Source organism: Desulfuromonas sp. TF (assembly GCF_000472285.1).
Classification (GTDB): domain Bacteria; phylum Desulfobacterota; class Desulfuromonadia; order Desulfuromonadales; family ATBO01; genus ATBO01.
The window spans coordinates 435381-493051 of sequence record NZ_KI421412.1 but is presented as its reverse complement, the minus strand read 5'-3'; the positions used below and the strand labels follow the sequence as shown (position 1 = coordinate 493051).

General features: G+C 60.2%; 55 protein-coding genes (1 of these 55 only partly in view). 13 read left to right on the top strand and 42 right to left on the bottom strand.

Features of this window, described 5'->3' with window-relative positions; translation table 11 throughout:
* Positions 1-290, bottom strand: partial view of an Ig-like domain-containing protein gene (locus DTF_RS21495; RefSeq protein WP_035055205.1) — the 5' end (the start) only. Its footprint begins 880 nt before the window's first position; 290 of the gene's 1170 nt are visible here — the first part of the coding sequence; it begins with the start codon at positions 288-290; its stop codon lies beyond the left edge, outside the window.
* Between the two features lie 457 nt (positions 291-747).
* Between DTF_RS21495 and DTF_RS25925 the strand changes: the two genes are divergently transcribed.
* Positions 748-1050, top strand: a complete 303-nt coding sequence (locus DTF_RS25925) for a hypothetical protein (RefSeq protein ID WP_081702745.1) — start codon at positions 748-750, stop codon at positions 1048-1050.
* Positions 1051-1069: 19 nt separating this feature from the next.
* On the opposite strand, the gene rsgA is transcribed toward DTF_RS25925, so the two are convergent.
* From rsgA to trxA, 9 genes are all read right to left on the bottom strand, one after another.
* On the bottom strand, positions 1070-2164 hold the full coding sequence (rsgA, locus tag DTF_RS0102240; protein WP_027713997.1) for a ribosome small subunit-dependent GTPase A: 1095 nt from the start codon (positions 2162-2164) through the stop codon (positions 1070-1072).
* Positions 2165-2264: 100 nt separating this feature from the next.
* Positions 2265-2942 carry a spermidine synthase gene (locus tag DTF_RS0102235; protein ID WP_027713996.1) on the bottom strand — a complete coding sequence of 226 codons (678 nt, stop codon included), beginning with the start codon at positions 2940-2942 and terminating at the stop codon, positions 2265-2267.
* 220 nt (positions 2943-3162) lie between these two features.
* On the bottom strand, positions 3163-3528 hold the full coding sequence (locus DTF_RS0102230) for a hypothetical protein (protein WP_027713995.1): 366 nt from the start codon (positions 3526-3528) through the stop codon (positions 3163-3165).
* Positions 3529-3546: 18 nt separating this feature from the next.
* Complete coding sequence (locus tag DTF_RS0102225) at positions 3547-4077, bottom strand: DUF3750 domain-containing protein (protein WP_027713994.1); 531 nt, start codon at positions 4075-4077, stop codon at positions 3547-3549.
* Positions 4074-5210 carry a dihydrolipoyllysine-residue succinyltransferase gene (sucB, locus tag DTF_RS0102220; RefSeq protein ID WP_027713993.1) on the bottom strand — a complete coding sequence of 379 codons (1137 nt, stop codon included), beginning with the start codon at positions 5208-5210 and terminating at the stop codon, positions 4074-4076. Before sucB ends, DTF_RS0102225 begins: the two co-directional genes overlap by 4 nt.
* Positions 5211-5281: 71 nt before the next feature.
* The gene (locus DTF_RS0102215) at positions 5282-7963 is read right to left on the bottom strand and encodes a 2-oxoglutarate dehydrogenase E1 component (protein WP_027713992.1); all 2682 of its coding nucleotides are present in this window, start codon (positions 7961-7963) and stop codon (positions 5282-5284) included.
* 185 nt (positions 7964-8148) lie between these two features.
* Complete coding sequence (locus DTF_RS0102210) at positions 8149-8592, bottom strand: hypothetical protein (RefSeq protein WP_027713991.1); 444 nt, start codon at positions 8590-8592, stop codon at positions 8149-8151.
* A gap of 119 nt (positions 8593-8711) precedes the next feature.
* Entirely contained in the window at positions 8712-9272 is a 561-nt protein-coding gene (locus DTF_RS21490; protein WP_051360734.1) for a Slp family lipoprotein, read from the bottom strand.
* Positions 9273-9485: 213 nt separating this feature from the next.
* Complete coding sequence (gene trxA, locus DTF_RS0102195) at positions 9486-9815, bottom strand: thioredoxin (RefSeq protein WP_027713990.1); 330 nt, start codon at positions 9813-9815, stop codon at positions 9486-9488.
* Between the two features lie 169 nt (positions 9816-9984).
* Between trxA and DTF_RS25060 the strand changes: the two genes are divergently transcribed.
* From DTF_RS25060 to hemB, 7 genes are all read left to right on the top strand, one after another.
* A complete protein-coding gene (locus tag DTF_RS25060) occupies positions 9985-10557 on the top strand; it encodes an SIS domain-containing protein (RefSeq protein ID WP_051360732.1) in 573 nt (190 codons plus the stop codon).
* Positions 10558-10629: 72 nt separating this feature from the next.
* Positions 10630-11298 carry a bifunctional precorrin-2 dehydrogenase/sirohydrochlorin ferrochelatase gene (locus DTF_RS0102185; RefSeq protein WP_027713989.1) on the top strand — a complete coding sequence of 223 codons (669 nt, stop codon included), beginning with the start codon at positions 10630-10632 and terminating at the stop codon, positions 11296-11298.
* Positions 11295-12131 carry a c-type cytochrome biogenesis protein CcsB gene (gene ccsB / locus DTF_RS0102180; protein ID WP_027713988.1) on the top strand — a complete coding sequence of 279 codons (837 nt, stop codon included), beginning with the start codon at positions 11295-11297 and terminating at the stop codon, positions 12129-12131. Before DTF_RS0102185 ends, ccsB begins: the two co-directional genes overlap by 4 nt.
* A gap of 33 nt (positions 12132-12164) precedes the next feature.
* Positions 12165-13496 carry a glutamyl-tRNA reductase gene (hemA, locus tag DTF_RS0102175; protein WP_027713987.1) on the top strand — a complete coding sequence of 444 codons (1332 nt, stop codon included), beginning with the start codon at positions 12165-12167 and terminating at the stop codon, positions 13494-13496.
* A complete protein-coding gene (hemC, locus tag DTF_RS0102170) occupies positions 13493-14455 on the top strand; it encodes a hydroxymethylbilane synthase (RefSeq protein ID WP_027713986.1) in 963 nt (320 codons plus the stop codon). Before hemA ends, hemC begins: the two co-directional genes overlap by 4 nt.
* Positions 14456-14529: 74 nt before the next feature.
* Positions 14530-16104, top strand: coding sequence for a uroporphyrinogen-III C-methyltransferase (cobA, locus tag DTF_RS21480; protein WP_051360730.1), 1575 nt, complete (start codon positions 14530-14532; stop codon positions 16102-16104).
* Positions 16105-16141: 37 nt separating this feature from the next.
* Positions 16142-17116: a porphobilinogen synthase gene (gene hemB / locus DTF_RS0102160; RefSeq protein WP_027713985.1), complete on the top strand. Its 975-nt coding sequence runs from the start codon at positions 16142-16144 to the stop codon at positions 17114-17116.
* 170 nt (positions 17117-17286) lie between these two features.
* On the opposite strand, the gene DTF_RS0102155 is transcribed toward hemB, so the two are convergent.
* Positions 17287-17976: an endonuclease III domain-containing protein gene (locus DTF_RS0102155; RefSeq protein ID WP_226989122.1), complete on the bottom strand. Its 690-nt coding sequence runs from the start codon at positions 17974-17976 to the stop codon at positions 17287-17289.
* Complete coding sequence (locus DTF_RS27025; RefSeq protein ID WP_027713983.1) at positions 17966-19048, bottom strand: hypothetical protein; 1083 nt, start codon at positions 19046-19048, stop codon at positions 17966-17968. The genes DTF_RS0102155 and DTF_RS27025 overlap by 11 nt, the downstream gene beginning before the upstream one ends.
* Before the next feature lie 161 nt (positions 19049-19209).
* Here DTF_RS27025 and hcp point away from each other — a divergent pair, with 161 nt between their 5' ends.
* Positions 19210-20841 (top strand): hydroxylamine reductase, encoded by a 1632-nt coding sequence (gene hcp / locus DTF_RS0102145; protein ID WP_027713982.1) that lies wholly within the window; start codon positions 19210-19212, stop codon positions 20839-20841.
* A gap of 79 nt (positions 20842-20920) precedes the next feature.
* Positions 20921-21370 carry a VOC family protein gene (locus DTF_RS0102140; RefSeq protein WP_027713981.1) on the top strand — a complete coding sequence of 150 codons (450 nt, stop codon included), beginning with the start codon at positions 20921-20923 and terminating at the stop codon, positions 21368-21370.
* An 87-nt stretch (positions 21371-21457) separates the two neighbouring features.
* On the opposite strand, the gene DTF_RS21475 is transcribed toward DTF_RS0102140, so the two are convergent.
* The 14 genes from DTF_RS21475 to DTF_RS25055 form a co-directional block, all read right to left on the bottom strand.
* Complete coding sequence (locus DTF_RS21475) at positions 21458-22192, bottom strand: ComF family protein (protein WP_155890668.1); 735 nt, start codon at positions 22190-22192, stop codon at positions 21458-21460.
* Between the two features lie 60 nt (positions 22193-22252).
* Positions 22253-23800 (bottom strand): 2,3-bisphosphoglycerate-independent phosphoglycerate mutase, encoded by a 1548-nt coding sequence (gene gpmI / locus DTF_RS0102130; protein WP_027713980.1) that lies wholly within the window; start codon positions 23798-23800, stop codon positions 22253-22255.
* Positions 23800-25164 (bottom strand): tetratricopeptide repeat protein, encoded by a 1365-nt coding sequence (locus tag DTF_RS0102125; protein WP_027713979.1) that lies wholly within the window; start codon positions 25162-25164, stop codon positions 23800-23802. The genes gpmI and DTF_RS0102125 overlap by 1 nt, the downstream gene beginning before the upstream one ends.
* A 46-nt stretch (positions 25165-25210) precedes the next feature.
* Positions 25211-25564, bottom strand: coding sequence for a TraR/DksA family transcriptional regulator (locus tag DTF_RS21470; RefSeq protein WP_051360724.1), 354 nt, complete (start codon positions 25562-25564; stop codon positions 25211-25213).
* Between the two features lie 12 nt (positions 25565-25576).
* Positions 25577-26053 (bottom strand): 23S rRNA (pseudouridine(1915)-N(3))-methyltransferase RlmH, encoded by a 477-nt coding sequence (locus tag DTF_RS0102115; protein WP_027713978.1) that lies wholly within the window; start codon positions 26051-26053, stop codon positions 25577-25579.
* Positions 26050-26430, bottom strand: coding sequence for a ribosome silencing factor (gene rsfS / locus DTF_RS0102110; protein WP_027713977.1), 381 nt, complete (start codon positions 26428-26430; stop codon positions 26050-26052). Before rsfS ends, DTF_RS0102115 begins: the two co-directional genes overlap by 4 nt.
* 2 nt (positions 26431-26432) lie before the next feature.
* On the bottom strand, positions 26433-27089 hold the full coding sequence (gene nadD / locus DTF_RS0102105; protein ID WP_027713976.1) for a nicotinate-nucleotide adenylyltransferase: 657 nt from the start codon (positions 27087-27089) through the stop codon (positions 26433-26435).
* Between the two features lie 25 nt (positions 27090-27114).
* Entirely contained in the window at positions 27115-28371 is a 1257-nt protein-coding gene (locus DTF_RS0102100; protein ID WP_027713975.1) for a glutamate-5-semialdehyde dehydrogenase, read from the bottom strand.
* Positions 28372-28469: 98 nt separating this feature from the next.
* Positions 28470-29591 (bottom strand): glutamate 5-kinase, encoded by a 1122-nt coding sequence (proB, locus tag DTF_RS0102095; RefSeq protein WP_027713974.1) that lies wholly within the window; start codon positions 29589-29591, stop codon positions 28470-28472.
* A 76-nt stretch (positions 29592-29667) separates the two neighbouring features.
* Positions 29668-30705, bottom strand: a complete 1038-nt coding sequence (gene obgE / locus DTF_RS0102090) for a GTPase ObgE (protein ID WP_027713973.1) — start codon at positions 30703-30705, stop codon at positions 29668-29670.
* A gap of 186 nt (positions 30706-30891) precedes the next feature.
* A complete protein-coding gene (rpmA, locus tag DTF_RS0102085; RefSeq protein WP_027713972.1) occupies positions 30892-31146 on the bottom strand; it encodes a 50S ribosomal protein L27 in 255 nt (84 codons plus the stop codon).
* Between the two features lie 12 nt (positions 31147-31158).
* Positions 31159-31467: a 50S ribosomal protein L21 gene (rplU, locus tag DTF_RS0102080; protein WP_027713971.1), complete on the bottom strand. Its 309-nt coding sequence runs from the start codon at positions 31465-31467 to the stop codon at positions 31159-31161.
* A gap of 247 nt (positions 31468-31714) precedes the next feature.
* On the bottom strand, positions 31715-34534 hold the full coding sequence (locus tag DTF_RS0102075; RefSeq protein ID WP_027713970.1) for a GPMC system transcriptional regulator: 2820 nt from the start codon (positions 34532-34534) through the stop codon (positions 31715-31717).
* A gap of 154 nt (positions 34535-34688) precedes the next feature.
* The gene (locus tag DTF_RS25055) at positions 34689-35516 is read right to left on the bottom strand and encodes an energy transducer TonB (RefSeq protein WP_051360723.1); all 828 of its coding nucleotides are present in this window, start codon (positions 35514-35516) and stop codon (positions 34689-34691) included.
* A gap of 346 nt (positions 35517-35862) precedes the next feature.
* Here DTF_RS25055 and DTF_RS0102065 point away from each other — a divergent pair, with 346 nt between their 5' ends.
* On the top strand, positions 35863-38379 hold the full coding sequence (locus DTF_RS0102065; protein WP_027713969.1) for a TonB-dependent siderophore receptor: 2517 nt from the start codon (positions 35863-35865) through the stop codon (positions 38377-38379).
* A gap of 50 nt (positions 38380-38429) precedes the next feature.
* Here DTF_RS0102065 and DTF_RS0102060 read toward each other — a convergent pair whose 3' ends face one another.
* Positions 38430-40616, bottom strand: a complete 2187-nt coding sequence (locus DTF_RS0102060) for an LVIVD repeat-containing protein (RefSeq protein ID WP_027713968.1) — start codon at positions 40614-40616, stop codon at positions 38430-38432.
* A 67-nt stretch (positions 40617-40683) separates the two neighbouring features.
* The gene (locus DTF_RS21460) at positions 40684-43113 is read right to left on the bottom strand and encodes a hybrid sensor histidine kinase/response regulator (RefSeq protein ID WP_051360721.1); all 2430 of its coding nucleotides are present in this window, start codon (positions 43111-43113) and stop codon (positions 40684-40686) included.
* Positions 43114-43427: 314 nt separating this feature from the next.
* On the opposite strand from DTF_RS21460, the gene rdgC reads away from it, so the two are divergent.
* Entirely contained in the window at positions 43428-44594 is a 1167-nt protein-coding gene (gene rdgC / locus DTF_RS0102050) for a recombination-associated protein RdgC (RefSeq protein WP_027713967.1), read from the top strand.
* A gap of 144 nt (positions 44595-44738) precedes the next feature.
* Here the strand turns inward: rdgC and DTF_RS25050 are convergent, their stop codons facing one another.
* From DTF_RS25050 to DTF_RS0102025, 5 genes are all read right to left on the bottom strand, one after another.
* Positions 44739-45443: a GDSL-type esterase/lipase family protein gene (locus tag DTF_RS25050; RefSeq protein ID WP_051360719.1), complete on the bottom strand. Its 705-nt coding sequence runs from the start codon at positions 45441-45443 to the stop codon at positions 44739-44741.
* 328 nt (positions 45444-45771) lie between these two features.
* Positions 45772-46017 carry a YheU family protein gene (locus DTF_RS0102040; protein ID WP_027713966.1) on the bottom strand — a complete coding sequence of 82 codons (246 nt, stop codon included), beginning with the start codon at positions 46015-46017 and terminating at the stop codon, positions 45772-45774.
* Positions 46018-46029: 12 nt separating this feature from the next.
* Positions 46030-46626: a nitroreductase family protein gene (locus DTF_RS0102035; protein ID WP_155890666.1), complete on the bottom strand. Its 597-nt coding sequence runs from the start codon at positions 46624-46626 to the stop codon at positions 46030-46032.
* 43 nt (positions 46627-46669) lie between these two features.
* On the bottom strand, positions 46670-48304 hold the full coding sequence (locus DTF_RS0102030) for an ABC-F family ATP-binding cassette domain-containing protein (protein WP_027713964.1): 1635 nt from the start codon (positions 48302-48304) through the stop codon (positions 46670-46672).
* A gap of 147 nt (positions 48305-48451) precedes the next feature.
* Positions 48452-49621 (bottom strand): MFS transporter, encoded by a 1170-nt coding sequence (locus tag DTF_RS0102025; protein ID WP_027713963.1) that lies wholly within the window; start codon positions 49619-49621, stop codon positions 48452-48454.
* A gap of 165 nt (positions 49622-49786) precedes the next feature.
* Between DTF_RS0102025 and DTF_RS21450 the strand changes: the two genes are divergently transcribed.
* Positions 49787-51133: a sialidase family protein gene (locus tag DTF_RS21450; protein WP_035055187.1), complete on the top strand. Its 1347-nt coding sequence runs from the start codon at positions 49787-49789 to the stop codon at positions 51131-51133.
* Between the two features lie 6 nt (positions 51134-51139).
* Here the strand turns inward: DTF_RS21450 and DTF_RS21445 are convergent, their stop codons facing one another.
* The 9 genes from DTF_RS21445 to DTF_RS21430 all read right to left on the bottom strand — a co-directional run.
* Positions 51140-51664 (bottom strand): hypothetical protein, encoded by a 525-nt coding sequence (locus DTF_RS21445; protein ID WP_051360715.1) that lies wholly within the window; start codon positions 51662-51664, stop codon positions 51140-51142.
* Positions 51665-51707: 43 nt separating this feature from the next.
* Positions 51708-52364 (bottom strand): cytochrome b/b6 domain-containing protein, encoded by a 657-nt coding sequence (locus DTF_RS0102010; protein ID WP_027713962.1) that lies wholly within the window; start codon positions 52362-52364, stop codon positions 51708-51710.
* 13 nt (positions 52365-52377) lie between these two features.
* Complete coding sequence (locus DTF_RS0102005; protein WP_027713961.1) at positions 52378-53421, bottom strand: cytochrome c3 family protein; 1044 nt, start codon at positions 53419-53421, stop codon at positions 52378-52380.
* A 2-nt stretch (positions 53422-53423) separates the two neighbouring features.
* Complete coding sequence (locus DTF_RS0102000; RefSeq protein ID WP_027713960.1) at positions 53424-53696, bottom strand: hypothetical protein; 273 nt, start codon at positions 53694-53696, stop codon at positions 53424-53426.
* Positions 53697-53733: 37 nt separating this feature from the next.
* Positions 53734-53970 (bottom strand): hypothetical protein, encoded by a 237-nt coding sequence (locus tag DTF_RS0101995; RefSeq protein ID WP_027713959.1) that lies wholly within the window; start codon positions 53968-53970, stop codon positions 53734-53736.
* A gap of 33 nt (positions 53971-54003) precedes the next feature.
* Entirely contained in the window at positions 54004-54423 is a 420-nt protein-coding gene (locus DTF_RS0101990) for a response regulator (protein ID WP_226989120.1), read from the bottom strand.
* Between the two features lie 9 nt (positions 54424-54432).
* Entirely contained in the window at positions 54433-54684 is a 252-nt protein-coding gene (locus tag DTF_RS21440; RefSeq protein WP_035055183.1) for a hypothetical protein, read from the bottom strand.
* Positions 54685-54925: 241 nt separating this feature from the next.
* Complete coding sequence (locus DTF_RS21435; protein ID WP_081702740.1) at positions 54926-56407, bottom strand: sigma-54 dependent transcriptional regulator; 1482 nt, start codon at positions 56405-56407, stop codon at positions 54926-54928.
* A 14-nt stretch (positions 56408-56421) separates the two neighbouring features.
* The coding region (locus tag DTF_RS21430; RefSeq protein WP_155890678.1) for an ATP-binding protein at positions 56422-57671 on the bottom strand (1250 nt) is incomplete at its 5' end.

Here is a 57671-nt window from a genome sequence, read left to right as displayed (position 1 = left end):
GGGGCGATGGGTGTGATCACACCTTGCCGTCCGGGTTCCATGCTCACCGTGGCCACGTTCGGATCGGAGGAACCCAGGAGGACGCTGTCCGTGACATCCCGAGTGAAATCGCCGGAGAAATCCCCGATCACGGTCATTCGCGCGACGGTACCCGCCGGAGCGGACGAGGGATCGACGGACGCCTCTATCGCCGTGAGGGGGACGAAGGTGTTCAGTCGGGAGGGATCGTTGTCCTCTCCGCAGCCGGCCAACACAAGCAAAGCAATCAGGGCCATTGAAATTCGAATCATGGGCGGACCCTCCTCGAACATTTTCAACACCGGCGGATCTTGCCACCCCGAAGACCGGACAAGAATCTAAAATCAATCCCAAGTATACCCGGTGGTCAGGAGATTTCCCTAAGGCTGACGGAATACCGTCAGGAAGTGCGCTTCTTCACTCTCTGAAACAAACAAGCCGTCGGCCAGCGGATTGCTGTTCAGGCGGCTTGTTATCGTCACGTCTGAAAAAGGGTGATGTCCATCTTCTTCCCCCGGCAAAACACATTAAAAAATAACCTCTCTTTAATACTCTTTCGCCAGCAGGGTGTCAACCCCGCCATTCCGGACCCATCTAAGGGTTTTCACCTCCCGTTCTGCCCCTGTTTCCAACCTCCAATTCTTTGACCCAGGTCAGAGACTTAACAGGGGAGGAGTTGTTATGCTTGCCGGAAACCTGAAAAACAAACAACTTTAAAGGAGATTCGATATGTCAGGATGTGGGGGTTGCGGCGGGCATGGACATGGGCATGGGCACGGCGGTGGTGGACCGTTTGCCGAAGGGCGGGAACTGGTAGCGTTTGTGGCGCAGGCTCATGGCGGCGCCCTGCGGCAGCGCCCGATCTCCGATGGCGGCCTTGCCACCAACTGCCAGGGGTGCGGCGCCCCCTTCGTACTGAAAACCCATGTCGGCAGCTGCCCCGCATGCGGCGGAGTTCACGCGGTCTCCCCGCCGCGCGCCTCCGATGCGGCCAACATCCAGTACGCGGGCGACGGGTTCAAGCTGGACTAGAGTAGAGATAGCTTCTTCTTTACTCTTCGTCCTCATCTTCCAGGCGCCAGCGCTTCTCTTCGCGGGGTATCGTTTTTCTCTTCCGCTTTTGAGCCACCTGCGCCGCCAGCTCATGGCGCTGAACGGCCGAGGCGAGCTCGGCGCGCTGTTTCAGGTAGCTTTCCATCCGCGCGGCGTCGAGCGTCCCCTCGAGCAGAGCCTGCCGGATGCCGCAGTCCGGTTCGCTCTCATGCCGGCAGTTGCTGAAGCGGCACTGTGCCGCAAAGGCGACGATCTCGGGAAAGGTGATCTCCAACCCCGCCTCACTCTCCCCCCACAGGTGCAGTTCGCGCAATCCGGGGGTGTCGATGACGAGAGCCCCACCGGGCAGGGGAAAGAGCTCCCGGTGCGTGGTGGTGTGAACCCCCTTGCCGACGGCGGTGCTGACCTTGGATGTCCGCTGGTGGTCGGCGCGCGTAAGCCGATTGAGGAGGGTGGATTTGCCCGCTCCGGAGGATCCGATCAGGACCAGCGTCCGGCCTGACTCGAGATGGGGCGCCAGCTCGTCCAGACCCTCGCCGCGCTGCGCGCTGGTGACCAGGACAGGGATGCCGTAGGCGATCGCCTCGACTTCGGCGCACAGCTTTTTCCACTCGGGACAGAGGTCGGCCTTGTTGAGGACGATGATCGGGGCGGCGCCGCTTTCGTGCACCAGGGTCAGGTAGCGCTCGATGCGCCTGGGATTGTAGTCGTTATCCAGCCCGCTGACGATGATGGCGGTGTCCACGTTCGCCGCCAGCACCTGGGGAACCCCCGGCTTTTCGGCCAGACCTTTCCGGCCGCCGGCGGCCGCCCGCTTCAGGGCGGTCTGGCGGGGGAGAACGGCATGGATGCGGATGCCCTCCTCCAGGGGCGAATCGATGGCCACCCAATCGCCCACGACCGGCAGGGCGTCCAGGGAAGAGGCATGGCGCAGCTGCCCGGCGAGAGTGGCGGTCTGTTCGCCGTCGGCGTTCAGCAGGGTATAGAAGCCGCCTCCCGCGCGAACCACCCGGGCGGGGACGAGGTCTTGCGCCTGACAGGGTTCGAAATGGTTTTCAAAATGGGCGTTCCAGCCCAGCTGCTTTACATCCAACGGAAACAGTCCCTTCGCCGTTGCGGGCGTCTCTGACAGTGAGGAAGGTGTCGTAGAGTGTATCGTAAGACATTGAGGCGCCGGAGGGCAAGCTTTGCGATCAGGGTCCGCGCTCGGCGAGCCAGATCGTATGGAGCGAGCCTTTGTTATCGTGCTCATGCACCCGGCGCTGTCTCATCTTGAAACCCACCTTCTGCAGAAGCGCCGTGAAGTCGCGATCGGGACCGGCCGACCAGATTGCAAGCACTCCCTCCGGCCTCAGCGCTTTGTAGGACGCGGTCAACCCGTCCGTCGTGTACAGCCAGTCGTTCTTCTTGCGGGTAAAACCCTCGGGTCCATTATCGACATCGAGCAGGATCGCGTCATAAGCCTGCCGCTCGGTCTTCAGAATCCTGGCGACATCGCCCTCGCGAACCGTGGCCCGCGCATCCCGCAGAGGATGGCCTGCATGCTCCCCGAGAGCGCCCCGGTTCCACGCCACCACGGCCGGCACCAGTTCGGCCACCTCCACCTCCGAATCGGCCCCCAGGTGACGCAGCGCCGCGGCCAGCGTAAAACCCATCCCCAGGCCGCCGATCAGAACCCGGGGGCGGGGACGTCTGGCGATTTTGCGGCACGCAAGTTCAGCCAGCGCGTCCTCGGACCCGTGCGCCCACGTGCTCATCAGCACGCCGCCGCCACTGACGCTGATGGAAAATTCAGCGTCGCGCTGATAGAGCTGAAGCTCGCCGTCATTACCGGGTATCCGTGCCGTATCAATCAGCGTCCAGGGACTCATTGCGAGATCTCCAAAGAAAATTCGAAAACTTAGTGTGGTTACGAACAAAAATGCGCAGTGCTCCTGGCGCCTGCGCGGTCTGGATCTCCGACGAATTATCCGAGAATCAAGAAAGACTTTCCGGCGAATTGAAGCCTGTCAGCTCGACTCTATATCATTTCTCCACGAGATATTACAAATCAAATCCAACCGGCGGGAGGCCGCTCTTAAGCCCCTTGTGTCAGTCGCCGAAACCGTAGACAGGCAATCTCTCGATCTCCACCAGCCGCAGGCCGAAGCTCTGGTCGTCGAGGATCGCCACGGTCTTCACCTCCGCCCTGACCGCAATGGTCTTGTTGAGCGCGGGCAGGCTGCCTTCGGTCACCACGAGGATCGTTCCGGTGTCATCCCTCAGGAGGTAGCTCTTGGACTTGATGAGGGGAATTTTGGTGATCTCCACCACCTCGCCCCGTACTTTGACCGGTTCACCCTCGAACCGGCCGGGACCCTCCAGGATCTCGCCGATGGGCGTGTAGCCGAAGGGGAGGTAGTCGCACGCGGCCAGGAACAGCAGCAAACCGAACAGCAGTATGGATTTCGTTTTCATGGGTGTCTCCCGGGACCTTTAATCGGCAAAGCCGCTTCCGATGGCGGAAAAGGGAAGGTCGAGTTCGAGGGCGGGAACTTCCCTTGCGATCCAGGCGGTGAAAGTGTTGCTGTTGGGGCCGGGAAAAGCGCGGTAGGTCTTCGGCCAGGGATAGGAGCGCGCCGCCTCCTCGACCTCGTCGATCAGGGCGTCCACCCCGTCTCCCCGGTGGTCCGCGAGCAGCCGGGGCTTCTCGCCGAACCAGAACCGGTCGGGCGCATCCTTCTCCATCCGCACCACCGGCAAGCCGCGCCGCTCCCGCCAGCCGATGACTTCATAGACGGTGTAGAAAGGCTCGGCGCTTCGCTTGGCGGCGACCCAGGTGTGAACCGCGAACCAGCCGCGCCACCCCCAGGCGGGGGCGGCGTACACCTGCAGCACGGCTTCGCTGGTCCGCAAAGGGTCAGGAGCGATCCCCGCGGGCTCCCGGCTCGCGGTGCGCCAGTCCCGGTCGGAGGTGCAGCCGATGAGGAAGATGAGCATTGAAATGCAACAGAGGAATTTTTTCATAGCTCCAGCAGCATCTCGTCGGGCTCCTCGACGAATTCCTTGATCCTCTTGAGGAAATTCACCGCCTCCCTGCCGTCGACCAGGCGGTGGTCGTAGGAGAGAGCCAGGTACATCATTGGGCGGATGACGATCTCGCCGTCGCGTGCGACGGGGCGCTCCTGGATGACGTGCATGCCGAGGATGGCGCTCTGAGGCGGATTGAGGATGGGGGTGGACAGCAGCGATCCGTAGACCCCGCCGTTGGTGATGGTGAACGTCCCCCCTTCGAGGTCGGAGAGGTCGAGCCGGTTGCTCTCGACCTTTTCGGCGAAATCCCTGACCGCCTGCTCTATGGCGGCGAAGTCCATACCGTCGGCGTCGCGCACCACCGGCACCACCAGCCCCTTGCCGGAGCCGATGGCGACGCCGATATGCTGGTAATCGTGATAGACGATGTCGTCGCCGTCGATGCGGGCGTTGACCTCGGGGAATTCCTTGAGCGCCTCGGCACAGGCCTTGACGAAGAAGGACATGAAGCCGAGGCGGACGCCGTGGCGCTTCTCGAAGGCTTCGCCGTGCTTTTTGCGCAGGGCGAGAATGCGGGTCAGGTCGGCTTCGCTGAAAGTGGTGAGCATGGCCGTCTGCTGCCGCACCGCGACCAGGCGCTCGGCGATGCGCCGGCGCAGGCGGCTCATCGGCTGTCGGCGTGTGCGCCCTGCCTCCTCCGCGGCCGGCCGCGCGGGGGCGGCTTTCGCCGCCTTCTCCTCCTTTTCGGCCTCCTTCGCGGGGGGAGCCTCCTTCTCCGGGGCGGGCTTCTCCTCCTTCTTCTCTGCTTTTTTCTCCGCCTTTTTCTCTTCCTTCTTCCCGGGCGGCTTTTCCTCTTTTTTTTCTTCTTTCGCCTCTTCCTTTTCCTTCTTCTCCCCGGCCCCTTCCTCAATGGCGCCGATGACGGCGTCGATCTCCACCGTCTCCCCTTCGGGAACGCGAATGGACAGGACCCCGTCGGCGTCGGCGTTCAGCTCCAGGGTGATCTTGTCGGTTTCGAGCTCGCAGAGAAGGTCGTTTTTCTCCACCCGCTCGCCATCCTGTTTATGCCATTTGGCGATCGTCGCCTCGTACACCGATTCGCCGACCGAGGGTACCTTGATTTCCATGGAATTCTCCCATTTTTCCGTAGGGGCAGGGCTGGCCCTGCCCAGGGCACGGCCAGCCGCGCCCCTGCATTTCACAATTTGAAAACCTCCGCCAGGATCGCCTCCTGCTCCTCGTTGTGCAGGCGGTGGGAGCCGACGGCCGTAGAGGCGGCCTCGTCGCGGCCTATGTAGGCCGGCGCCCTGCCGAGAATCTCCTCCAGCGGAAAACGCAGATAGCTCCAGGCCCCCATGTTGCGCGGCTCCTCCTGCACCCAGGTGAAGCTTTCCGCTTTGCCGAAGGGTTCGATAGCCTCGCGCAGCAGCTCCGCATGCAGCGGATAGAGCTGTTCGATGCGGACGATGGCGACATCCTCCCTCTCCTCCTTCTCTTTGCGCTCGGAAAGATCGAAGTAGATCTTGCCGGTGCACAGCAGCACCTTTTTCACCCTCTTCGGATCGGCCCCGGCCGGCAGCACCTCGCGAAATTCCCCTTTGACGAACTCTCCCAGGGAGGAGCGGCAGGCCGGCAGCCGCAGCAGGCTCTTGGGGGTGAACACGACCAGGGGGCGCCGGAAGGGCTGCCTGACCTGTCGTCGCAGCAGGTGAAAGTACTGCGCCGGCGTGGAGGGATAGACGACCTGGATGTTGTTGTCGGCGCACAGCTGCAGAAAGCGTTCTATGCGGGCGCTCGAGTGTTCCGGCCCCTGCCCCTCGTAGCCGTGGGGCAGGAGCATCACCAGCCCGCTCACCCGGTCCCACTTGGTTGCGCTGCTGACGATGAACTGATCGATGATGACCTGGGCGCCGTTGGCAAAATCGCCGAACTGCGCCTCCCAGAGGGTCAATCCGTAGGGAGATTCCAGGGAGTAGCCGTACTCGAATCCGAGGACCGCCGCCTCGGAGAGCATGCTGTCGTAGACGCGGAAGGCCGCACCCTCCCGAGCCGCGGCCGCCAGAGGGACGAAAGGCTCGCCGGTCTCGACGTCGTAGAGGGTGGAATGGCGCTGGTTGAAGGTGCCCCTCCGCGAGTCCTGGCCGGAGAGGCGGATGCTCACCCCTTCGCGAAGCAGGGAAGCGAAGGCGAGCGCCTCGGCCGCCGCCCAGTCGATCTTCTCCCCCGATTCGATCGACTTGCGGTTGCGCTCGACGATCCTGACGATTTTGGGATGGGGATGGAACTCCTCCGGCAGCGTGGTGAAGGCGCGGCCGAGTTCCACCAGGGTCTTTTTCGCCACGGCGGTCTTCACTTCGGCGTGCCGGAACTTCCGTTCGATATCGCCCCACTTGCCGCTGAAACCCTCGACCGCGATCTGCCCCTGGCTGCCGTCCGCCTGTTCAAGCCTCTCCTCCACGACCTTGCCGATGGCGTCGATCTCTTCGCCCGCCAGCTCCTGCCGCAAACGCTCGGCGTAGATCTCGTGCACCGGCGGATGATCCTTGATCTTCTCGTACATCAGCGGCTGGGTGAAGTAGGGCTCGTCCCCTTCGTTGTGCCCATGCCGCCGGTAACAGAGGATCTCCAGCACCGCGTCGCGGCCGAAGCGCTGTCTCCAGTCCAGGGCCAGGGAGGCGGCGTGGACGACCGCCTCGGGGTCGTCGCCGTGCACATGGAAAATGGGCACCATCAGCATCTTGGCCACATCGGTGGCGTACCGGGTGGAGCGGGCGTCCTCCGGGCTGGTGGTGAAGCCGATCTGGTTGTTGAGGACGATGTGCAGGGTGCCGCCGGTCCGGTAGCCTTCGAGCTGGGAGAGGTTGAGGACCTCCGCGACCATTCCCTGGCCGGCGAAGGCTGCGTCTCCGTGCACCAGAACCGGCAGGACCTTGTTTGTTCCGCCCTCGCCGTACCATTCCTGCCGAGCCCGGCATTTGCCCTCCACGACGGGATCGACCGACTCCAGGTGGCTGGGGTTCGACGCCAGGGTGATGTGGATCCGGTCGCCGTTCGGCCCATCGAGATCGGTGGAAAACCCCTTGTGGTATTTGACGTCCCCCTCGCCGACGAAATGATGCTCCACATTGTCTTCGAACTCGGCGAACATGTGTTCCAGGGGTTTGCCGAAGATATTGACCAGGACATTGAGCCGGCCGCGGTGGGACATCCCCAAAACGAGGTCGCTCACCCCCATGGCGACGGATTTCCGAACCACCTTGTCGAGCAGGGGGATCAAGACCTCCCCCCCCTCCAGGGAGAAGCGCTTCTGGCCGAGGAACCTGCGGTGCAGAAAGGCCTCGAAGAGAGCGGCCTCCTCCAGCTTGCGCAGGATCCTCTTCTTCTCCTCGGTGCTGAATTCGGGCCGGTTGCGGTTCGGCTCCATGCGGTCGATGAGCCACTGCCTCTCTTTCGGCTCCTGGATGTGCATGAATTCGACGCCGATGGAGCGGCAGTAGGTCTCCCGCATGGCTGCGAGGATTTCCCTCAGCGTGGCGGGGCTCGCCAGGAAGCGGCGGTTGTGGAAAGTCGTGTCGAGGTCCTCCTCGCCCAGATCAAAGGCGGCCAGGGAAAGGAGGGGATGATCGGTGGGACAAGGGTTCAGGGGGTCGGTGCAGGCAAGGAGGTGGCCGATGTCCCGGTAGCGGTAGATGAGCGACTGGACGCCGGACTGCTTGATCGCATAAGCGGGGTCGCCCGTGCGCGCCGGCGCCTCTTCCGTCCCCAGCTCGAAACCTTCAAAGAAGGCCCGCCATGCGGAGGGAATCCGGTCCGGGTGTTTCCGCCAGAGAAGATACTGGGCCTCGATCCACTGCGGGCTGATGCCGGCTTCAAAATTCATGGACGGACATTCCAATCGGAGGGTGAGGATGGATCGTCGGAACCGCTGGCGAAGGGGGCTCCGGCGAAAGTTGAAGGGCGACGCCGCGCCGGGGAAAAGTATAGCAAGGAGGAGAAAGGGTTGCAATCCGATTGAGGGATACCGGACCGGCGGAAAATCCCGAGATCTTCTTGGATGTCCTTCCCTCAGCCGGAGCCGAGGGAAGACGGAAGCGAGGAAGGGAGAGTCTCCCGCCGGCGGCGATAGGGAGCGGTCACCTCCTCGATGATCTGCGCCGTCTCCCTGATCTGCCGGTTCAGTTCCTTGAAGGCATAGGTCTCCCAGCTGCTTTTGGCATCGACATTGACGCGCTGCGGATCCCTCCCGGTTGCCAGCCCTCGGTTGCGGCCGGCCGGAACCAGCAGGATCCAGGCATCGGCGATCTCGTGTTCGATGATGAAATCGGCCTTCAATCGCTTCTGATCCCCCATCAGCACCCGGGCCGAAAAGAGTCCGACAAGGCGCTCGATGGCCTCTCCATGGTCGATCAGAAGCTGGTAGGTCTGATCCGGGTTGCTGTTGTCGATGAAAATAACCACCTTGGCGGTGCAGAACCTCTCATAGTCGACCAGCGATTGGGAATGGATCATGGCGGAGGGCCTCATTGGCTGCGATTGGCTGGATTTCAGGGGTTCGACAATACATAGTAACGAGTAACCGCCCGGCTGCAACCGCCAGGCGCATTTTTCCTCCGGAAAATCAGGGAGGTCTACGGCAAGCCGTAGTGCCTGTGGGGCCAATAAGGATATCGATACCAGGGATACCAGGGATCGTAGAAAGGATCCCAATAGTAGGGATATCCATAGTAATAAGGCGGGTAATAGTAGCTCCGGTAAGGTTCTCTCAGGAGGCGGAGCTCACCCACCCTAAAAACCGGATAAACATAGTCGACCCCTCCGATGGGACGGGTTTCGCTCCCCTCCACCATCCCGGTGAGGGTCACCATGCGGCCGGCCTCGTAGACTTCAGGATCCAGGAAATGCCCGATTCTTGCCATGAATCTTCCCCCCGCCTCGTCCACGCTGGTCGGATATCCGGAACGATCAAGGTTATAGCGCAGAATCTCGAGGGTAGTCCCGGCTCTTTCGTTCGTCACCTCTATGATGCGGCCGCCCAGCACCAGGGTGCTGCCCCGCCAGGCTTCCGGGTCGGCCTTGACCTGCTCATATTCCACGGTGGGATCGACTGCGTGCAGCGCCTCGTCGGACAGGACATGAACGCATCCGCTCAGCAGAAAGAGCATGCCTGTAAAGAAGATCGCTGTTTTCATGGCCGCCTCCCCGAATGAAGGTCTTTTATGTCTTTTACTGTCCACCAGCCTCCTATGTCCAGTTTATTCCCCCCTCCGCCCACCGTCAAACTACCCCATTGAAAGGCATCGCCGAAGAGATCGCGGCATCGCAGGCGCGGGCGAACACCGAAAAAAAAAGGACCCGCATTTTGCGGGTCCTTTTTTTGATTTTGATGAAGAGTAGAATTCTCTTTAGAGAGCCTTCTTGATCAAGCTTTCCAACTGGTTCTTGGGAACGGCCCCTACCACCTGGTCGACCACCTTGCCGTCCTTGAAGAGGATCAGGGTCGGGATGCCGCGCACCCCGTACTGGCCGGGGGTGGCGGGATTTTCATCGACATTGAGCTTGCCTATTTTTACCTGGCCGTCGTAGTCTTCGGCCAGCCCGTCGACGACCGGGCTGATCGCCTTGCAGGGGGCGCACCATGAAGCCCAGAAATCCACCAGAACAGGGGTGGACGATTTGAGAACTTCACTCTCAAAAGTATCATCGGAAAGCTGAACGACTTTATCACTGGCCATGGTTCTATCTCCTTTAGCTGACATGGAAGATGAAAGAATTACTGAACCATCATAAAACACCTCCCAGAAAAATCAAGGACTTAATTTCCCGGCACGGACCTTCTTCTTGACACGCCGCTGCCCTCCTCCTATCATCTGCGGAAAGTAAATCATGCGAGGTTCGCCCACGATGGAAAAGGACAGAGTCGCCAAAGCTCTTCAGGATCATTCGTCGGTTATCGAGGAAGCGTTCCGGCAGCAGACCGGTCAGATGCTGGATCTTGCCCGGCAGCTGGTGGAAATTTTTCATCGTGGCGGCAAACTCCTGCTGCTGGGCAACGGAGCCATGGGGTCGATCACCGCACTTGTAGCCAATCACTTTCTGCACCGTCTCTCCCTGGAGCGGCCGCTGCTTCCGGTCATTTCCCTGTGCCAAAACACCGTCCTCGCCACCTCTCTGTGCCGGGGCGGAGAAGGCAAGCAATTCTTTTCCCGACAGCTGCGGGCGCTTGCCGTCAAAGGGGACATGGTCCTGGCCTTCTGTGATGCCTGGCGTGACGAGGCACTGGAGGAGGCCCTCGCCACGGCTCGGCAACTCGATTGCGAAACGGCCGCCGTAATCCATGGCAAGGCAACCATGGAGGAGGAACCCGCCCTGGTGTTCCGGATCAACACCGACTCCGCGTCCCGGGGATTGGAAGCCGCCCTTTTCTTCGGCCATCTTCTCGTTGAGTTGGTGGAAGGAGAACTGTTCGGCATATGACGACCCCAGCTTTAAGCTTTAAGCTTGAGGCCTGAAGCTTGGGCCTCTAACCTTTTTCCTTTAGCCTTCATTATGCCCGACTATCCCATCCTTCTGCAGCTCGAGAACCGCCTTTGCGTCGTGATCGGAGGGGGAGAAGTGGGGCTGCGCAAGGTTCGGTCCCTGCTCCGGTCCGGAGCCCGGGTGCGACTGATCGCTCCCGAGCAGAATGAGCAGGAAGGGGATCTGGAAAAGATTGAGGTCATCCGCCGCGCCTACCGCAGGGGGGACCTGGAGGGGGCTTTTCTGGCTTTCGCCGCCACGGACGACCGGGAGGTGAACGCCGCCGTCCTCCGCGAGGCCCACGAGCTGGGCGTGCTGATCAACATGGCCGATGCACCAGCCGCTGGGGACTTTACCCTTCCGGCCCTGCTGGTCCGGGGGGACCTGACGGTGAGCGTGTCCACCGGGGGAAGCAGTCCGGCGCTGGCCGCTCTGGTCAGGGATCACCTGAGCGGAACCCTCGGTCCCGAGTGGTCTACCGTCCTGGAGATCGCCGCGGCCCTGCGCCGAAAGCGGTTGACACTGGGAAAGAAAACTGAATATAATCGAGCGATTTTGCGCCGTATTCTGGACGGCGGTCTGCCTGCCCTGATCGCCCGCCGGAACACCGCCGGCATCGACCATCTTCTCGAGACCCTCTTCGGTGAGGGTTTTTCACTGGCGGAGCTAGGGATTCACCTGCCGAAAGAGATGACATGAACCTTCACTTCCTGTTCTTCAAAATCACTCTCCTGTTTTACTTCGTCTCGACGGTTCTCTATCTTATCGATGTCATCGCCCGGCGGGAAAAAGCGGGCAAGGCCGCCCGGTGGCTCTTGATCGCGGGCTTCACGGTACACTGCGCCACCCTGTTGAGCCGATACCTGGAATCCGGGTATACGCCGGTGGCCAATCTCTATGAGTCTCTATCCTTTTTCGCCTGGGCCATCGTCGGCATTTTCCTCCTCTTCGACATGCGCTACCGCATGACGGTGCTGGGCGCTTTCAGCTGCCCCCTGGCCGTGGTGCTGATGATTGCCAGCAGCGCCGCGCCCAAAACGGCGACGGAACTCAATCCGGCTCTGGACAGCTGGTGGTTTCCGGTACACGTGGTTCTGGCTTTTACCGGCAACGCCGTTTTCACCGTGGCTTTTGCCGCCGGAGTCATGTATCTGCTGCAGGAGCGGATGCTCAAGAGCAAAAAATTTTCCGCCCTTTATTATCGCCTTCCTTCCCTGGAAACCCTGGACAGCATCAACTATAAATGCCTCACCTTCGGTTTTCCCCTGATGACCATGGGAATAATCTCCGGCGCCATCTGGGCCAATTCGGCCTGGGGCGGATACTGGCGCTGGGACCCGAAGGAAACCTGGGCCCTGATTACCTGGTTCCTTTATGCCGCCCTGCTCCATGGCCGGCTGACTATCGGCTGGCGCGGGCGCCGCGCGGCGATTTTCGCCATCATCGGATTTCTGTGCGTGCTCTTCACCTTCCTGGGGGTCAACCTTCTTCTTACCGGTGAGCACAGTTTCAATGCCTTGGGAGGCCGCTAGGCTTTTGGACGGAACCTATTACGGATCGGCAGTATGAACATTATTGTTGTGGGGCTCAGTCACAAGACCGCCCCCGTTGAAATACGCGAACGTGTCGCTTTTCCTCCCACCGCCATGGAAAAACCACTCCGGGAGCTGATGGCCTTACCGGCTGTCACCGAAGGGGTCATCGTTTCCACGTGCAATCGGGTGGAACTCTATGCCACAAGCAGAGACCCGGAAGCTGGACTGGTGCAGCTCAGGCGCTTTCTCGCCGCTTATCACGGCATCCCATCGCAGGAATTGGAATCCCACCTCTATGATTACCAGGGGGAGGAGGCCATCCGCCACGTCTTTCGGGTTTCCTCCAGCCTCGACTCCATGGTCATCGGCGAGCCGCAGATCCTCGGCCAGATCAAGACCGCTTACGGCTACGCCACCGAATTCAAGACCGCCGGCCTGATCCTCAACCGCTTTCTGCACAAGGCCTTCTCCGTGGCCAAGCGGGTGCGCACCGAAACTGAAATCGCCAGCAACGCGGTCTCCGTCTCCTTTGCCGCCGTGGAGCTGGCCCGCAAGATTTTCGGAAAACTCGAAGACAAGACGGTGCTCCTCATAGGCGCCGGCGAGATGTGCGAGCTGGCGGCGCGCCACTTCATCAACAACGGCGTTTCCTCTGTCATGGTGACGAACCGCACCTTCGAACGAGCGGAAAAACTCGCCGCGGAATTCAACGGCAGGCCGATCCTTTTCGACAGCTTTCCCGATCACCTGCCCCAGGTGGATATCATCCTCACCTCCACCGGAGCGCCCAATTTCATACTCGGCCATAAAACGGTGGAGGAAGTCATCCGCCGCCGCAGGAACAAGCCGATGTTCTTCATCGACATCGCCGTACCCCGCGATATCGATCCCAAAGTGAACAAAATCGACAACGTGTATCTCTACGACGTCGACGACCTGCAGGGTGTGGTGCAGTCCAACCTCAAAGAACGCCAGAAAGAAGCAAAAAAGGCCGAAGGGATCATCGACGAGGAGATCGGCCAGTTTTTCCGCTGGCTGGCGAGCCTGGAGGTGGTTCCCACCATCGTCTCTCTGCGAAGCAAGCTCGAAGAAGTGCGGCGCGGGGAGCTGGAGAAGACCTTCTCCATCCTCAGGGATCTCGACCAGAAAGAGCGCAAGGCTATCGAGGCGCTGACCTCCGCCATTATCAACAAGGTGCTGCACCAGCCCATCACCACCCTGAAAAATTCGCAGAATGACGCCTCCGGCGACAGCTACGTGGACGCCGTGCGGGCTCTGTTCGACCTGAAGCCCCCCGAGCCGGAGGGCGAAATCAAGTCCCTGGACGATCACAATCCGGAGTTAAGGAGCCACAAATCATGAGCAAGAAAACGCTGCGCATAGGAACCCGGGCCAGCCAGTTGGCCCTCTGGCAGGCCAACTGGGTGAAGTCGGAGCTGGAGAAGCGCCACCCCGGCCTGGAGGTCACCCTGACCAAGATCAAGACGCAGGGCGACAAGATCCTCGATGTTCCCCTGGCGATGGTCGGAGGCAAGGGGCTGTTCGTCAAGGAAATCGAGGAGGCCATGCTGCGCGGCGAGATCGACATTGCCGTGCATTCGATGAAGGACGTCCCCACGATCTTCCCCGAAGGACTCGCGCTGCGCTGCATCACCGAGCGGGAGGACCCGCGTGACATCGTCATCTTAAAGCCCGGAGTCAAGAGTTGGCGCGATCTGCCCCAGGGTGCCCGCATCGGCACATCCTCCCTGCGCCGCAAGGCCCAGCTCCTTCACCTGCGCCCTGACCTGCAGATGATCGACATCCGCGGCAACGTCGAAACCCGCATCCGCAAGCTCACCGAAGACGATCTCGATGCCGTGATCCTGGCTGCCGCCGGAATGCATCGTCTCGGATTTACCGAGCAGATCAGCGAATACCTGGAGACCGAGATTTCCCTTCCCGCCATCGGGCAGGGGGCTCTGGGACTGGAAAGCCGTATCGAGGACGCCGAAATCAATGCCCTCATCGACTTCTTCAACCACCCCGCGACTGCCTCCGCCGTCATCGCCGAAAGGGCCTTTCTGCGCCGCCTGGAAGGCGGATGCCAGGTACCCATCGCCGCCTTCGGCGCCGTGAAGGGCGACCGACTTTCTTTCACCGGGCTGGTTTCCAGCGTCGACGGGAAGCAGTTCCTCAAACAGACCGTCGAGGGTCAAGCGGAGGAGGCCGGGCACCTGGGCACCTCCCTGGCCGACGACCTGCTGATCAAGGGGGCCGGAAAAATCCTCAACGAGGTCTATCAGCATGAAACCTTCGACGAGCGCCGGGAAGAAGTCTGATTTTTTTCCTATCGGGTAAATGAAGTAAGGGCACGGCACGCCGTGCCCTTACCGGTTTTTAGGCGGCAGCGACATTGAAAACGGGTATTGTCTATCTCATCGGCGCCGGTCCCGGGGATCCGGGCCTCATTACCGTCAAGGGGCTCGAATGCCTGCGCAGAGCCGATGTCGTCGTTTATGACTATCTGGCCAACCCGGCTTTTCTGAACGAAGCTCCGCCCGAGGCCGAACGGATCTATGTCGGCAAGAAAAAAGGGTGCCACCACCAGCCGCAGGACCACATCAATGCGCTTCTCGAGGAGAAAGCTCGTGCGGGGCTGATCGTGGCCCGTCTCAAGGGCGGGGATCCTTATGTTTTCGGCCGTGGGGGCGAAGAGGCGCTCCATCTGCACAATGCCGGAATACCCTTTGAAGTCGTGCCGGGGGTGACCGCCGGCTTCGCCGCCGCCGCCTACGCCGGTATCCCCCTGACCCATCGCGATTACACCACCAGCCTCGGCCTGGTTACCGGCCACGAAGACCCGGCCAAAAAGATGTCCAGCCTCGACTGGGAAAAGTTGGCCACCGGGGTCGGCACCCTGGTCTTCTACATGGGGATGGCCAACCTTCCCCTGATCACCGAGGAACTCATCGCCCACGGGCGTCCCGCCGAAACGCCGGTGGCGATCGTGCGCTGGGCGACCACTCCCCGCCAGCAGACTCTCACGGCCACCCTGGGGAATGTGGTGGAGAAGGTGCGCGAGGCGGGGATCAAGCCGCCGGCGGTGATCATCGTCGGCGAGGTGGTGGAATTGAGAGAGAAACTTCGCTGGTTCGACAATCGACCCCTGTTCGGCAAGCGGGTCATGGTCACCAGGACGCCGGAGCAGGCCCGGGAGTTCATCGCCCTCCTTGCCCTGCAGGGGGCCGAAGCAGTCTGCTGCCCCACCATCGCCACTGCCGAGCCGGAGAGCTGGTCTGACCTCGACGCCGGTATCGCCGCTTTGGACCGCACTGACTTTCTGATCCTCACCTCCACCAATGCTGTCGACTCTTTCTTCGCCCGCCTCGCGTGGAAGGGGGCCGACGTGCGCTCCCTTGCCGGTGTGCGGATCGTCGCCGTCGGTCCTAAAACGGCGGGGGCGATCCGGGCCCGAGGAATCTCGCCCGACCTGGTGCCGGAAGAGTACCGGGCCGAAGGAGTGGTGGCGCTGCTGAAGGAGCAGGGCATCGCCGGCAAACGCATCCTCTACCCCCGTGCCGACCTGGCCCGCGACTTGATCCCCGCAGAGCTGGCCGCCGCCGGCGCCGTGATCGCCGCCCCCGTCGCCTACCGCACCGTTGCGCCGGTCGGCGGGGGAGATCGCATCCGGGAGCTGCTGACGGCGGAAGAGATCGACGCGGTTACCTTCACCTCTTCCTCCACGGTGGAAAACTTTCTGGAGATGGTCGGCCCCGATGCCGCCGACCTGCTGGAGAAGGTGAACGTGGTCTCCATCGGCCCCCTGACCACCCTAACAGCCGAGCGCATGGGCCTGAACGTCGCCGTCCAGCCTCAGATCTACACCCTTGAAGGGATGATGGAGGCGATGGTCGATTTCTATGCAGAATCCGGAGTCAGGATTCAGGACAGAAAATGCCAAACCCCTGACATCCGATTTGATTCCTGAGACCTGATACCCGAAACCTTTTTACGGAGATGAAAAAATGTTCTTTCCCGAATACCGTGCCCGCCGCCTGCGCCGCAACGACACGATCCGTCGCATGGTCCGCGAAACCCATCTGCGGACGGACGACCTGATTTATCCGATGTTCAGCGCCTTCGGCAAGGGCATCAAGAAGGAGATCACCTCCATGCCGGGTATCTATCAGCAGTCCATCGAGCACATCGTGGCCGAAGCCAGGGAGGTGCACGAACTCGGCATTCCGGCGGTCATTCTCTTCGGTATTCCCGAGGCGAAAGATCCCGTCGGCCAGGACGCCTACAGCGAAACGGGCATCATTCAGGAAACCATCCGGGCGATCAAGAAGGAAGTACCGGAGCTGACCGTGATCACCGACGTCTGTCTCTGCGAATACACCGATCACGGCCACTGCGGGGTGATCGTCGACGGCGATGTCGATAATGACGAAACCCTCAAGCTGCTGGCAGCCGAGGCCCTCTCCCACGCCCGGGCGGGGGCCGATATCGTCGCCCCCAGCGACATGATGGACGGCAGGGTGGCGGCTATCCGCGAGATCCTCGACGCCAACGATTTCGACCATATCCCGGTGATGAGCTATGCCGTCAAATACGCCAGCGCCTATTACGGCCCTTTCCGCGACGCCGCCGAATCGACCCCTCAGTTCGGCGACCGCCGCTCCTACCAGATGGACCCGGCCAACCGCTCCGAGGCCTTCCGCGAGGCGGCCCTGGACGTGCAGGAATGCGCCGACTTCCTCATGGTCAAACCGGCCTTGGCCTACCTCGACATCCTCCGCGACCTCAAGGAGCGTTTCGACCTGCCGCTGGTCGCCTACAACGTTTCCGGCGAGTACTCGATGATCAAGGCCGCGGCCGAGAAGGGGTGGATCGACGGCGAGAGGGTGATGATGGAGACCCTGCTCGGCATGAAGCGCGCAGGCGCCGACCTGATCATCACCTATCACGCCAAAGAGGCGGCGCGGGTGCTGAAAGGGTAAAAAAGGAACACATGACGACAAAAAAGGGGAGCGATTCCGCTCCCCTTTTTTTGCGACCTCTGTCTCGACTGCTTCGGTGGCCTCACCGTCGCGCGGAGCTTTCAGGTCCGTTCACATTCGCTGCGCTCAGGCTCACGGCCCAGAAACCTCCACCCGTCGGTTACGATGGGTTACCCCTTGTGCGCTTCTTTTAAACCGAAAGGGCAGACAGGCTGGAGGGGGCAGGCGGAGCAGAGAGGAAGTCGCTTGCGGCAGAAGGTCTTGCATTCCTCGACGATCAGGGCGTGGTATTCGTTGAACAGGTCCGTCTCGTGGGGGAGATTCGCCATGAACAGAGCCCGGACCGCCTCGTACCCCTCGGTCCCTCCGAGCACTCCCAGGCGGGTGAAAAGGCGCAGGGTGTAGGCGTCCACCACGAAAGAGGGACGTACGCCGGCGTAGAGCAGGATGGAGTCGGCCGTCTCCGGTCCGATCCCCTTCAGGGTGAGCAGCTCCCCGCGAACCTCCTCCAGCGGCCCCGACAGAAGGGACGAGAGACCGCCGCCGTGACGGCGGAAGAGATGCTCGACGAACAGCTTCAGGCGCTCGGACTTCTGGCGGAAGAATCCGGCGGGACGGATGAGTTGCTCCAGTTCCCCGGTTGTCACCTCCCGCAGGGCTTCGGGCGAGAGGGCCTGTGCTCCCTTGAGGTTGGCCACGGCCAGCTCCACGTTGCGCCAGGCGGTGTTCTGGGTGAGGATGGCGCCGACCACCACTTCGAAGGGCGAATCGGCCGGCCACCAGTGCAGGGGACCGAAATGATCGACGAGACGATCGAAGATATCCCTCAATCTGACCTCTTTATCCTCCTCAATACTCACAGAGTTCCGCCAGTCGATCGGCGGCCACTTCGTCGCCGTTGGTGGCCGGACGCTCTTTGGGCGAAGGCTGGGCCAGGAGGGCCTCCAGATCCTCTCCCCAGTCCCCCCGGCGCAGACGATTGTTATCGATCTCACGGGCCCTGCCGTAGCGGTGCAGGCCATCTACCAGGAGGGGCTGCTCGGGGAAAGCGCCCCGGGAGGTATAGAGCACGGCAGTATCGTTGGCGATGGCTTCCGAGACGATGCCGTAACCGGGCTTCGTGATGACGGCATCGGCTGCGCCCACCAGGTCGGGGTAGGGAATCCGGTCCGGGGTTATGATCCGGATATTGGCGCAGTCCGCCGCCATCTCGGTTCCGGCGAGGAAAAACCATCCGGGAATTGTCGCCAAGAAGGAGAAGTCGAAATCCTTCAGCCCGAAGCCGCCGAAGGAGATGAGGCCGACCTTGACGCCTTCCGGAATGCCGAGCTCCCGGCGAACCCCGGAGGGTATGCAGGCGGAACGGCGCGCAACCAAAGGAAGATCTTCGATCGAGCGGAAGGCGTCGCAGGGACCGTGGAAGGGGAGCCGCAGGAGCAGATCGGAGCAGGCATAGTCCCGGCGCATCGATTGCACCACGTCGGCACAATCAGGGTGCGCCGGCGCCATTTCCCCGTAGATCCAGTCCCAGGAGAAATTGCTGATCCCCACCCCCGGAATGTGCGCCCTGGCGGCGGCGGCGAAGGCCAACGCCGGGATGTCCGCAGCCACCACATCGACCCCTTGTTCTCGAAGGGAACGAGCCTCCTCGGCTACGATGGCTTCCCGATGATCCATCAGTTCCCGACAGGCCCGAAAAGTCTCCCCCTCTTGCATGATCAGGCTGTCCTGCTGCAGAACCCCTATATCCAGCCGCCGTCGGCGCACCAGTACCGATGGGTCGAGAAAGCCTGCAAAAAACCACGCATGAGCATCGGAAACCACCTCCACCGCAATGCCGGGATGTCGGCGGCGGAGGGTATTGATGATCTGACAGGAACGGCTGGCATGGCCGAGTCCGTGACCGGTGATGTAATAACGGATTTTTTTCACGGATGCATAAATATCACAGGCAAACGGCTCGGGCAAGGATTAGGATTTCACAAAAATGCCCGGTTTTCGTCTGGCAATTTTTTCAATCTCTGATAAACCTATAGAGGTTTTTCAACGAGAGAATATTCGTACCCGCCAGCAAAGGAGGTCACATGGAAGAGATGTTCTGTTACCAGTGCGAACAAGCCGCCGGAGGTACCGGCTGCACCAAGATCGGCGTCTGCGGCAAGACGCCCGAAGTCGCCGCCATCCAGGATCTGATCGTCTGGGGGCTCAAGGGAGTCGGATTCTGGGCAGATAAGGCCCGTGCCAAGGGAGGAATCGACCGGGAAATCGATGTTTTCATGATCGAGGCCCTCTTCAGCACTGTCACCAATGTCGATTTCGATCCGGAAAACCTGACCACGGTTGCGCGCCAGTGCTCTGCCATGCGTGACCGGGCACAGCAGCTCTATGAGAAATCCGCCGGAGGCCCCTTCCAGGGGGATGTACCCGAAGAAGCCCGCCGTTGGTCACCCCCGGAAAGCCCCGAGCAGGCGGTAGCCGAAGGACGCAGACATCCGGTCATGGTCCCACAGGGCGACCCGGACATCCACTCCGTCCAGCAGACCCTCATCTTCGGGTGCAAGGGGATGAGCGCCTATGCAGACCATGCCCACATTCTCGGGAAAGACAGCGACGAGATCTACGGCTTTATTCACAAGGCCATGGCCGCCACCCTGGACAAGAGCAAGGGGCTGATGGATTTCGTCAATCTCTGCATGGAATGCGGCAAGATGAACATTCAGTGCACCGGCCTGCTCAACGAGGCGCATACCGAGCGCTTCCAGCCGCCGGTGCCGACCCCGGTCAACACAGGGACCCGGGCCGGCAAAGGGATCCTCGTCTCCGGCCATGACCTGAAGATGATCGAGGAACTGCTCAAGCAGACCGAAGGGAAAGGCATCAACGTCTACACTCATGTCGAGATGCTGCCGGCGCACGGCTATCCGGGCCTGAAGAAGTACAAGCACCTCGCCGGCAACTTCGGCGGAGCCTGGCAGGACCAGTACAAGGAGTTCCAGGATTTCGCGGGCGCCATCATCTTCAATACCAACTGCATCCAGCGTCCAGCCGAGAACTACATTGATCGCCTCTTTACCTGGGGCCGTGTGCAGTGGCCGGGCGTAAAGCACATCGAGGGCTGGGATTTCTCCGAGGTCATCAAGGCGGCGCAGGCTGCCGGCGATCTGCCCGAGAAACCGGGCAAGGATATCCTCACCGGCTGCGGTCACCACGCCGTGCTGGGGCTGGCGGACAAGGTCATCGCCGCCGTCAAGGGCGGCCAGATCCGCCGCTTCTTCGTCATCGGCGGCTGCGACGGCGCCAAGACCGGGCGCAACTACTACACTCAATTTGCCGAGCAGCTGCCCAAGGACACGGTCATCCTGACCCTGGCCTGCGGCAAGTACCGCTTCAACAAGCTCGACCTCGGGGACATCGGCGGCATTCCCCGCTTGCTTGATGTCGGCCAGTGCAACGACGCCTACTCGGCGGTACAGATCGCTCTGGCCCTGGCCGACGCCTTCGAGTGCGGAGTGAACGACCTGCCGCTCTCCATCATCCTTTCGTGGTATGAGCAGAAGGCGGTAGTGGTTCTGCTTTCCCTGCTCTCCCTCGGGATCCAGAACATGAAGCTCGGCCCGAGCCTGCCGGCTTTCATCACCCCGAATGTCCTCAACTTCCTGGTCGAGAACTTCAATATCGCCCCGATCGGAAACGTCGCGGACGACATGAAGCAGGCCCTGGGTTGATACGCACCTGATCATGAATGGACAAGAGCGCAGGGAGCCCCCCTGCGCTCTTCTTTTTTACGTCTCAAAGGAGGTGCGCATGTCAGCAAAAACGAAAGCCCGGGCCGTCGGCATCAACCATGTGGCCCTCGAAGTCGGAGATGTAGAAGCCGCCCTGGAGTTTTACGGCAGGCTGTTCGAACTGAAGCTGCGGGGGCGGCACGACGGCATGGCCTTTATCGACCTGGGGGATCAGTTCATCAACCTGTCTCCACGCCGCACCCAGGAAGCGGATCGGGCTCGTCATTTCGGCCTGGTGGTCGACGACAGGGAGTCGGTGCGGCACGCTCTCGAGGAACTTGAGGCCGAGATCCTGCCCAGCCCCGGACTCGATTTTCTCGATCCCTGGGGGAATCACGTGCAGGTGGTGCAGTATGACGGCATCCAGTTCTCCAAGGCACCCAACGTTCTCAAGGGGATGGGACTGGAAGGGCTGGGGAAGACCGCCGAAGCGCTGAGTGAACTGGAAGAAAAGGGAATGAAACCGTAGAGATCATCCCGATTTTGAGATTGCTTGAACCGGGTCTTCCGGAAGCTCCAGCCGGATGGAGTTAACTTAATCCATTGGCTGAAAATATCAAGGATCTTTGCGGGCGCGGCCCAGAACGGCCACACCGACCGCGCCTGCTCCTCCTTCCAGCAATATCCGGCTGCATTCGGCCGCCGTAGCGCCCGTTGTCAGGACGTCGTCGATGAGCAGGACTTTCGCTCCCGCCAGCGGCCTGTGCAAGGCAAAGGCTCCTTTCATGTTGGCCCGGCGAAGCTGCGCGTTGAGGCCCTGCTGAGGGGAGGTCGCCCTGACCCGTAGCAGGTGCCGCGCCGCCACCGGGAGCCGCCACTCTTTCCCGAGAACTTTTGCCAGAAGAAGGGATTGGTTGTAGGTACGCTCTCTCAGGCGGCTATTGTGGAGGGGGACGGGAACCAGCAGGTCGGGGCGGAACCGGGAAACCGGCTCTTCCATGGTCGCCGCGAGCAGCTGCCCCAGCGGACGATCGAGATCGACGGCTCCGCGATACTTGAAATGATGTACCGCCTGCCGCAGGACTCCTTCATAGACCCCGGCTGCCCGGGCCCATTCAAAGGGTGGAGATGCCCGCAGGCAAGCTTCACAGAGATGGTCGGTCCCCTCTTCGGTGGGATAGGGAAGGACGCAGCGGGGGCAGCAGGGGGAGACGACGGGGTGAATGCCGGCGAAACAGGCGGAGCAGATCCCCAACCGAACCGACTCCCGCCCGCACAGCGGACAGGCGGGGGGCAGCACCAGGTTCAGGAGGTCAGCCAGGCTCCGACGCATCCGGCGCGGATTAAACATGAACATATTCCCCCCCCGGGAAAGAAGCGCCAGGGATTTCTCCGGCGCCCCGCAAACCCTTTAACCCTGAAGCAAGCTTCTCCCCGTCATCTCCGCCGGCTTCGGCAGTCCCATCAGATCGAGAATCGTCGGTGCGATATCGGCAAGGATACCCGATCTTAAGGTGGCGTTTTTAAGTTCTGCATCGATCAGGACAAGAGGAACCAAATTTGTGGTATGGGCGGTATGGGGAGACCCTTCGGGATCCGCCATCTTTTCGCAATTGCCGTGATCGGCCGTGAGGATGACAGATCCTCCCGCGTTCAAGACAGCCTCCACCACGCGTCCCGTGCAGGCGTCGACGAACTCCATGGCGCGGACGGCCGCGGGGAGGTTTCCGGTGTGTCCAACCATGTCCGGGTTGGCATAGTTGAGGACGATGAAGTCGAACCTGCCTTCGCCCACCTGTTTCACGACTTCATCGGTCACGGGGCCTGCGCTCATTTCCGGTTTTTGATCATAAGTGGCTACTTCCTGGGGAGAAGGGATCAGTATCCGCTCCTCACCGGGAAAAGGAACTTCGCTCCCTCCGTTGAAAAAGAAGGTGACGTGGGCGTATTTTTCCGTTTCGGCGATACGCAGCTGGGTCTTGCCGGCTCCTGCCAGAACCTCGCCGAGAATGTTGGAAAGATTTTCCTGCGGAAACGCCACGGGCAGGCCGAAGGTTTCGTCGTATTCGGTCATGCAGACGTAGGCGGCGAGATCAGGCGTCTTTTCCCGCTGGAACCCCTTGAAGTCGTCATCTGTGAAGGCCCGGGTGATTTCCCGGGCGCGATCGGAGCGGAAGTTGAAGAAAATGATGCCGTCGCCGTCATCGACGGTTCCCGCCTTTGTTCCCGATTTCTGAATGACCCTGGGCTCGACGAACTCGTCGGTCTGACCGGCGGCATAGGCCTCTTCGATGGCGACTGCTGAAAGGGGGGCCTTCTCCCCCTCACCCAGCGTCATGGCGCGATAGGCGCGGTGGACCCTGTCCCAGCGGTTGTCGCGGTCCATGGCGTAATAGCGGCCGATAACGGTGGCTACCCGGCCGGCTCCGATCGCTTCGAGGCGCTCTTCCAATTGGGCCAGATAGTCGACGCCGCTGGACGGCGGCGTATCCCGTCCGTCAAGGAAAGCGTGGACGCAGATGTCGTCGATGCCGCAGCGCTTGCCGAGTTCGACCAGGGCGTACAAATGGGTGTTGTGGGAATGGACCCCGCCGTCGGAGAGAAGTCCCATCAGATGGAGCTTTCCCCCTTTTTCCTTGATCCTGGCAAGCCCTTCGGTAAAGACCGGGTTGCGGAAGAAATCTCCCTCCTCGATGCTCAGACTGATTCGGGTCAGGTCCTGATAGACGATGCGCCCGGCTCCCAGGTTGAGATGGCCGACTTCCGAGTTGCCCATCTGCCCTTCAGGAAGCCCGACATGGGGACCGGATGCGCCGATGCGGGTAGAGGGAAACTCCCGTTGCAGGGTATCGAGATTAGGGGTCCGCGCCTGACAGACGGCGTTTGCATCACAGGTATCGCTGATGCCCCATCCATCGAGAATGACCAAGGCAACCGGCCCCTTCTTTGAGGAATTCATCAGTGCCGCTCTCCATGATAAATGGCTCGCGCCTCTACAGGGCGGGCGTTACGGATCAGCTGGCGGTCAGCCCGGCTGAAGCTGCCCCAGGTGCCGCACTCGGGACAGCGGCTCAACCATTCGACGGAAGATTCGCCGCAGGTGTCGCAAACATATCCCAGGCTGATCCGGGAGTCGACGCCCAGGGCTTTTTTATACTCTCCGATCGCTTCGTCGATCCGGCTGCGGCGCCGATGAGCCTCGGCCAGCAGCAGATGAAGATGGGGGGTGTCGACCCCTGCATTTTCCACGGCATAGAGCTGTTCAAGAGCCTCATCCACCATCTCCAGTCTCAGGCAGAGTTTGCCGAAAAAGAGCCGAAGCATGAGATCGTCCTCCCGCTCTAGAATGGCGTTGCGGTAGAATGAGAGGAGGGTGGTTGGATCTTCGGCTTCCATGTAGAGATCCTCGAGGCGTGACAGGAAGACGCTTCTTCCGAGATCCTTATACCCTTCCTGCCAGACCCGGTCGGCTTCATCGGGACGTTTCTGGGACTGATACGCATCCCCCAGGGAGACCCGAGCGGGGGTGAAGTCGGGAGCCTGTTTGATGATCTCCTTGAACTCCTCCTTCGCCTGATCGGTCTGTCCCTCGCTCAGGGCCTTGCGCGCGACCTCATAACGGAGATAAAGCTGCTTTTTCTTCTCCTCTTCCAGGCGCTCGCTGCTCGGTCCGGCCTTTAACAGCCGCTTCTGTAGATCCAGCGCCTCCTGCCAACGTTCGTGCCTGATGTGCAGATCGCGAAGGGTTCGAATCGCTTTGCGATTATCCTTCTCGACGGCAAGGATTTCCTTATAGGCCTGCCGGGCTTCTTCATGGTAGTTGGTTTCTTCATAAGTGCTGGCCAGCTTGAACAGGACCTCGAGGTTTCGCGGCTCAATATCCCTGGCCTTGCGAAGCAGATTGACCGCCTCCTGTGAAGCGCCTTCCTGAAGGTGGACACTGGCCAGGGCGATATAGGTTTCGATGCGGGAGGGATCCCGGTCCAGAGCCTTCTGCAGAAGGGCCTTCGCTTTTTTTATGTCTCCGGAAAGGAGCCGTCCCACTCCCTCCCGATAGATCGAGGTAGTTTCCCGCCCTTTTTTGTCCTTGCGATTGAATCGCCAGTGGTGAACACCATGCGTCAGCAGGCTGACCATGTGGAAACCGTAGCCGATCACCAGCCCGGCCATAATCGCTCCGACGATCATGATGGGAATGGGCTGGGTCAGGCTCTGGTCGGAGGTGAGATAGATCGTCACGTCACCGGGGTTGATTCCCCAGAAATAGAGGAAGACAAAAACAAAGGCTATGAACACCGCCAAAAAAATCGCCAAAGCAATCATAGTCACTCCTGGGTGCGTTTCCCCGGGCGGGAAAACTCATTGAAATTCATTCGCCGAATCTTTCGACTTCGGCTTTGCAGTCCACACAATATCTGGAAAAAGGCCGCACTTCCATCCGGCGGGGGGGGATTTCCTCCTCGCAGCGCATGCAGATGCCATATACTCCCTTGGCGAGGCGCTCAAGAGCCGCATCGATATCCCGGACCTTCTGCCGCTGGTTTTCACTGAGGTTGAGCAGAACGTCCCGGCTGTAGGTGTTGGCCGACATGTCCCCAATATCGGGAACCCCGTCCTGCCCGATCTCCCGGCTCGCTTCATAGGAGTCGTGAACCTCCTGCAGAACCTTCCGGCGCATCTGCAGCAGACGCTCGCTGGCTTCTTCCAGTTTCTTCTCGTCCATAGACTCCCGCTCCTATCGATTGTGGTACGGCTCGTTCCGTAGAATGGTCAGACCCCTGTAAATCTGCTCCAGGAGAATGAGACGTGCCATCTGATGGGTAAAGGTCAAGGGGGAGAGGGACAGCAGGAAGTCCCCCCGTTTCTTCACGGTCGTACTCAGCCCGTAGGCCCCTCCAAGGACCAGGATCAACTCCCGCGTTCCATGGACCATGTGCCGGTCGAGCCGTTCGGCAAGCTTTTGCGAATTGAGGGAAGTTCCCCGCTCATCCAGAACTACGGCAAAGGAATCAGCCGGGATCTTCTCCATGATCCGCTCCCCTTCCCTGTCCCGGATGAAGGCGGGGTCGACGTTCTTGCCGCCGCCCTTTTCTTCCTTGAGTTCGACTGTAGTCAGGGGAAGATAGCGCTTGATGCGGCCGACATATTCATTGACCCCTTCCTGCAGATAGGGGGCTGAGATCTTGCCGACGCAGATCAGGCGCAACTTCACCGGACTTCGGCCTTTCTCTCCCAGTGGTATTCGTCAGGGATAGGCACTTCGGCCGCTTCGCTCCAGAGGCCGTCCAGGTCATAGAATTCACGGACCGGCTCCTGAAAGACATGGACCATCACATCCCCGTAGTCGATCAGGACCCAGCGCCCCTCGTTCATCCCCTCGATGGCCAGCGGGGCAGTGGCGTGTTCCTTTTTCAGTCCGGCCCGGATCGATTCGGCCACTGCCTGAACCTGACGGTCGGAGCGGCCCGAGGCGAGCAACAGATAGTCTGTGAGAGTCGATACGCCGGTGACTTCCAGAATGCGAACATTGAAGGCCTTTTTTTCCAGGGCGTAGGCGGCGCAGAAAAGAGCCCGTTCTTTCGAATGCAAAATTAAAACCTTTTCTGGTCCCGATAGAGACCGTGGGTGGAAACATACTCTTCGACGGCGGGAGTGACCAGATACCGTATCGATCGGCCGTCGGCCGCCAGTCGGCGGATGCGGGTGGAGGAAATATCCAGCAAGGTCTCCTCCAGGAAAATCACCCTGTTGCCACTGCGGTGAAGCAAGGTTTTTGACTGCACATCATAGCAGAAGTCCCCCCGGATGGCAACGGGGAGCAGGGCTTGAGGGTCATCGGAGGAGATTCCCGGGCGGGCGGCGACAACGATATGCGCCAGAGGAAAAAGGCGGCGATATTCCCGCCACGATCCGATATCGCGAAAGGAATCCATGCCAATGATGAAGAAGAGTTCCTGATCCGGCTGGTCACGGCGCAGGATCTCAAGGGTGTGGACGGAATAGCTCTTGCCCGTTCGATGGGATTCGAGATCGGAGGCGGCGAAAGCCGGATTCTCGGCGATGGCGGCTTCGACCATGGCCAGGCGCTGGGCAAAAGGGACCTCTTCGGCGACGGGTTTGTGCGGCGGATCGGCGGCAGGAATGAAGAGAACCCGGTCAAGGGAGCACGCCTCGCGCACCTCTTCGGCTATACGCAGATGAGCGAGGTGAATCGGATTGAACGTTCCGCCTAAAATTCCAATTCGCATAAGCGTGAGGGGAGATGCTCTAGCATCACTGCCTTATCTGTCCGTCGCCGAAGACCACGAACTTGCGGGTGGTCAGGTCTTCCAATCCCATGGGGCCGAAGGAGTGCAGCTTGGAGGTTGAGATCCCGATTTCCGCCCCAAGCCCAAGCTGGTTGCCATCGGAAAAACGGGACGAAGCGTTGACCATGACCACGCTCGAGTTGACTTCCTTCAGGAAGCGCTGGGAGTTGGCGTAGTCCCGGGTGACGATCACCTCGGTGTGCAGTGAACCGTAGCGCTGGATGTGACCCACTGCCTCGTCCAGATCCTCCACCACCTTGACCGCCAGGATGAGGTCGAGAAACTCGGCCCCCCAGTCCTCCTCGGTCGCTGTCCTGACCTCTGGAGCGAACTCCCGGGTGATCGGGCAGCCACGCAGCTCGACGCCGTTCTTGCGCATGATCTCGGCGATGCGGGGAATGAAGGTCTCGGCGATGTCCTTGTGGATGAGAAGTGTTTCCATGGCGTTGCACACCCCGGGACGCTGCACTTTGGCGTTGATGCAGATCTTTTCGGCCATTTCAAAATCGGCGCTGGCGTCGACGAAGGTATGGCAGACCCCCTTGTAATGCTTGATCACCGGTATGCGGGAGTTTTCGCTGACGAAACGGATCAGTCCTTCGCCGCCGCGCGGAATGATCAGATCGATCTCCTCCTCCAGCTTGAGCAGTTCGTTGACAGCCTCACGAGCGGTCGTAGAGACCACCTGCAGGGCGGCGGCCGGCAGGCCCATGCGTTCGAGCTCTTTTTTGAGAATCCGGCCGATGGCGGTGTTGGAATGGATCGATTCCGAGCCGCCGCGCAGGACGACCGCATTACCGCTTTTGAGGCACAGACCGGCGGCATCGGCGGTGACGTTGGGGCGCGATTCGTAGATGATGCCGATGACCCCCAAAGGGATGCGCATCCTGCCGACCTGAATGCCGTTGGGGCGTCGCCACATGCCTGTGATTTCACCCACCGGATCAGGCAATTCGGCGACTTCGCGCAGTCCCGACGCCATGTCCCCGATCCGCTTCTCGTCCAGCACAAGGCGATCGATCATGGCGGACGGCAGTCCTTGCTTCCGGGCGGCGGCCAGATCGGCTTCATTGGCCGAAATCAGCTCTTTTGTCTCGGCTTCCAGGGCATCGGCCATGTGCTGCAGAAGGTCGTTCTTGACCCCGGAAGAGAGACCGGCCATGATACGCGCCGCCTCCTTCGCCTCCCGGGCCAGCTGTCGCATTTCGTCGCGTACGCTCATCGATAAACTCCAAAAAAGCAGGTTAAAGGTTCAAGGCTAAAGGTAAAAGGAAGGACAAAAAACGGTTGTCCTTTAACCTTTTACCTTTATCCTTTGACCTATTTTTTTAGAACGAGATTGTCCCGATGAATCACTTCGTCCCCGTACTTGTAACCGAGAATCTTCTCGATTTCACCGGTTTTCTTACCCATGATCCGCAGCAGCTCGGGCAAGGCGTAATTGATGACCCCCTTGGCGAATTCCACCCCGTTCTGATCGCAGAGGCGCACCGCATCTCCCCGATCGAAGCCTCCCTCCACTCCGTTTATCCCAGAGGGCAGAAGGCTCTTGCCTCCGTCCAAAACGGCGCGCTTTGCCCCGTCGTCCACGAAGAGCTTGCCCCGAGGCTTCTTGGTGAAGGCGATCCAGTGCTTTTTGGCGGCCATCCGATTGTTTCCGGGAAGAAAATAGGTTCCCAGGTCCTCGCCGTCGAAGAGGCGGGTCAAAGCGCCGGGAGTGCGGCCGTTGAGGACCACCGTACCCACGCCATAGAGGGCTGCCCGCTTGGCGGCCTTGATCTTGGTGACCATGCCGCCGGTGCCCAGCGCTGTTCCGGCGGTTCCGGCCATCGCCTCGATTTCCGGGGTGATGCGCTCGACCTCCGGAATCAGCCGGGCACCGGGGTTCCGGGTGGGGTCGCTGTCGAAGAGGCCGTCCACATCGGAGAGGATGACCAGAAGATTAGCCTCGGCCAGATTGGTCACCATGGCGGAGAGATTGTCGTTGTCGCCGAAGCGAATCTCGTCCACCACTACGGTATCATTTTCGTTGATGATGGGGGTGATTCCGTATTCCAGCAGGGTCATCAGGGTATTGCGGGCATTGAGATAGCGACGGCGGTTTGCCAGATCGTCACGGGTGAGCAGGACCTGGGCCACTTTGCGCTCCCGAACCACAAACCCCTCCTTGTAGGCCCGCATCAGGCGACTCTGGCCGATGGCGGCCGCAGCCTGTTTCAAGGGGATGGAAGGAGGACGTCCGACGATCCCCAGATCACCCTTGCCGGCGGCCACCGCTCCCGAAGACACCAGAACGATCTCATAACCCCGTTCGAGCAGGGCGCAGACATCCTGGGAAAGTGATGCGATCCGGGGAACGTCCAGACCGTTCTGGTTGGAGACAACCCCGCTGCCGATCTTGACCACCACCCGCCGGACGTGAGAGAAAAGAATCTTGCGCATAAAGCGAAACTTTCATGGAAGTCGCGGAATTTACTTTGAAATTCCGCGCAATCTTACCCTTCTCAACCGGCCCTTGTCAAGGCGTGTCGTTCGCCTCACCCGCCTGCAGGCGGCGCCGGGCTTCCAACACGCCTCCAACGGCGGACACCAGCTCCGGCACCCCGTCGCCGGTGACGGCGGAGATGGGGAACACCCGATACCCACGGGCCTCGAAGAACGGCAGAACGCCTTCAATCCTTTCGCGGACCTCGGTGATGTCTGTTTTGGTCAGAACCACGATCTGCGTTTTTTTCAGCAGCTGCGGATTGTGGCGCTCCAGCTCTTTATTGATGGTTTCGAAATTGTGCAGCGGGTCTCCCTCCTGCATGGAGGAGAGGTCCACCAGATGGAGGAAGAGGTCGGTGCGCTCCACATGCTTGAGAAAGCGGGTGCCAAGTCCGTGGCCCTCGCTGGCGCCCTCGATCAGGCCGGGTATATCGGCCATGACGAAGGTTTTATAGCCGCCGTAGCGCACCACGCCAAGATTGGGAACCAAGGTGGTGAAGGGATAATCGGCGATCTTCGGGCGGGCCGCCGAGGCGGCGGAGATAAGGGTGGACTTGCCTGCGTTCGGCAGCCCCACCAGGCCGACATCGGCCAGGAGCTTGAGCTCCATGCGCAGCCAGCGCTCCTCGCCGGGGGTGCCGGGCTGAACATGACGCGGCGCCCGGTTGGTACTGGTGGCGAATCGGGCATTCCCTCTTCCGCCCATCCCCCCTTTCAGCAGGAGGACCTCCTGATCAGGCTCGGTAAGGTCGGCCAGCAGTTCGCCCGTCTCCTGGTCGTAGACAAGGGTTCCGGGAGGAACCTGAATGACCAGGGGAGCGCCATTTTTGCCGTGCCGGTTCTTCCCCATGCCGTGGGAGCCGCGTTCCGCCTTGTAGTGTACCCGGTAGCGGAAATCGAGCAGCGTGGTCAGGTTGCTTTCGACCCGCAGGTAGACGTCGCCGCCGTGGCCGCCGTCCCCGCCGTCCGGACCGCCCAGGGGAATGAACTTCTCGCGCCGGAAGGAGAGGCAGCCGCGGCCGCCGTCACCCGCCTTTACATGGATCTTTACTTCGTCGACGAATTTCATCTTAAAAGCCGTCCTTTGTCATTTGTCCTTTGTCATTTGTAAAAACCTCTAGATTCGGGCTTCGATTTTGCCTTTACCAATGACAAATGACCAAGGACCAATAACAACTTTATCATAGAAAAAAGCCCGAAGTTCAGGCTGCGAACCTCGGGCTTTTTTGATTCAGGGGAGTTCTCCTGGGGCGATTCAGGCGGTGTAAACACTCACCTTCTTCTTGTCCTTCCCCTTGCGTTCGAACTTTACCACTCCATCGATCAGGGAGTAGAGAGTATAATCCTTGCCGCAGCCGACATTGGTCCCGGGATGGATGGTCGTCCCCCGCTGACGGACCAGAATCGAACCAGCGGTTACTGCCTGGCCACCGAAACGCTTGACGCCCAGGCGCTTGCCAGCGCTGTCGCGACCGTTCCGGGAGCTACCGACGCCTTTTTTGTGTGCCATGGGTAAGCCTCCTTAAGCCTCGATGCCTGTAATCTTCAGGCGGGTGATGGTCTGACGGTGTCCATAGGTCTTGCGGAAGCCCTTGCGCCGCTTGGAACGAAAAACGAGGACTTTCTTGTCCTTGCCCTGTTCCACGATTTGCGCTTTGACTTTCGCGCCAGGCAATAGAGGTGTTCCGATGGCAACCTCTTCTCCGCCGACCATGAGGACCTCGCCAAGCTCGATGGTGTCACCCACCGCGCCTTCAAGCTTTTCGACCTTCACCAGGTCTCCCTCGGACACTTTATACTGTTTTCCTCCGGTCTTGATCACCGCGTACATGCAACTTCACCTCGCTCTCAATATTTTCTTTTTCCAAATGGAAAGACGCAATATAAGCGCAGTTTTTCACCCTTGTCAAGCGAAAATATCGGGAAAATCTTGAAAAATCAGGTTCCCGGGCTGATCAAAAGTGCCCAGGTGCAAGACGGACGAAATCCTTCGGCATAAGGCGTACCGGAAGGTACGTCGTTGACGAAGGATAAGGACAACGCCGCAGATGGGCGCTTTTCATCAGCCCTCTATTGCGTCAGCTGATGCGGATCGTCTTGTATAGAAAGTTCTTGAACCGATAAAAGGTCTTGCGCTCTTCAGGGTCGTCGCTCCTTGGATCGCAGGCGCACAGCAGCGCGGCCACCTTGGGCATGGTGGTCGCTCCCTCGCGGCGGGCCAGCTCCACCACCGCCGCCACGACGTCACGCGAGATGCGGTTCTCCGAATAGGGAGCATAGACCCCTCCCCAGAAATCGCTCTCCTCCCGCAGGAGCGAATCGAAGATCTCCTGCGCCACCTGCCCTGTCAGCCTCTCCGCGGCCCCTTCCGGCACCCCTTCTTCGGAAGCTCCCAGCACCTTCCGGATGTCCTCTTCGGAGATGACGCGCCCCTTGCGGAAGAACAAGGCCCTCAGCAGGATGCTGCGCAGCTCTCGGATATTGCCGGTGTAGTGATGTCTGGAAAGCAGGGTCTGGGCCCCCCGGGAGAGGGAAGGAGTATCGACTTCGCTCTCCTCCGGCTTCTTGTAGACCCGGTAGAGCTTGCCGATAAAGTGCACGGCCAGATCCGGGATGTCCTCGCGCCGCTGGTTCAAGGAGGGGACCTCAATGGTCAGCTCGGAGAGACGGTGATAGAGATCTTCCCGGAACCGCCCCTCGGAGATGAGCTGTTTGAGATTCTTGTTGGTGGCGGCGATGAACAGGACCCGGGCGAAGCGGGTGGTGTTTTCCCCCAGGCGCACGAAACCGCCGTTGTCGAGAAAGCGAAGCAGCTGCACCTGGGTGCGAGGGTCGGCATCGCCGATCTCGTCGAGAAATACCACTCCGCCGTGGGCCTCCTCCAGAATTCCACGGCGGTCGGCGTGGGCGCCGGTGAAAGCCCCCCGTTTGTGTCCGAAGAGCTCCGAATAGGTGAGCTCTCCGCTGTAGGCGGCAATGTTGGTCTTCTGCACCGGCAGCTCGCCTTTGGGGTCGATCCGGGCCTGGTACATCTCATTGAGCCGGGAGAAGATGTTGTTGAACATGAACTCCTTGCCGCTGCCGGTCTCGCCGGTGATCAGGATAGAGGGAAGTCCCAGCGTGGCGGCCTGGGCGTTGGTGCGGCTCCACAAGGCGATACGGTTGGAAATGGGAGGGGTGATCCGCTGGATGAAATCGACGACCTCGTTGGCCTTGGGCGAGTTGCCGATGATGTTGCCGAGCTTGTAGGAAGAGATCTTCGGGTCCTTGTAGCCGACGTCCGAACGCAGGCGGTGGACCTCGGAGGTGAGCTTCTCGATCCGCTGCAGATCGGCCAGGTGACGGGAAATCATCCGGGCGATGATCAGGAGGATGCGCTTGTGCTCGTCGGTGAAGTGGTAGGAGCGCAGGCTGTCGAGGCAGACGACCGCGATGACCTCGTCCTCGAAGACCACCGGCACGGCAATTTCGCTCTTGATCACCTCGGTGATCTCGCGGTAGAGACCGCTGGTGCGCTTCTCCTCGGCAGTGTCGGCCACTACGTAGGGACGTCCGGTGGACGCGACATAGCCGGTAAGGCTGCGCTCCTCCGGCGGCAGGTCCCGCCCCCCAACCCGGATGGGTGGTATGTTCTTCTTCAGCCACTCTTTGCTTTTGGCTCCGACCAGCGTGCCGTCGGGCTCCTCCACCACCAGCCAGCGCTCCCCCTCCTGCTCCCGGACCAGGGCGATACTGCCTGTGTCCGCGCCGATGAGTTCCGTGGCCTTGGACAGCACCCGCACCAGAAAGGGTTGCAGCCCCTCGAAATGCTCCTGGAGGAGATCGCTGATTTCCGACAGGACCTGGATCTCCATGTGCTCGCCGCCGATCTCCTGGATTACCCGCTGGGCCATCTCGGCGTGGGCCTCGAGGAGACCTTTCTCGAAATCGCTGAAGCGGTGCGCCTCCCGGGTGTAGTAGTTCACCAGGCAGATCACCCGCCTGGTGCGCGGCTCGAAGCGCGGCACCACATAGAGTGACTTGAGCCCCAGCTCCTCGGTAAGATAGCGCTTCTGCAGGGTTTCCGAGGAAAGCTTGGGAAAATAGAGGGGGGAGAGCAGGGTTTCGTCGGTGATGATCCCGGCGCTGTTGATATAGCGCGACAGAAGGGACGTGCCGGGCCCGAGATTGATCATCCGATCGTCTTCGTAGACATGCCTGGCCTCCTTCTCCTTGGAATAGGAGGCCAGGATCTGCAGCCCCTCCTCGTCCGTTTCGGAGGCATGAAAGGGAACCAGCACCGACGCCAGGGCGAGCTTATCGATCAGGCGCACCGCCGACTTGACCATGTAGAAGGCGGCGGCCTTTTTCTTCGCCTCGTCCACCCGCCGGGCAAGGACGATCTGCTGGTGGTACTTGCGGGCCTGGTCGATGAGAGGAACGACTTCTTCCAGAAAGCCTTTCAGCACCTGACGCTGGGCATCCGAGGGGAGCTGCCCCTTGCGGCCGCTGTCCACGCACAGCACCCCCACCGAGCGGCCGTGATGCAGGAGGGGAAGATGGCAGCTTGACCTGATGGCGAAGCGCTCGGCCAGCTCCCGGGCGTAGGGACTATGGAAGGTGGCCACGTCCTCCACCTCGGCTTCCTCCTGGCTGATGTGCACTCGGGAAACCAGAAACTCGGCGGAGTTGATGGGGAAGGTCTTCTCCCTGATGGCCCGGGCATGCAGACCGTTGACGGCGGCGCAGGTGAGACTTCCGCTGGTGAGGTCCTCCAGATAGACCCTGCAGCGGTTCTGGCGGGTAATCAGGGCCACCGCCTCCACCAGGACATGGAGGATGTCTTCCAGGTTTTCCTTGCCGTAACTGCCGATTTTTGCCGTGAGGCGCGAAAGCTGTGGGATGTCGAGTACTTCCATTGGGAAAGACCTTTCACTGAGTAAAAAAACAACTCAAAGAGTATAAGGTAAAGAGGGAAGTCTTGTCAAAGGGAATGGCTGTCGGGAAGGAGAGGGCGGCAAAAGGGCATGGCGAAAGAGTTACGCCGCCGCCGGGGGGGGAACGTAGCCGTCGTCAGAAATCTCTGATCTTGAAACGAAGCGGCACAAGGACCTCTCCCTCTACCGGGGTCGATCCCAGGCGCGAAGGGTGAAAGCGCCAGCGGCGGACAGCCCTAAGAGCCGCGTCATCGAGGACGGCATGTTCCGAGGAGCGCTCCACGGAGACGCTGCGAACGTCACCGGCTTCGGAGACGAGCACCCGGAGCAGGACCTCCCCCTCCCAGCCCTGCTCCCGGGCGAGACGTGGATACGGAGGCGGGGCGTTGCGGTCGTAACGGGGGATCGCTTCGACGAGGGGGGCGCTGGCGCTCGCCTTTCCCTCACCGGAGAAGACGGCTGATTCCCGCTCCGGCGGCGGTCCGGGGTCCGCGAAGGTCGACAAAGGCTCGATGATTTTATCCGCCGGTCTTGCAGGTTCGAATTGAGGCTGACTTTCAGCAGAAGCCGGTTCCCGCCCGGGGAGGGAGGCCTTTTTGGCGGCGGCTATTTCTGAGGCGGGCGCCGGACGGAACGAATCCGGTGGACGGTTCGCCGCAAGCGCGTTTCGCGCCACCTTTTCTTCGGCCAGCGTGGCGAATGGAGTGCCGGGAACCTTCTCACCCGGTGCAGGACCCGCGACGACCGGGGGCTGCGCCACCGGGACGATCCCTTCTCCGGCACGTCCGGTTATCGCGGGCGGGAGAGATACAAGACCGATCTCCACCCTGTCGTGATGCTCCTTCACCCGTTCCGAATCGGCAAAGAACACCATCACGGCGGCATGGAAAAGCAGCGAAAAAGTAAGAAAACAGACGACGGTCCGCTTTCTTCCAACAGGTTTTCGGTCGGGGTCTGGAAACATAAAAGTGTCCTGGTATTTCGCAGGCTCTCTTCTTTTACGCCATATCCAGGAACCGGTCAAGCAGGGGGATGGCGCAGACTTTAAAAACTTCCATTTGAAACAAAAAAGCCTACTTTGTTGCTATATAAGATCGGAATAGCTCTTGCAGCAGGCTTACAGATTTCTTTTCAAAAATATTCACATGGTCAAAGTTACTGGAACTTTATACAATGTGTTTGTTTTTGCTTTCTTTACGCTCAAGGCATATGACTTAATCGATCGGCAAATGACAGATAATAATATAATAATAAATTTTTAGTCATTATTTTGATCTTTTACTTGGGGAGGGGACAGGGATCGAACAACAATGAATTATCCCGGAATCTTCCACACTCTCCTGTCCCTGCTTTTGTTCTTTTGGGCCTCCCTGACTTCTCCTCCTTGTTCTTTTGCCGCGCCCATAAAGGAAAATTCTGAGCAGAAGGAAACCTCGGGATACGTTCAATCGGGAAATCCCGCTGAAAACGACACTTCCAAACTGCCCGTTCTGCCAATGGTCACGATTATCGCCGCCCCGGAAGATAGGACGACCGGAAAATCTATCCTCTCCCAAGAGCTGATTGAGCACCTGCCGAAAGGCAACGGCACCATCAATGAGCTTCTTGACGTTCTTCCCGGAGTCCAGTTCAGCGACAAGGCCAATACTTCCTTGCAGGGAGGAGAAATCCTGCCGCCCAACCTTTCCATCTCCGGCGGCAAGACTTTTCAGAACAATTTTCTCATCGACGGCATCGGCAACAACAGCCTGCTCGACCCGGTTTCCACCAGTCGGAATTCCGTCCTGGATGTTTCCAGTCACCCTCAGGAGATTTTCCTGGATTCCCGCCTGATCGGCGAAGTGACCGTCTTTCGGCACAATATTCCCGCCAGGTTCGGAGGCTTTACGGGTGGAGTCGTCGATTCCCGGACCAGAAATCCGGAACCTGTTCCGGGTGGGTGGGTTTTTTACAGGACAACACGGGACGAGTGGACCAGGTTTCACGTCGACAGTGGTGACAGGAGCGATTTCGAAAACTCCCATGAGGCCTCACGGCAACCGGAATTCACCAAACACCATACCGGACTCGGGATCAATGTCCCTCTTGGCCCGAAGGGAGGTCTGCTGGCGTCCTTCACCGAGTTGTACAGCAAGATCCCCCTGAATCACCTGGGAGAAAGCAAGGAACAGACCCGTCGAAACGAAAACTTTTTCCTGAAGGGCATATGGAATCTCTCCCCGGACGACGTCCTGGGCCTCTCGATCCTCCAAGCTCCCTACAGAGAAGAGCATTTCAAATCCAAAACAAAAAACAGCGATTTTACGATCGAGGAGGGAGGGACGGCTGCAAACGCCTCCTGGAACCACTTTTTTGCCGGCAGCAGCCTGGCGGTGGACGCCGGCTTCAAAACAAGTGAGAATACACGGAAGGCCCCACCCCATCATTATTCCTGGCTCGTCCTGGGAGAGAAGGACTGGGGCGAGCTGCTCGGCACCACCAGAAGCTGGGAAGGGGGGTACGGCAACATCGAGAAAACGCAGGAAAGCGCCGAGGCCAGGGCGGAGTTCACCTTTCCCCGAATGGCCACATCGGCAATCGAACAGGAAATTTCTGCCGGGTTGGAATATGCCTGGGCCCATGGAGAATTCGACCGCAAAGAAACGACGCTGATCTTTTCCCTTGCCGTGGCCGACAGTAACGTTCTTTGCGATCAGGATTCTCTCGGATGCGTCGACAACGAGCAGTTTTTCTACAAGCGAACCGCTTATGAGGCAGACTCCGTCGGCGCCACCATCAACAACTACGCCTTCTATGTTGAGGAGCAGATCGACTTCGGCCGCCTCGGGCTGCGTCCCGGCTTGAGGCTCTCCTACGACGATTTCATGGGAAACACCAATTTGGCCCCCCGTCTCGCCGCCACCTATGACCTCTTTGGCAACAGCCGCACTCTGTTCATTGCCGGATGGAACCGTTATTATGGTAAGACCTTGCTGACCTATAAGCTTCGCGAGGCTCAGCGTCCCGCACGGACCGATATCCGGAGTCAGACTCTCGATGCGGAAAACCGTCCCTCGGCCGAATGGAGCAGTACGTACAGCACATCCGCTACTCGCTTTTCCGATTTAGAAACCCCCTTTGCGGATGAGGCGGTTCTCGGCCTGGAACAGCTTTTCTCCGGTGGACGCCTCAATCTCAGCTACGTTCGGCGCGACGGAAGAGATGAATTCGCCCGTGAAAAAGGGGAAATCCAACCGGACGGTTTCAGCTATTACATCCTGAACAACAACGGCCGCAGCAGGCACGAGGAATATTCCCTGATCTGGGAGGGCCGTTGGAAGCGGCACTACCTGTCCCTGAACGCCACTTATCAAGAAACCGAGAGCAGCGCCGAGGATTACGAAACCTTCCTCGATGCGGAAAGACGGGAAGAGCCGGTCTGGTACGAAGGGAAAGTCGTCAAGCGCGAGGATCTGCCGCGGCAGGACTTCAATCGTCCCTGGGTGGCAAACCTCCTCTATTCGGTTCAGCTTCCGTACGGATTCACGTTCACCAATTTCGCCAAATACCGCAGCGGTTTCCATGCCCTGGAACTTATAAAGAAGTCAGACTGGCCGACGTTGGACATACCCGAGGAAGTCGGATCGGCGTATCGGGAAGAAAAAGAGCCCGAATCCTGGGTTTTCGACTGGAAAATAGACTGGCGCAGAAACATGTTTCGCGACCAGGCGCTCCTGTTGAGCCTGGAGATAAACAACGTCTTCAATAAAAAAGTTCCCGTCGGGGGGGAAGCTGCTGAATTTGAAATTGGCAGGCAATTCTGGGCCGGAGCGGAATATCTGTTCTAAAAGGATGATGAATAAAGGTTTCCTTACGATGGACATTTTCTTTCAGCCCGCTAAGGCGCGGTGAAGGTCAGGACGCCGGGGAGCTCTCTGGCCTCACGACGATTGAACACCTGAAGAATATAGTCTCCCGGAAATGGAGGACTCGGAACCACAACGGTCATACGGTCGGAGCTGAGGATGACGGGTTTCCCCAGTTCGATCGGAAGGGGCAGAACCAGCACACCGCCATTCCCGTTCTCCACATGGAGCATCCCGCCGGAAATCGCGAAGGATCGGACATCGGCCGGAAGGGAGAGGCCGCCGACAATTCGCATATTCCCCGGATCGCTGACATCGATCACCTGCAAACCCTGACGGGTGTCCAGAACGTAGGCCCGCTCCCCGACCAGGCTGATGTCTTTTGCGTAATCAGAGACCCTGATGGAGCCGAGAATGTTCGGTTCTCCCGGATTGCTGATATCGAAAACCTGCACGCCGGCCTGGCCGTTCGCAATGAACACCTTCCCACTCTCCGCAAAAACGTCCACTGCCGTGGCGAAGGCCTGCTGCGGCCAAGGCAAGGTTGCGGTGCCCCTCAGCTCGGGCTTTTTGGGATTGCCGACATCGATGATTTGCAGCCCCTGACGGAGACTCGCCAGAAATACCATGCCCTCTCCGGCGTCAATCCTGAATACATCCGAAGACACCTCCAGAATACCGACCTGCCGGGGATTCCTCGGATCGGAGACATCGAAGATGCGCAATCTGCGATTGCACCTCTTCGCCGGATCGGCGGACCGGCCGCAGTCTTCGATCAGAAAAACCATATCGCCCTTCGCGGCGACCGCCACCGCCTCCCCGGAGACCGCCGCGGATCCGATAATCCGCGGAGCGCGGGGATCGCTGATCTCGATGACCTGAAGGCCGGAGGCGCCATCCGCCACATAGGCCAGCCCCCCGGCCACGGCGACCGCGGCAGCCTCTGCCGGAGTCCGGACCGAGCCGATAAGCTTCGAGGAATGGGGATGTGTCGCATCGAAGATCTTGAGTCCCATTGTCCCGTCCGCCAGAAACACCTTTCCCTCTTCGGCGACAAGGGATCGGGCATGACTGTACGTTCCGCGAAAATCCCCGGACAGCGACGGCCGCAGAGCTTCGATGTCGACGATCTTGAGGCCTCTTCGACTGGCGGCGACATACGCTTTGCCGTCGGCGATGGCGACGCTCCGGGCGTTACCCGTATCCACCTTCCCGATAATCTTCGGAGAGGACGGATCATCGATGTCGACCACCAGAACTCCACCGGTGGTTGCGGCGACAAAGGCCCGATTCTCCGTCACCGTCACATTCACGATAACCCCCGACATCTTGATCGAACCGAGAATATCCGGTTTTTCCGGCTCACTCAGATCGAGCACCAGGAAACCTCGGTCGGTATCGGCCACATAGGCCTTTCCATCGGCAACGGCAACTCCGAATATTCCCCCCTCAGATCGATAACTGCCGAGGAGGAAAGGCTTGCGGGGGTCGCTGACATCGAGGACATGCATTCCCCCTGTCATGCATGCCAGATAGGCACGGTCCCCGCTCAGGACTACCTTCCAGGCCGGACCTTCCGTTTTGATGTTGCCGATGATCTTCGGTTTCAGCCGGTGCCGCACATCGATGACCTGCAGGCCGCCGGCAAAATCGGCGACATAGACGATGTCCCCCCGAAAGGCGACCCCCAGGGCCCGATCCTGGGTGGGGACGGATGCAATGATCCGGGGATCTTCCGGGCTGCCGATATCAATGACCTGCAGACCGCCCTCGCCATCGGCAACGAAAGCCGTTTCCCCTTTTATGGCCACGGCCCAGGCTCTTCCCGGGGTTTTGACCGAGCCGACGATGCGGGGCCGAGGGGGGTCGCTTATGTCGGCGATCTGAAATCCCCTGAAAGCGTTAGCCAGATAGGCTCTCTGTCCGGATACCACAACGTCCTGCAAATTGGACCACGTTTCCAGGGAGCCGATCACGGCGGCTCGATTGCCGACATCCAGCGAAAGTGAAATCCGGGTATCGGAATCAAACCCGCCGCCTGACAATGTCACTGGAAGGGATTTCCCAAGGATGCCGCGAATGGCGCTTGCGGCGTCCACCTTCAGCTCGACCACGGAATCTTCCCGTTCGATCAGAACCCTTTTGAAAGCGCCCGCCACCAGCACGCAGGCCAGGACGGCGGCGACGGTGAAAACAAGTAAAGGAATTCTGGCGATCACTTCGTACCCTGTTTGCGTGTCAGAAAAGCGACAAACGAGGACCGGAGTCCGTTCTCCCCGGATATCTTCATTCCATGTCGGCGGCAGTAAAATTCAGCCATTTATCCACCAGCTCGAAAAGCTGCTGCTGTTTGAAAGGCTTGCAGAGGTAATCGTCCACCCCGACGGCCAGAAACCTCTCTCTGTGATCATTCCCGGAATGGGCCGACAGGGCGACAATGGGCGTCAGATCCCCCCCCTGCCGAATCATTCGCACAGCCTCGGGACCATCCATTTCCGGCATGTTATAGTCCATCAGGACCAGATCGTAATTTTTGCTCTGCAGGGCGCCGGCGGCTTCTTTTCCGGTTGAGACAATATCAACGTGGTAACCGCGGGTCTCGAGATGGATGCGAACCAGACGCTGAACATCCCGATTGTCTTCAGCCAGCAAGATCCTTCCCGCCACCCTTTCGGGGGCTATCTTTCCGACCCGAGGTGGAGCAGGGGAAAGCTTCCGGCACTGGCCGCCGCCTGAAGCAAGGAATTCCGTCAACTTCGGACCAAGCTGCGATAGACGCAGAGGTTTGCGCAGGAACCCGACCGCGGCGTCCCGCAATTCGATCTCTTCGCTGGTCGGCAGAGGGGATTCCAGCAGGATCAAGGGTGTTTTCGACAGTGCCGGATCCCGGCGAAGCTCGCTGACCAGTTGAAGAGAACCCGAGGAAGGCAAGTCCGCATCGAGCAAAACCGCCGTGAATGGAGTTCCCTTCCGGGCAGCGGCCCTCAATCTGTCCAGGGCTTCCGGAGCATCGCCGGCTGCTTCCACCTCCAGATCGAGAGCATGAAGGTGCTTCGTAAGCATGAGCCGAAACGACTGATTGTCGTCGACGATCAGAATTCTGAGCCCCGTAAAAACAAAGGGGTGGATTTCGGCGCCAGGCTGTCGCTCAAGGCTGATGACAAATCCGAAATTGGAACCTTTCCCTGGCCGGCTTTCCACATCGACTTGTCCACCCATCAGCCCGACCAGTTCCTTGACAATGGCCAATCCCAGACCGGTCCCGCCGTAATGGCGCGTCGTCGCACTGTTCGCCTGGGAAAAACTGTCGAAAATGAGTTGTTGCGCCTCTTCGCTGATGCCTATCCCGGTGTCTGTCACGTCAAACCTGACCAGAGCCGTTTCACCATCGTCTTGATGCAGCGCAAGTCGAATGACGATCTCTCCCCGATCCGTGAATTTCACGGCATTGCCCACCAGGTTCAGCAGGACCTGCCGCAGGCGGGCCGGGTCTCCTCGAAGAGCCGTAGGCGTGCCCGGCGCGACATCACATATCAGTTCCAGGTTTTTGCCCCATGCGTTCTGGGCGAACAGTGCGACCACCTCTTCCGTCAGATGACCGAGGTCGAAATCGACCGTCTCAAGCTCCACCTTGCCGGCCTCGATTTTAGAGAAGTCGAGAAGGGAGTTCAGGATGGAAAGCAGGGCTTCGCCGGATTTGTAGGAGGTTTCCGCCAGACTGCGTTGCCGGTCATCGAGTTCCGTCTGAACCAGAAGTTCGGTCATTCCCAGGATGCCTACCATCGGGGTGCGAATTTCATGGCTCATCGTGGCCAGAAATTGTGATTTGGCCCGGTTGGCGGCTTCAGCGGCTTCCTTGAGCTGTTCGAGATCAATAACGGTCCCGGCCAATTTGTCATTGGCCTCCCGAAGCTCCTTCGTGCGCCTGTCGACCTTCTGCTCGAGTTCCTGCTGATTCTGCCGCAGTTGGTCGTCGCGAATCTGCAGTTGAACAAGCATTTCATTGAAGCCGTCGACGAGCTTCCCCACCTCGTCAGTGGTCCTGCTTTCCACCCTAAGGGCGAAATCCTTCCGGTCGGAAACGATTTTCATCATTCCGGCCAGATGGAGGATCGGGCCTGAAATCAGATTCTGCAACCGGACGGCGAGATACAGGGCCACGCAGGAGAAGGCTCCTATAAACAGGACGGCTCCCAGAGCATAGCGGGTCAGCCGGGCATAAAGGATGTCCATATCCGAATGAAGATAGACCAGACCGATCTTTTCTCCCTGGTGGAAAACCGGCTGAAACAGCGCCAGATGGTCAAAGGAAAAGCAATAACTCTCCTTTCGCACCTTGACCGCCTCGGGTAGTTTCTCGCAGGCCGGAACAATCGGCTCCGCTTCAAGGATCGGGTTGCCGGTGCGCGCATTGACATACTGGGCAAAAGGCCTGTTCCCGCGATCGAAAACATAGGCCTGCCGGATGAGGGGTTCGGCTCTGAGTGAGGCCAGGATGTCCTCGGCCGATTGGGAATCGCGAAAAACGAGAGGGATGACGACGTTTGTGCCGAGAATCTTGGCCAGGGAGGATGTTTTGTCGAGCAGAGTCTGTCGGAAGGAATAAACTTCGGTAACCATAAATGCCATCGAGGCAAGGAGCATGATGCTGATGCTGCTCAGCATCATGATGGCTATGAGCTTCTGTTTTATGGATGCTTTCCGAAAAAACCCCATTTATCCCCACCCGCCCTATCACTGCGGGACTTTCCTGGAAAATGGCAAATGTATTGAAAAAGATGGAGAATCGTCAGCCGGGCGGCAAACGTCGCAATATTATCAACTTATCGAGTCCTTGCAAAGCCTTTTTGTAAATTTCCCGGTCTTGAGTGCGAGAATTTTGCACCCCTGTCTCTTCTCAGATAAACCTTGCCTCCGGGTAGGAAAAAGTGTATCCACTATGAGCCGCCGGGCGGGGACGATCATGCCTTTCCTCTCCCGGCTCCGCAATTGCCCTGAATTTCGTCACGCCGCAAAAAAGGAGTATCAGAATGGGCATTCTTTCCAATACCGCAAGCATCTGCCAGTTCAGGGTCGAGGGAAACCCGCCCGCCGCCGATCTTTTCGCCTGGGTAGGCGAGCGCCTGAACGGGGACGGATTTCGTTCCATCGACCATACGGCAGAGGAACTTTCCGTCGGCTGGGTTCACATCGACGATGCAAAGGAGAGCAGCTTCGTCTCTCCCAGTACGTTTCAGCGGGACCACTACATCGCCTTCAGCCTGCGCCGGGATCAGCGCCGAGTCCCCGCCAACCTTTTCCGAGCCCATATGGAAATGGCCGAACGCGAATTCCTGATCGCCCATCCCGGCCTGCAGCGAGTCCCCAAGCAGAAGAAGGAGGAGCTGCGGGATGCGGTTCGCGGCGCTCTCCTGTCCAAAACCCTTCCGGCTCCCTCCATTTATGATGCGGTCTGGGACACCCGCACCGGTCTGGTCACTTTTGCCAGCCTGAGCCCAAAAATGGTGGAGCAGTTCGAAAATCTGTTCAAGCAGACCTTCGAGGTATTGCGCCTGGTGGCGATCCATCCTTTCGCCCGGGCCGAAAACGTTCTGGAGGACAGCCTCAAACCGGCCCTGGGAAAAGCCAACGGCGCTTCGACGGACAACGCGCTCGACCTGATCAAGGATAACCGCTGGCTCGGCTGGGACTTTTTGCTCTGGCTCATGTACCGCACCATGAACGAGACCTCCGAATACAGGGTTTCCCTCACCGGTCCCGCCCTGGAGCAGGAGCTTTTCGTCGCCTATCTCAATGATCGCCTGATCCTCCTCGGCGGGGGCGACGGCGGGGTGCAGAAAATCACGGTGGCAGGCCCCCAGGACAACTTTCGAGAGGTGCGCACCGCACTTCAGAACGGAAAGCAGATTAACGAGGCGATCATCTATCTGGAAAAACAGGAGCATCTCTGGAAAATGACGCTGAAGGGGGAGATGTTTCACTTCGCCTCCTACAAAGCCCCGCCCGTCAAGATCGAAAAGGACAACCGCACCGACGAGGTCAGCGAGAGGGAAGCCGTCTTCTACGAGCGGATGTACGTCCTGGAAGAAGGGCTGCAGCTCTTTGACAGCCTCTATGCCGCCTTTCTCGGGGAGCGACTCGGGGACGGATGGAGTGAGCAGAAGAGAAAAATCGAAGAATGGCTGGCCGACGACTGAATGGAAAGCGACGGTAAGACAGGAGATTTAAAGAAGAAAATTTCCAGGCTAGTCTGACAGCCTCCTAGCTGAATCCGAAGCGCCGCAGCGTCTCCTCCGGCGCCTGATCGAAGTGGGAAAACTCCGCCAATCCAGTCTCCTACCTCACTCGGGCGCGGGAAGACCAAAGGCGGGGCGGATAACCTGCAGGAACAGTTCGGCGATCTGCGCATGCCCTTCATCTGACGGATGAAACCCATCCACATCGCTGGTCAATTCGTCCCCCACATCCAGGGTAGAAAGCCGGACCAGCCTGGCCTCGTGACGGGCCACCAGATCTTCGATCACGGCATTGAAGGCCGCGACCCGTTCAAGGGTGACGTCATCATCGGGATCTTCGACGAAACGAGGAAGGGCGGTCAGGTCGGGGAGGTCGCCCACGAAGATCAGGGCGGAGGTCTCCTCGCCCAGCAGTCCGAGGATGGCGTCGAGGTCGGCTCCGAAATCCTCCGGGGAGCGCCCCTGGGTCAGGTCGTTGGCGCCGGTCCAGAGGGTTACGAGGTCGGGGCGGACGTCCAGGGCGAGGCCGATTTCAAGGGCGTTCAGTATGTCGTCGGCCAGGGCGCCGGGGACACCGAGGTTCGTGAGGTCCACGTCCTCCCCCCGCTCCGCTTCCAGGGCATCGTCGATGAGATAGACATAGCCGTTCTCCAGGGGGGAGGCGCCGATTCCGAAGGCATCGCTGGCTCCGAGCGCCATGTAGTCCAGGGGTCCTTCTACCACAGTCGGCGGCGCATCGTCATCAGACGAGCCTCCGCAGGAGGTGAACAGGACCGCCGCCATGATTCCTGCCAGCCATCGATAATTCATAAGTCCTTCCCGCGGGCAGCGGGCTGTTATCCGCTGTCTACCCTGCTCAATTCAGCCGGTTCCGGCTGTTCTCCTCCCAAGAGGGAGAGCTGACATAAGGGCTACGACGATGCTCGTATCCATGATTTCCATTTCGCTTCAAAATCTCCCCTAGAATCGTCGGTCGAAACAATCACTAACATCCGTGTTATCATCAAGATCCGGCGTGTCAAGACAGAGGGGGCATTGACGTTGGAGAGCGCGGGTAGCGTTTGGGTGCAAACGAGAAAGGGGGCAGAATGATTTCTGCCCCCTTTACAGGTAAACTCTCGATTTTAAAGGCCGGTTTTCAGCGGCTTGCGACGATGTTCGCCGTTTGCGACGTCAGGTCGAAAACGACTTTGACCTTTTTGTCTCTCAGCTGTCGCAGAACCTGCTCCACCTTATCCTCCAGCGCACAGCCGGCATCCGCCCAGTCCGCTCCGTCCCGCGTCACGAACTCCTGGATCAGGTTTCTCAGGGTGTCCGGGTGGATCTGTTCGTAAGGGACCTCGATCCCTTCTTCGTTATTTCCGGCTGATTTTTCCCGAGACACGACTTCCTCCCCCTACTCAAGCACCCGCACCTGCATCTCCAGGGGCCTTTTGCCCGGGCCCTGGCTCTCCTTGGCGGCATACCCGACGGGAATGACCGCCATGAATTCCCCTTCGGGCTCGCCGAAAAACTCGATCACCTCATCCTTGATCAGAAAGAGCACTCCGAGCCATACGGTGGAAAGCCCGAGGGAGGTGGCGGCAAGGAGCATGTTCTGCACGGCCGCGGCCGAGCTCTGGATCTCCATGGTGCGAAAAAAGTCGAGGGACTGATTCGCGTTCAGCCGGAAGAGATTGGTCCCGTGGTTGATCAGCTCCCCGGTATTCACCACCGCGATGACCACCGATGCCGACTTGATGCTGCGGGCGGCCATGCGCAGAAGGGCCGAAGAGGCCTTGGGGAAATCCCCGGCCCTTGAGCTGACCAGGGCGGCGAGTTCGGCCTTCTTTTCTCCTTTGACCACCACGAACCGCCACGCCTGCTGATTATGGGCCGACGGGGCCTGGTTGGCGGCCTCGAGGATGGCTTTCAGAGCCTCCTCCGAGACGGGCTGCTCGGTGAAGGACCGGATGCTGTGGCGCTTTTCTATGGTTTTCAGCGTTTCATTCATAAAACCTCCTCCTATCATAAAATCTGGGTATTCGACCTCCCACTTACAGTGACAGCACGGCCTCCCCCTGGAAGAGCTCCTCCCGGATCCTGGAGACTTCGGGGCTTTCGAGGTAGTCGTCAAACGTCATCGCCCGGTCGATGAATCCGCCGGGGGTGAATTCGACGATCCGGTTGGCCACCGTCGACAGGAACGTATGGTCGTGGGTGGCGAACAGGATCACCTCGGAGTAGGCGATCAGCCCGTTGTTCAGGGCGGTGATCGATTCGAGATCGAGGTGGTTGGTCGGCTCGTCGAACACCAGCACGTTGGCCCCGGTGAGCATCATTCGGGCGAGCATGCAACGCACCTTCTCCCCCCCGGAGAGTACGTTGGATTTCTTGGTCGCCTCTTCACCGGAGAAGAGCATGCGGCCGAGAAAGCCGCGGGCAAAACTCTCCCCTTCGGTGGGTGCGAACTGGCGCAGCCACTCGATCAGGTTCAGGTCGTTTTCGAAGTAGCGGCCGTTCTCCTTGGGAAAGGAGGCGGCGGTGATGGTGACCCCGAAGCGGTAGCTGCCGCTGTCGGGTTCGAGCTCGCCGGTGAGGACCTGGAAGAGGGTGGTCTTGGTCAGGGCGTCGCCGCCGACGAAGGCGATCTTGTCCCCCTTGTTGACGGTCAGGCTGAAGTTGTCCAGCACCTTGACCCCGTCGACGGTCTTGGAGAGGTCCTTGATCTCGAGGATGATGTCGCCGCAGGGGCGCTCCGGCTTGAAGACGACGAAAGGGTATTTCCGGGAGGAGACGGGCATGTCCTCGAGGGTCAATTTGTCGAGGAGCTTCTTGCGCGAGGTCGCCTGCTTGGCCTTGGAGGCGTTGGAGGAGAAGCGCTGGATGAACTCCTTGAGCTCGTTGGCCTTTTCCGTGGTCTTGCGGTTTTCCTCCTGCTTCTGCTTCAGAGCCAGCTGGCTGGCCTGGTACCAGAAGTCGTAGTTCCCCACATAGACGGTGATCCTGCCGAAGTCGATATCGGCCACATGCGTGCAGACCTGGTTGAGAAAGTGGCGGTCATGGGAGACGACGATGACGGTGTTCTGAAAGCGGGAGAGGAACTCTTCCAGCCAGGCGATCGATTTCAGGTCGAGGTGGTTGGTCGGTTCGTCGAGGAGCAGGATATCGGGGGCGCCGAACAGGGCCTGGGCCAGCAGCACGCGGACCTTCTCGCCCCCTTCGAGCTCCTTCATCTTCTTGTGGCGCAGCTCTTCGGAGATGCCGAGGCCGTTGAGGAGCACCGCCGCTTCCGATTCGGCCTCGTAGCCGTTCATTTCGGCGAACTCGGCTTCCAGTTCACCGGAGCGGATGCCGTCCTCTTCGCTGAACTCCCCCTTGGAATAGATCGCCTCGCGCTCGGCCATCACCTTGTACAGCCGCTGGTGTCCCATCATCACGGTGTTGAAGACGGTCTCTTCGTCGAAGGCGAAATGATCCTGGCGCAGCATGGCGATCCGCTCGCCGGGACCGGTGGAGATCTCTCCCCTGTCCCCCTCGAGCTCCCCGGCGAGGATCTTCAGGAAGGTTGATTTGCCGGCCCCGTTGGCTCCGATGAGGCCATAGCAGTTGCCGGGGATGAACTTGATGTTGACGTCCTTGAAAATGACCCTCTTGCCGTAGGCGAGGGTCACGTTGTGAGCGCTGATCATGGAAACACTTCTTTCTCTTGAATAAAGGAAAAACTTGAGCCAAGCGGTTGACCGGAAAAGGAAAAACCACAGGGGTGATCCCTGTGGTTCACGAAAGTCATCTTACCATCTAAGGCCGGCCGGTAGCAACCGGATTCCATCCGGATATCAGGAGGCGGCCCGCTCAGCCAGGGACTCCTGCAGTTGGCGGTGACGGGGGATGAGCTGCACCGCCAGCAGGGAGACGAGGCTGAGCACGGCCCCGGCGATGAACGGTATGCGGTAATCGACCATCCAGAGCGCCCCGCCCATCACCGGCAGCACCACGGCGGCGATGTGGTTGATGGTGAAGCCGACCGCCATGCTCGGGGCGATGTCCCGGGGGTCGGCCACCTTCTGGAAATAGGTGCGGATGGCGATGGCGAAGTTGAACAGGATGTGGTCAAGGATGTACATCGCGATCACCACCGCTTTCGACCCGCTGAAGGCGTAGACCAGAAAGACGCCGATCAGGCCTCCGTACTCCAGGGAGAGGACGCACCGTTCGCCGAAGCGGACGATGGCCCGGCCGATGGCGGGGCTCAGCACGTAGTTGACGGCATTGTTGACGACGAAGAGCAGGGTGATCTCCGTCACCGTGCAATCGAACACCTTGACCAGCAGGAAGATCGAAAAGGCGATGAAGATCTGCCGGCGGGCGCCGGCCATGAAAGTGAGAAAATAGAAGAGGGAGTATTTTCGCCGGAAGATCATCCCGGTGTGCTGCGGCTCCACCTGGCGGTGGGTGGGATCCTGAAAAAGCCCCCAGATGCCGGCCGCGACCACCAGGAGGCCAAGCGTCAGAAACATGATCCGGTAGCTGAACGCCAGGCTCATCAGGAAAATCAGGAGCCCCGCGGCGATGCTGGTCGCCGCGGCCAGGCTGCGAAGCCGGCCGAAGACCAGGGGAGAGGTGGCGGTGCTGAAATACTGCAGGGTCAGGGACTGGTTGGTCGTCTCGAAATAGTGAAAACCGAAGCTCATGATCAGGGTGGTTATCACCAGGCCGGAATAGGTGGGGAAAAGCCCGGTCAGGGCCGTGCCGACGCCGAGAAAGACGATGGAGAGGGCCGAGAGCCGATGCTCCCGGATCACCAGCATGACGAACACCGCCAGCAGAGCCAGAAATCCCGGGACTTCGCGCACCGAACCGATGACCCCGATCTGCAGACCGTCCAGGCCGGCGACTTCCACCGCGAAGTTGTTGAACAGGATCATCCAGGCCTGCAGGCCGACGACCGAGGCGGCGGTCTGGACGATCAGAAAGCGCAGCATCGGTCGCTGCTCGGATGGAACCATTTTTCAGAACCTTTCAAGGGGAGATTTCTCAGGACGACAGTCTGCGTCAATGTTCGGTAAAAGATAAAGAAAAAAAGCTGTCCCGACCTCCAGGAGGGCAATTGACAGGGGGCGATTTTGAGCTAGGCGTGTAAGGAGAGAGGTCATTCAGCGAGGAGAGGCGCCATGAGGTCAAGATTTCCCCCTGTACGCTCAGGGCTTGCCACGCTCCTGGGGATTCTACTGGTGGCGGCACCCGCGTCGGGAGGGTCGGATTCGCCGGGGATGAGGTGGGATAAAAGGATCAAGGTGGCATCGGGCGGCGGATACCAGGGCCCCTGGCGCATGAACGAATCGGAATTCCATTACGTGGATGATCCCGCCGTGGCTATTGACGAGAGGGGGATGATCGCGGTCGCTTGGGCCGACCAGTCCCGGCAGGACATCTTCTTCCAGGTCTACGAGCCGAATGGAGGAAAGCGCTTCGAGGAATCAGTCAACGTTTCCAGGAGCCCGCAAGTCTTCTCCTGGCTTCCCCGGATGGTGCTCACCTCCTCCGATCCGGGCCGAGTGTACATCCTGTGGCAGGAGATCGTCTTTTCCGGCGGGACGCATGGCGGCGAAATCTTTTTCGCGCGTTCGGCCGACGGCGGGAAGACCTTCAGCAAACCGATCAATCTCTCGAAGACCATCGCCGGCGCAGGGAAGGGGCGTCTCACGAAGGACTACTGGCACAACGGGAGCTTGGACATCACCCTGGCCCCCAGCGGGAACCTCTACGCCGCCTGGACCGAATACGAAGGAGCCCTGCGGTTCAGCCGCTCCACCGATGGGGGCGTGAGCTTCTCCGAGCCGATGCACATCTGGAACGGAAGCGATGCGGATCCCGCCCGCGCCCCTTCCCTGGCCGCCGGAGCCGGAGGCGAAGTTTATATCGCCTGGACCGTCGGAGAAGAGCCGTCCGCCGACATCCATTTCGCCAGGTCGGCCGATCACGGGCGGTCCTTCGGCGAGCCGCGGATCGTCGCCCGGAGCGAGGGGCATGCCGACGCGCCGAAAATCGCCGTGGACGCCAAGGGGACCGTTCATCTCGTTTACGCCGAAAGCTCCGGCGGCCCTCTGGAGCGCTATCACATCCGCTACGCCCGGTTGAAGGCCGGCGAGGGCGACTTCGAAAAGGCGCGGGAGATTGCCGGACCGGCTGGACGATGGGAGAGCATGAATTTTCCGGGGATGGGTCTGGATGGGGGGGACAACCTCTACATCGTCTGGGAGCTTTTCCCCGAGCCGGTAAGCTATCCTGAAGGGCTCGGGTTCACGTATTCACGGGATGGTGGGCGGACGTTCGCGTCCCCTGCGATCCTTCCAGGGAGCGTCGATCCGGCACTCGGCACCGGCGGCGGCAGGCAAGGGCTGCTGATGAGGAAGCTCGCCGTCAATGCCGATGGAGTGATCGCCATCGCCCACAGCACCTTCAAAAAGAGCGAGTTCAGCTGCATCTGGCTCTTCCGCGGGGAAGCCGCCCAGCGCTGATGGGATTCAGAGCTTGCCGACCATCTCCTTTCCTCCGGGCAAGGTCTTCATCGAATAGGCATAGATATTGAGCAGCTCCAGCCCGCAGACCACCAGCCCGGCGACGAAGACGAAAATGAAATGTTCGTCCAGGGCGTTGGCAACGGCGTAGAAGAAAAAGAACATGGACCGGCAGACGAGATGCCGCCACTTCAGCGAAGGCATGGCACCGCCGGCGGTACGGTCGAGGATCAGAACCACGGTTGAGAAGAGATAGACCGCCAGGGCAAGGGTCGTCAGGGCCGGCGGCGGCGGGCAGCCGAGAAACTGCCGGGTGCTCTCCGCCAGGGGCGCGAGCAGGTCGATCCGGCGGATCAGGAAGAAACAGGTGCTGACCAGGAGAAAGGCGAACAGTCCCTGCAGCCAGCGGCGCGAGAATAATTGGAGCTCCTGCTGGTGATCCTGGAGGTGGTTTCCTCGGCGCCGTGCCGACGGTGCGTCGAAGGTGCTCTGCCGGGTCGCTTCCGGTTCGGGATTCATGCATCCGTTCATGACAACCTCCTTGTCCTAGTGCCCGCGGTCTCACCGCCGCGCATCAGTGCTCCTCGGCTTCGACCTCCTCCCAACCGGTCCACATCGGCTTGAGGTAGGCCATGGGAGTGCGCCCGAGAGTGGCGAGATAGACATGGGTGAAGAGAAAGGCGAAGAGCGAACAGGCCAGAAGAAAATGCACGCCGACGAGTAGCTTCAGCCCTCCGGCTATGAGCACCAGATCCCGCAGGGGGGCGACGTTCATCAGCAGAATGCCGGTCAGGCTCACCAGGGGCATCAGGACGAACATGATGGCGAGGTAGGCCGATTTCTGCAGGGGATTGAACTTGTTCTCCGGCGTCGGATGGTGCGGGCTGGGCTTGCCCTGGAAATAGTTCCAGAAGTAGAAGATGGCCTGCCGCACCAGGCCGTGCCGCAGGTCGTCCCGGTTGGGAACGTACAGCCGGGTCATCTTGTGACTGATGCAGGTGTAATAGAAGAACCAGAGGGAGAAGGAGATGGCCACCAGCAGCCCGGCGGTATTGTGGAGCATGATCGCCGATTTATAGCTGCCGAAGATGTTGAGGTGCTCGGGAAACCGGATCTGGGCGCCGGAGATGCCGAGGGTTACGATGCCGAGTGCGTTCAGCCAGTGCCAGATGCGCACGGGGGTGGGCTGCAGGTAGACCTTGTTGCTTTTTTCGGTGATTTGGTCGGTCATGGTTCGGCTCCTTTTATCGTCTGTTTTTTCGTGTCAGGAAGCGTAGCGTGCCGTGCCCTACCGGCATGACCAGGCCGCCCGCGAGGATGAGAAGCCCAAGAATGTTCAGTGAGGCATTGCGCGTCGCGCCCATCATGTAGAAATCCGGCGTTCCATTGAGGGCGTCGAGGATCGCTCCCCGCTCCACCCGCATCCTGTCGTAGGTGCCGTCCGGCCGGGGCAGGGCGACGAAGCTGGTCTGCATGGCTTCAGGTCCCGAGGCGTGGCAGAAAGTGCAATCCCAGCGGTTGTCGAGAATCTGCAGGTTATGGGTGACCACCTCCGGCATCAGCATCCCCTTGAGTCGCAGGGTGCGGGTCCGGGGCCCGGTGGCGAAGGCCCTGAGTTCGGCCAGGGAGACGAAATCGTCTCCGTCCGTATCGATCAGCGAAGCGATGTCCCCGCCTTTGGCGAGTTTCTCGAGCTCCCCGTAGTCGGCCAGTTCAAAGACCGTGTACCCTGCCTCTGCCCTGGCGCCGGGCCTGCTGAGGTAGAGGGTGATGACGTAGTCTTCCGACGCGGTGTGACAGGTGACGCAGGGAAGCATCTCCAGGTGCAGGTCGGCCTGGGGGAGCCATTTCCCATGCGCGTTTGTCATATCCTTCGCGTCGTGGCAGGCAGAGCACGTTCGGTTCATGTCGTTGCCGGAGACCTCCCGGGAGGAGTGCGCCGCATGGGGGTTGTGGCAGTCGCCGCAGGCGACGTTGCCGGCGTGGGCGGTGGCGGCATATTCATCGGCGACGTCCAGGTGGCAATCCCTGCAGCCCGCCTTGGTGGGAGCCAGGCCGTCGTCGGGGTGCTCGTCTGTGACCGATGCGTGGCAGGCGGAGCAGCCCATTTCACCGTGCGCGGTGTGGTCGAAGGAGCGGGGATCGATGGCCAGCTCCTCCCCTACGGACTCCGCGTCACCGTGACAGCTCAGGCAATCGTCGCTCTCCAGGGCGGCCGCCCCGAGGGGAGAGGCGATGAGCGCCGCCACGGCCAGAGCCAAACCCCATCTTCTCAGTTTCGATCCCATAATCATTCCTCCGGTGCAATGGAAGGCTGTTCGGTCCTGAACAGCACGCGTTGGGAGCTTCTTTTCGATTTGGCCAGATCCTCCGCCAGGGAGCGGAGGGCCATCAGGGCGGAGAAGACCTGGGCCACCAGGATGATGGAGCAGTATCCGAGGAAAAATGTGATGACCAGGCCGCTGAAGCCCTCCATGGGCTGCCAGCCGAAAATCGCCGGCGTCCAGACGATGACCGCCCAAAACGAGCTCAGCGCTCCTATCCAGCAAAGTTCCTTTTTCATGATCGATTCTCCTTTGGCAGTGCCCGGGCACCCGGGCCTAGCGGTACGTACTGGCCGCTTCCTTCTCCCTTGCTTCCTTCTCCGCAGCGGCGGCCCTCCGGGCATTGAGGATGGCGGGGATCACCTGGGCGATGACAATCAGGGCGCAGAAGCCGAGAAATGCCCAGATCACCAGGGGACTGTGGTCCTCGCGTCCCCCGGTCGAGGCGCAGGCGAGGGCAGGCAGCATTGAGAGTCCGGCGGCTGTGAGCATGGTGCTGATTGCGGGTTTCATGAGAGCTTCTCTCCTTTCCGGTTCGGGAAAGTTCTAGTGGATGCTGAGGATGTTCACCACGTTCTTGAAGGCGCAGTCCACGGCCTGCCGGATCTCTTCGCCTTCCTCCGCGTTCATCGGCTTGAGGGCGTGGTAGAAGATCCCCTCCCGGCGGATCCTGCGCAATGTCGGGAGGGATTTCTCGTCCGTGATCAGGATGATGGTCAGGTTCCGGTCACATTTCCTGATAATGGGGACCAGGTCCGCGGCCGCTATCTTTTCGTCGAAATCGTTTCCCATAAGGATGACGTGAGCGTTTTTCCGGAGGATTTCGCTCAGGACAACGGCGGCCGAATCGGTTGTTCTCACCAGGTAGCCCGACTTGAGCAGGACGTCGGCAAGCAGCCGGCGGGTCTCGGTGTCCTTGTCCGCTATGAGAATTCCTCGTTCGTCCATGACCGCCTCTTTTCCCATGGAATCACCCTACTTTCCGTCGCCGGTCGGCACTCTGACCTCCGCCTTCTCTTTGGCAGAGGGGCGGAAGACCTCCTTGAGCAGGACGCCGAAGAGCATCAGCGCGGGGGCGACCTGGAAGGCGATGATCACGGCGATGAAACCGAGGAAGAGGGTGACCCCCAAGTTTTCCGCTCGTCCGATTCCTGCAAGAGCGCCGAAAAGTGCCGCTCCGGCCAGGACCAGGCCGACGATGGCGGATGTGCTGACTGCTTTTTTCATGGTCGTCTCCTTTCTGCATGGTTGTCGACAAGCATCACTGTCGTGTTCCCGGGAGTACGACCAATGTCATTGCATCCGCAATGCCATGCTCGACAAGTTCGGTCCATATCCTGAATGTCATGTAATTACGGGTAATTGAGATGCCATGAAGGGGATTTTGGGGGAGGGTGGATTTTCCTGCCGGAGAAGAAAATTCCTGCCGGACAGGAAATTTTCCTCCCCGGCAGGAAATGATAGAGGGTCAGGACCGGTGCGGATAAGGGGTGTTTTCCTCCGGCGGGCAGTCCGTTTCCGGAGGGTTGCGAAGCGGATCGCGGCGTTCGACCTTGTGCTTTTTCAGGAGAGCATAGAGGCGGGACTGGGAGAGGCCCGAGAGGCGGCAGGCTTCCGGGATGCTTTCTTCGGCCAATGACATCAGGTCGTGCAGATAATGCTTTTCCGCCTCGGTGTAGACCGTCTCCCGGTAGTCCTGGAACTTCGGCAGCCGCCGGGGCGGTTCGCCGGGACGGTCGCCGTCCTCCTTTGATGGGGTGCGCCCGACGCAGTTGCGCATGATATGAACGCGAATGTCGGGTGGGAGGTGCTTGGGGTAAATCGTCGGCTCGAAACGCGCCGTCGCGAAGGCACGCACCAGCGTGTTGGCCAGCTCGCGTACGTTTCCAGGCCAATGGTAGGCCATCAGGGTTTCGCAGAACTCCGGGGAGAAACCCTTGGAGGGGAGGCCATAACACTCACAGAGCCGGTCCAGCTGGGTTCGGGCGATCTCCTTGATGTCCTCTGTTCGCTCCCTCAGGGGCGGCAGGTCGATGGCGAAGGAGCGCAGCCGGAACAGAAGGTCGCTGCGGAACTGGTGTCTGGCCGCCATCTCCTCCAGGTTGCGGTTGGTTGCAGCCACCAGTCGAAAATCGCTCTCGACCTCGCGGGCGCTGCCCAGTGGGCGGAAGCGGCGTTCCTGCAGGACGCGGAGGAAGGTTTTCTGCAGCGACAGCGGCAGCTCCCCGACCTCGTCGAGGAAGAGGGTTCCGCCATGGGCCTGGCTGATCATTCCTTCCCGTGTCTTCTCGGCGCCGGTGAAGGAGCCTTTCTCGTGCCCGAAGAGCAGGCTTTCCGCCAGCGTCTCGGGAAGAGCGGCGCAGTCGACGACCACGAAATTCCTGTCGGCTCGCGGGCTGTTGCGGTGGATGGCCTGGGCGAACAACTCCTTGCCCGTCCCCGTTTCACCGGTAATGAGGATGTTGGCGTCGCTGCCGGCCGCCTGGGCGAGCAGGTTCAGGCAGGCCATGAGCTTGGGGCTGTTGCCGTAGATGTCCTCCCGCTTCAGGGCGCACACGCTCTGCTTCAGGCTCCGGGCCTTTTTCTCGCGGCGGTATTGCAGGGCCCGTTCGAGGGAGAGGGTCATCTCCTTGACCGAAGAGCCTTTTTCAAGGTAGTCCCAGGCGCCGCTTTTGATCGCCAGTTCGGCTCCGTCCGGCTCCCCGAACCCGGTGATGATGATCACCTCGGGTCTGGACGGAGCCTCGGCGATGGCGGGGATGGTCTCGAGCCCGTTGCCGTCGGGCATGCGCACATCGAGGAAGACCACGTCGAAGTCCTCCGAGGCGGCCATTCCGACCCCCTCCCCGAGGGAGCCGCTGCTGGCTGCTTCATGCCCCAGGCGGCGGATCATCAGCTCCAGGGTGGAAACCATCAGGTCGTCGTCGTCGATAATGAGAATGCTTGCCATCGTCACCTCTTCCGCTATCGATTCTGGTCCAGCACCCGCCGGATTATCCTGGCGAATTCGTCCCTCTCCACCGGCTTCATCACCACTTCGCGGATGCCGGCGGCGCGGGCGTCCTGCTCGGTGATCCCCCCGCCGGCGCCGCAGCCCAGACCGGTGCAGAGGATGATCGGAATGTCCCGGCGCAGGCCGAGGATCTCCCGGGCGAGCCTCTGCCCCGTCATGCGCGGCATGGTCTGGTCGGTGATGACGAGGTCGAAGCGATCGGGCTGGGACCGGAAGACTTCCAGCGCCTCAAGACTGTCCGTACCCGCCACCACAGCGTAGCCCAGTTTTTCGAGCATCCTCTGCCCGGCAAAGACCAGGTCTTCCTCGTCGTCGAGGAAAAGGATGCGCTCCCGGCCGCCGGTGAGGGGGACGGAGGAGGTCTCTTCCATGACCTTCTCCGGCAGATCGGTCCGCGGCAGGAAAATGTGGAAGGTGGTTCCCTTGTCCGGCTTACTGGCGAAGGAAATTCCGCCGCCGTGATTCTTGACGATGCCATGGACGACAGACAGTCCCAGCCCCGTTCCCCGTCCAGGCCCCTTCGTGGTGAAGAAGGGATCGAAAATCCGCTCCATGGTCTTTTCCTCCATCCCGTGACCTGTATCGGAGATCGACAGGCGCACATAGCGTCCTCCCGGGAGCTGCGGGACGGCCGCGGGATCGCCCGCCGCCAGGTCGACGTTCTGCAGCATGATGTCGAGGCTTCCTCCTTTCTCCCGCAGGGCGTCGGCGGAGTTGGTGCAGAGATTCATGATGACCTGGTGGATCTGGCCCGGGTCGGCCAGCACCAGTCCGAGATCACCGCCGGAGTGATGACGCATGTCGATCGTGGCCGGCAGGGAGGGCCGCAGCAGCTTCATGCATTCGCCGACGACATGATCGAGACGCACCGGCTGACGCTCCTTTTCCACCTGGCAGCTCAGGGTCATGATCTGTTTGACCAGGTTCTTGGCCCGGAATCCGGCCTTGAGGACGATGGACAGGTGCTCCAGAACGATCGATTTCTCCGGAACATGATCCAGGGCCATTTCCGTGTTGGTGGTGATGGCGGCCAGGATGTTATTGAAGTCATGGGCGATCCCCCCGGAGAGGGTGGCGATCGCTTCCATTTTCTGGGCCTGCCGGAGCTGCCTCTGGAGCTTCACCTCGTGGGTCTGATCGCGTATCACCGCCGCATACGCCGTGATCCCGCCGGCGCCGCAGACGGGAAAGACCCTGGTCT

Coding starts and splice junctions, on each gene's coding strand:
- DTF_RS25925 (WP_081702745.1), top strand. CDS start 748: ATGTCAGGATGTGGGGGTTGCGGCGGGCATGGACATGGGCATGGGCAC.
- DTF_RS0102235 (WP_027713996.1), bottom strand. CDS start 2,942: ATGAGTCCCTGGACGCTGATTGATACGGCACGGATACCCGGTAATGAC.
- DTF_RS0102230 (WP_027713995.1), bottom strand. CDS start 3,528: ATGAAAACGAAATCCATACTGCTGTTCGGTTTGCTGCTGTTCCTGGCC.
- DTF_RS0102225 (WP_027713994.1), bottom strand. CDS start 4,077: ATGAAAAAATTCCTCTGTTGCATTTCAATGCTCATCTTCCTCATCGGC.
- sucB (WP_027713993.1), bottom strand. CDS start 5,210: ATGGAAATCAAGGTACCCTCGGTCGGCGAATCGGTGTACGAGGCGACG.
- DTF_RS0102215 (WP_027713992.1), bottom strand. CDS start 7,963: ATGAATTTTGAAGCCGGCATCAGCCCGCAGTGGATCGAGGCCCAGTAT.
- DTF_RS0102210 (WP_027713991.1), bottom strand. CDS start 8,592: ATGATCCATTCCCAATCGCTGGTCGACTATGAGAGGTTCTGCACCGCC.
- DTF_RS21490 (WP_051360734.1), bottom strand. CDS start 9,272: ATGAAAACAGCGATCTTCTTTACAGGCATGCTCTTTCTGCTGAGCGGA.
- trxA (WP_027713990.1), bottom strand. CDS start 9,815: ATGGCCAGTGATAAAGTCGTTCAGCTTTCCGATGATACTTTTGAGAGT.
- DTF_RS25060 (WP_051360732.1), top strand. CDS start 9,985: ATGGAAAAGGACAGAGTCGCCAAAGCTCTTCAGGATCATTCGTCGGTT.
- DTF_RS0102185 (WP_027713989.1), top strand. CDS start 10,630: ATGCCCGACTATCCCATCCTTCTGCAGCTCGAGAACCGCCTTTGCGTC.
- ccsB (WP_027713988.1), top strand. CDS start 11,295: ATGAACCTTCACTTCCTGTTCTTCAAAATCACTCTCCTGTTTTACTTC.
- hemA (WP_027713987.1), top strand. CDS start 12,165: ATGAACATTATTGTTGTGGGGCTCAGTCACAAGACCGCCCCCGTTGAA.
- hemC (WP_027713986.1), top strand. CDS start 13,493: ATGAGCAAGAAAACGCTGCGCATAGGAACCCGGGCCAGCCAGTTGGCC.
- hemB (WP_027713985.1), top strand. CDS start 16,142: ATGTTCTTTCCCGAATACCGTGCCCGCCGCCTGCGCCGCAACGACACG.
- hcp (WP_027713982.1), top strand. CDS start 19,210: ATGTTCTGTTACCAGTGCGAACAAGCCGCCGGAGGTACCGGCTGCACC.
- DTF_RS0102140 (WP_027713981.1), top strand. CDS start 20,921: ATGTCAGCAAAAACGAAAGCCCGGGCCGTCGGCATCAACCATGTGGCC.
- DTF_RS21475 (WP_155890668.1), bottom strand. CDS start 22,192: ATGTTTAATCCGCGCCGGATGCGTCGGAGCCTGGCTGACCTCCTGAAC.
- gpmI (WP_027713980.1), bottom strand. CDS start 23,800: ATGAATTCCTCAAAGAAGGGGCCGGTTGCCTTGGTCATTCTCGATGGA.
- DTF_RS0102125 (WP_027713979.1), bottom strand. CDS start 25,164: ATGATTGCTTTGGCGATTTTTTTGGCGGTGTTCATAGCCTTTGTTTTT.
- DTF_RS21470 (WP_051360724.1), bottom strand. CDS start 25,564: ATGGACGAGAAGAAACTGGAAGAAGCCAGCGAGCGTCTGCTGCAGATG.
- nadD (WP_027713976.1), bottom strand. CDS start 27,089: ATGCGAATTGGAATTTTAGGCGGAACGTTCAATCCGATTCACCTCGCT.
- DTF_RS0102100 (WP_027713975.1), bottom strand. CDS start 28,371: ATGAGCGTACGCGACGAAATGCGACAGCTGGCCCGGGAGGCGAAGGAG.
- proB (WP_027713974.1), bottom strand. CDS start 29,591: ATGCGCAAGATTCTTTTCTCTCACGTCCGGCGGGTGGTGGTCAAGATC.
- obgE (WP_027713973.1), bottom strand. CDS start 30,705: ATGAAATTCGTCGACGAAGTAAAGATCCATGTAAAGGCGGGTGACGGC.
- rpmA (WP_027713972.1), bottom strand. CDS start 31,146: ATGGCACACAAAAAAGGCGTCGGTAGCTCCCGGAACGGTCGCGACAGC.
- rplU (WP_027713971.1), bottom strand. CDS start 31,467: ATGTACGCGGTGATCAAGACCGGAGGAAAACAGTATAAAGTGTCCGAG.
- DTF_RS0102075 (WP_027713970.1), bottom strand. CDS start 34,534: ATGGAAGTACTCGACATCCCACAGCTTTCGCGCCTCACGGCAAAAATC.
- DTF_RS25055 (WP_051360723.1), bottom strand. CDS start 35,516: ATGTTTCCAGACCCCGACCGAAAACCTGTTGGAAGAAAGCGGACCGTC.
- DTF_RS0102065 (WP_027713969.1), top strand. CDS start 35,863: ATGAATTATCCCGGAATCTTCCACACTCTCCTGTCCCTGCTTTTGTTC.
- DTF_RS21460 (WP_051360721.1), bottom strand. CDS start 43,113: ATGGGGTTTTTTCGGAAAGCATCCATAAAACAGAAGCTCATAGCCATC.
- rdgC (WP_027713967.1), top strand. CDS start 43,428: ATGGGCATTCTTTCCAATACCGCAAGCATCTGCCAGTTCAGGGTCGAG.
- DTF_RS25050 (WP_051360719.1), bottom strand. CDS start 45,443: ATGAATTATCGATGGCTGGCAGGAATCATGGCGGCGGTCCTGTTCACC.
- DTF_RS0102035 (WP_155890666.1), bottom strand. CDS start 46,626: ATGAATGAAACGCTGAAAACCATAGAAAAGCGCCACAGCATCCGGTCC.
- DTF_RS0102030 (WP_027713964.1), bottom strand. CDS start 48,304: ATGATCAGCGCTCACAACGTGACCCTCGCCTACGGCAAGAGGGTCATT.
- DTF_RS0102025 (WP_027713963.1), bottom strand. CDS start 49,621: ATGGTTCCATCCGAGCAGCGACCGATGCTGCGCTTTCTGATCGTCCAG.
- DTF_RS21450 (WP_035055187.1), top strand. CDS start 49,787: ATGAGGTCAAGATTTCCCCCTGTACGCTCAGGGCTTGCCACGCTCCTG.
- DTF_RS21445 (WP_051360715.1), bottom strand. CDS start 51,664: ATGAACGGATGCATGAATCCCGAACCGGAAGCGACCCGGCAGAGCACC.
- DTF_RS0102010 (WP_027713962.1), bottom strand. CDS start 52,364: ATGACCGACCAAATCACCGAAAAAAGCAACAAGGTCTACCTGCAGCCC.
- DTF_RS0102005 (WP_027713961.1), bottom strand. CDS start 53,421: ATGGGATCGAAACTGAGAAGATGGGGTTTGGCTCTGGCCGTGGCGGCG.
- DTF_RS0102000 (WP_027713960.1), bottom strand. CDS start 53,696: ATGAAAAAGGAACTTTGCTGGATAGGAGCGCTGAGCTCGTTTTGGGCG.
- DTF_RS0101995 (WP_027713959.1), bottom strand. CDS start 53,970: ATGAAACCCGCAATCAGCACCATGCTCACAGCCGCCGGACTCTCAATG.
- DTF_RS0101990 (WP_226989120.1), bottom strand. CDS start 54,423: ATGGGAAAAGAGGCGGTCATGGACGAACGAGGAATTCTCATAGCGGAC.
- DTF_RS21440 (WP_035055183.1), bottom strand. CDS start 54,684: ATGAAAAAAGCAGTCAGCACATCCGCCATCGTCGGCCTGGTCCTGGCC.
- DTF_RS21435 (WP_081702740.1), bottom strand. CDS start 56,407: ATGGCAAGCATTCTCATTATCGACGACGACGACCTGATGGTTTCCACC.